51 protein-coding genes, 1 tRNA gene and 3 pseudogenes (2 of these 55 cut by a window edge) are annotated in these 57671 nt (G+C 40.0%); 7 read left to right on the forward strand and 48 right to left on the reverse strand.

Annotated elements, in window-relative coordinates:
- The 32 genes and pseudogenes from B4W83_RS05065 to nrdR form a co-directional block, all read right to left on the reverse strand.
- Positions 1-297, reverse strand: the beginning of a protein-coding gene (locus tag B4W83_RS05065; RefSeq protein WP_001192006.1) for a carbohydrate ABC transporter permease. The gene continues 543 nt to the left of window position 1, outside the view; only the first 297 of its 840 coding nucleotides appear in the window; the start codon lies at positions 295-297; its stop codon lies off the left edge, out of view.
- Between the two features lie 15 nt (positions 298-312).
- Positions 313-1179, reverse strand: a complete 867-nt coding sequence (locus tag B4W83_RS05070; RefSeq protein ID WP_162278974.1) for a carbohydrate ABC transporter permease — start codon at positions 1177-1179, stop codon at positions 313-315.
- A gap of 251 nt (positions 1180-1430) precedes the next feature.
- Positions 1431-2759 (reverse strand): ABC transporter substrate-binding protein, encoded by a 1329-nt coding sequence (locus B4W83_RS05075; RefSeq protein WP_000672126.1) that lies wholly within the window; start codon positions 2757-2759, stop codon positions 1431-1433.
- Between the two features lie 124 nt (positions 2760-2883).
- Positions 2884-4401, reverse strand: coding sequence for a PTS transporter subunit EIIC (locus B4W83_RS05080; RefSeq protein ID WP_025172073.1), 1518 nt, complete (start codon positions 4399-4401; stop codon positions 2884-2886).
- Between the two features lie 20 nt (positions 4402-4421).
- Positions 4422-5120: an N-acetylmannosamine-6-phosphate 2-epimerase gene (locus tag B4W83_RS05085; protein ID WP_001135655.1), complete on the reverse strand. Its 699-nt coding sequence runs from the start codon at positions 5118-5120 to the stop codon at positions 4422-4424.
- 179 nt (positions 5121-5299) lie between these two features.
- Positions 5300-6403, reverse strand: a complete 1104-nt coding sequence (locus B4W83_RS05090) for a Gfo/Idh/MocA family protein (RefSeq protein ID WP_000241734.1) — start codon at positions 6401-6403, stop codon at positions 5300-5302.
- Between the two features lie 206 nt (positions 6404-6609).
- Positions 6610-7443 carry a carbohydrate ABC transporter permease gene (locus tag B4W83_RS05100; protein ID WP_000730335.1) on the reverse strand — a complete coding sequence of 278 codons (834 nt, stop codon included), beginning with the start codon at positions 7441-7443 and terminating at the stop codon, positions 6610-6612.
- Entirely contained in the window at positions 7443-8327 is an 885-nt protein-coding gene (locus B4W83_RS05105; RefSeq protein ID WP_000237988.1) for a carbohydrate ABC transporter permease, read from the reverse strand. The genes B4W83_RS05100 and B4W83_RS05105 overlap by 1 nt, the downstream gene beginning before the upstream one ends.
- 78 nt (positions 8328-8405) lie before the next feature.
- A complete protein-coding gene (locus B4W83_RS05110) occupies positions 8406-9743 on the reverse strand; it encodes an ABC transporter substrate-binding protein (protein ID WP_000738774.1) in 1338 nt (445 codons plus the stop codon).
- A gap of 18 nt (positions 9744-9761) precedes the next feature.
- Positions 9762-10214 carry a YhcH/YjgK/YiaL family protein gene (locus B4W83_RS05115; protein ID WP_000587454.1) on the reverse strand — a complete coding sequence of 151 codons (453 nt, stop codon included), beginning with the start codon at positions 10212-10214 and terminating at the stop codon, positions 9762-9764.
- Between the two features lie 1140 nt (positions 10215-11354).
- Positions 11355-12302, reverse strand: a complete 948-nt coding sequence (locus B4W83_RS05125; RefSeq protein WP_000603327.1) for an Rpn family recombination-promoting nuclease/putative transposase — start codon at positions 12300-12302, stop codon at positions 11355-11357.
- A 288-nt stretch (positions 12303-12590) separates the two neighbouring features.
- Positions 12591-16202, reverse strand: a complete 3612-nt coding sequence (locus B4W83_RS05130) for a trypsin-like peptidase domain-containing protein (RefSeq protein WP_007284821.1) — start codon at positions 16200-16202, stop codon at positions 12591-12593.
- A 716-nt stretch (positions 16203-16918) separates the two neighbouring features.
- Positions 16919-20209, reverse strand: a complete 3291-nt coding sequence (locus B4W83_RS05135; protein WP_007284811.1) for a sialidase domain-containing protein — start codon at positions 20207-20209, stop codon at positions 16919-16921.
- A complete protein-coding gene (locus tag B4W83_RS12945) occupies positions 20166-20354 on the reverse strand; it encodes a YSIRK-type signal peptide-containing protein (RefSeq protein WP_078800240.1) in 189 nt (62 codons plus the stop codon). Before B4W83_RS12945 ends, B4W83_RS05135 begins: the two co-directional genes overlap by 44 nt.
- A 287-nt stretch (positions 20355-20641) precedes the next feature.
- The gene (locus B4W83_RS05145; protein ID WP_000576348.1) at positions 20642-20869 is read right to left on the reverse strand and encodes a hypothetical protein; all 228 of its coding nucleotides are present in this window, start codon (positions 20867-20869) and stop codon (positions 20642-20644) included.
- A 747-nt stretch (positions 20870-21616) separates the two neighbouring features.
- On the reverse strand, positions 21617-22597 hold the full coding sequence (locus tag B4W83_RS05155; protein WP_000795134.1) for an acetylxylan esterase: 981 nt from the start codon (positions 22595-22597) through the stop codon (positions 21617-21619).
- 316 nt (positions 22598-22913) lie between these two features.
- Positions 22914-24929, reverse strand: coding sequence for an ATP-dependent DNA helicase RecG (recG, locus tag B4W83_RS05165; RefSeq protein WP_001048779.1), 2016 nt, complete (start codon positions 24927-24929; stop codon positions 22914-22916).
- An 18-nt stretch (positions 24930-24947) separates the two neighbouring features.
- Entirely contained in the window at positions 24948-26051 is a 1104-nt protein-coding gene (gene alr, locus B4W83_RS05170; RefSeq protein WP_000648056.1) for an alanine racemase, read from the reverse strand.
- The gene (acpS, locus tag B4W83_RS05175) at positions 26041-26403 is read right to left on the reverse strand and encodes a holo-ACP synthase (protein WP_000634996.1); all 363 of its coding nucleotides are present in this window, start codon (positions 26401-26403) and stop codon (positions 26041-26043) included. Before acpS ends, alr begins: the two co-directional genes overlap by 11 nt.
- 44 nt (positions 26404-26447) lie before the next feature.
- Entirely contained in the window at positions 26448-27479 is a 1032-nt protein-coding gene (locus B4W83_RS05180) for a 3-deoxy-7-phosphoheptulonate synthase (protein ID WP_000864063.1), read from the reverse strand.
- Between the two features lies 1 nt (position 27480).
- Positions 27481-28512, reverse strand: coding sequence for a 3-deoxy-7-phosphoheptulonate synthase (locus B4W83_RS05185; RefSeq protein ID WP_000232198.1), 1032 nt, complete (start codon positions 28510-28512; stop codon positions 27481-27483).
- 80 nt (positions 28513-28592) lie between these two features.
- Complete coding sequence (gene secA, locus B4W83_RS05190) at positions 28593-31106, reverse strand: preprotein translocase subunit SecA (protein WP_001274079.1); 2514 nt, start codon at positions 31104-31106, stop codon at positions 28593-28595.
- 145 nt (positions 31107-31251) lie between these two features.
- A pseudogene (locus B4W83_RS05195) lies at positions 31252-31564 on the reverse strand (hypothetical protein).
- A 10-nt stretch (positions 31565-31574) separates the two neighbouring features.
- Positions 31575-32225, reverse strand: coding sequence for an ABC transporter ATP-binding protein (locus B4W83_RS05200; RefSeq protein WP_001235270.1), 651 nt, complete (start codon positions 32223-32225; stop codon positions 31575-31577).
- 3 nt (positions 32226-32228) lie between these two features.
- The gene (locus tag B4W83_RS05205) at positions 32229-32870 is read right to left on the reverse strand and encodes a hypothetical protein (protein WP_007284818.1); all 642 of its coding nucleotides are present in this window, start codon (positions 32868-32870) and stop codon (positions 32229-32231) included.
- Complete coding sequence (locus B4W83_RS05210) at positions 32863-33654, reverse strand: hypothetical protein (protein WP_000701281.1); 792 nt, start codon at positions 33652-33654, stop codon at positions 32863-32865. The genes B4W83_RS05205 and B4W83_RS05210 overlap by 8 nt, the downstream gene beginning before the upstream one ends.
- A 31-nt stretch (positions 33655-33685) precedes the next feature.
- The gene (locus B4W83_RS12950) at positions 33686-34021 is read right to left on the reverse strand and encodes a hypothetical protein (RefSeq protein ID WP_000681323.1); all 336 of its coding nucleotides are present in this window, start codon (positions 34019-34021) and stop codon (positions 33686-33688) included.
- A gap of 81 nt (positions 34022-34102) precedes the next feature.
- A complete protein-coding gene (der, locus tag B4W83_RS05220) occupies positions 34103-35413 on the reverse strand; it encodes a ribosome biogenesis GTPase Der (RefSeq protein WP_001207696.1) in 1311 nt (436 codons plus the stop codon).
- 13 nt (positions 35414-35426) lie between these two features.
- Complete coding sequence (locus tag B4W83_RS05225; protein WP_000140820.1) at positions 35427-36140, reverse strand: NADPH-dependent oxidoreductase; 714 nt, start codon at positions 36138-36140, stop codon at positions 35427-35429.
- A complete protein-coding gene (gene dnaI, locus B4W83_RS05230) occupies positions 36137-37033 on the reverse strand; it encodes a primosomal protein DnaI (protein WP_000446511.1) in 897 nt (298 codons plus the stop codon). The genes B4W83_RS05225 and dnaI overlap by 4 nt, the downstream gene beginning before the upstream one ends.
- On the reverse strand, positions 37034-38203 hold the full coding sequence (locus tag B4W83_RS05235; RefSeq protein ID WP_000802372.1) for a replication initiation and membrane attachment family protein: 1170 nt from the start codon (positions 38201-38203) through the stop codon (positions 37034-37036). It abuts the gene before it with no gap.
- Entirely contained in the window at positions 38204-38677 is a 474-nt protein-coding gene (gene nrdR / locus B4W83_RS05240) for a transcriptional regulator NrdR (protein ID WP_001203672.1), read from the reverse strand.
- Positions 38678-38816: 139 nt separating this feature from the next.
- On the opposite strand from nrdR, the gene B4W83_RS05245 reads away from it, so the two are divergent.
- The 4 genes and pseudogenes from B4W83_RS05245 to B4W83_RS05260 all read left to right on the forward strand — a co-directional run.
- The gene (locus B4W83_RS05245) at positions 38817-39182 is read left to right on the forward strand and encodes a GntR family transcriptional regulator (protein ID WP_000119148.1); all 366 of its coding nucleotides are present in this window, start codon (positions 38817-38819) and stop codon (positions 39180-39182) included.
- 4 nt (positions 39183-39186) lie between these two features.
- Entirely contained in the window at positions 39187-39882 is a 696-nt protein-coding gene (locus tag B4W83_RS05250) for an ABC transporter ATP-binding protein (protein ID WP_000054197.1), read from the forward strand.
- 16 nt (positions 39883-39898) lie between these two features.
- A complete protein-coding gene (locus tag B4W83_RS05255) occupies positions 39899-40666 on the forward strand; it encodes a hypothetical protein (RefSeq protein WP_000498785.1) in 768 nt (255 codons plus the stop codon).
- Between the two features lie 251 nt (positions 40667-40917).
- A pseudogene (locus B4W83_RS05260) lies at positions 40918-41166 on the forward strand (transposase); the annotation flags it as partial.
- A gap of 264 nt (positions 41167-41430) precedes the next feature.
- Here B4W83_RS05260 and B4W83_RS05265 read toward each other — a convergent pair.
- From B4W83_RS05265 to B4W83_RS05275, 3 genes are read right to left on the reverse strand one after another with little or no spacing between them, the layout of a single operon-like run.
- Positions 41431-42195 carry an ABC transporter permease gene (locus tag B4W83_RS05265; protein ID WP_000475591.1) on the reverse strand — a complete coding sequence of 255 codons (765 nt, stop codon included), beginning with the start codon at positions 42193-42195 and terminating at the stop codon, positions 41431-41433.
- The gene (locus tag B4W83_RS05270; RefSeq protein WP_000966493.1) at positions 42188-42958 is read right to left on the reverse strand and encodes an ABC transporter ATP-binding protein; all 771 of its coding nucleotides are present in this window, start codon (positions 42956-42958) and stop codon (positions 42188-42190) included. The genes B4W83_RS05265 and B4W83_RS05270 overlap by 8 nt, the downstream gene beginning before the upstream one ends.
- Positions 42928-44040 (reverse strand): HesA/MoeB/ThiF family protein, encoded by a 1113-nt coding sequence (locus tag B4W83_RS05275; protein WP_001052925.1) that lies wholly within the window; start codon positions 44038-44040, stop codon positions 42928-42930. Before B4W83_RS05275 ends, B4W83_RS05270 begins: the two co-directional genes overlap by 31 nt.
- A 267-nt stretch (positions 44041-44307) precedes the next feature.
- On the opposite strand from B4W83_RS05275, the gene B4W83_RS05280 reads away from it, so the two are divergent.
- Entirely contained in the window at positions 44308-44985 is a 678-nt protein-coding gene (locus B4W83_RS05280; RefSeq protein ID WP_000433071.1) for an ArsR/SmtB family transcription factor, read from the forward strand.
- A gap of 60 nt (positions 44986-45045) precedes the next feature.
- Here the strand turns inward: B4W83_RS05280 and pepF are convergent, their stop codons facing one another.
- From pepF to B4W83_RS05330, 10 genes are all read right to left on the reverse strand, one after another.
- The gene (gene pepF / locus B4W83_RS05285; RefSeq protein ID WP_000435578.1) at positions 45046-46842 is read right to left on the reverse strand and encodes an oligoendopeptidase F; all 1797 of its coding nucleotides are present in this window, start codon (positions 46840-46842) and stop codon (positions 45046-45048) included.
- A gap of 10 nt (positions 46843-46852) precedes the next feature.
- On the reverse strand, positions 46853-47596 hold the full coding sequence (locus B4W83_RS05290) for a 16S rRNA (uracil(1498)-N(3))-methyltransferase (RefSeq protein WP_001188219.1): 744 nt from the start codon (positions 47594-47596) through the stop codon (positions 46853-46855).
- Position 47597: 1 nt separating this feature from the next.
- The gene (gene prmA / locus B4W83_RS05295; RefSeq protein ID WP_000451162.1) at positions 47598-48548 is read right to left on the reverse strand and encodes a 50S ribosomal protein L11 methyltransferase; all 951 of its coding nucleotides are present in this window, start codon (positions 48546-48548) and stop codon (positions 47598-47600) included.
- Positions 48549-48685: 137 nt separating this feature from the next.
- The gene (locus tag B4W83_RS05300; protein WP_000418168.1) at positions 48686-49114 is read right to left on the reverse strand and encodes an NUDIX hydrolase; all 429 of its coding nucleotides are present in this window, start codon (positions 49112-49114) and stop codon (positions 48686-48688) included.
- Entirely contained in the window at positions 49095-50183 is a 1089-nt protein-coding gene (locus B4W83_RS05305; RefSeq protein ID WP_000719722.1) for a site-2 protease family protein, read from the reverse strand. Before B4W83_RS05305 ends, B4W83_RS05300 begins: the two co-directional genes overlap by 20 nt.
- Positions 50184-50201: 18 nt before the next feature.
- Positions 50202-50672: a DUF3013 family protein gene (locus B4W83_RS05310; RefSeq protein WP_000257101.1), complete on the reverse strand. Its 471-nt coding sequence runs from the start codon at positions 50670-50672 to the stop codon at positions 50202-50204.
- Between the two features lie 290 nt (positions 50673-50962).
- Positions 50963-51415, reverse strand: coding sequence for a type II toxin-antitoxin system HicB family antitoxin (locus tag B4W83_RS05315; RefSeq protein ID WP_000961810.1), 453 nt, complete (start codon positions 51413-51415; stop codon positions 50963-50965).
- A gap of 36 nt (positions 51416-51451) precedes the next feature.
- Positions 51452-51631, reverse strand: a complete 180-nt coding sequence (locus B4W83_RS05320) for a type II toxin-antitoxin system HicA family toxin (RefSeq protein ID WP_001132281.1) — start codon at positions 51629-51631, stop codon at positions 51452-51454.
- A 136-nt stretch (positions 51632-51767) separates the two neighbouring features.
- Positions 51768-51956, reverse strand: a complete 189-nt coding sequence (locus tag B4W83_RS05325) for a hypothetical protein (protein WP_001862821.1) — start codon at positions 51954-51956, stop codon at positions 51768-51770.
- A gap of 154 nt (positions 51957-52110) precedes the next feature.
- Positions 52111-52332, reverse strand: coding sequence for a hypothetical protein (locus B4W83_RS05330; protein WP_000425689.1), 222 nt, complete (start codon positions 52330-52332; stop codon positions 52111-52113).
- 281 nt (positions 52333-52613) lie between these two features.
- Here B4W83_RS05330 and B4W83_RS05335 point away from each other — a divergent pair, with 281 nt between their 5' ends.
- On the forward strand, positions 52614-53885 hold the full coding sequence (locus B4W83_RS05335; protein ID WP_001113218.1) for a replication-associated recombination protein A: 1272 nt from the start codon (positions 52614-52616) through the stop codon (positions 53883-53885).
- Positions 53886-54149: 264 nt separating this feature from the next.
- Positions 54150-54222, forward strand: a tRNA-Lys gene (locus B4W83_RS05340).
- Between the two features lie 208 nt (positions 54223-54430).
- On the opposite strand, the gene B4W83_RS05345 is transcribed toward B4W83_RS05340, so the two are convergent.
- The 3 genes and pseudogenes from B4W83_RS05345 to B4W83_RS05360 all read right to left on the reverse strand — a co-directional run.
- Entirely contained in the window at positions 54431-55750 is a 1320-nt protein-coding gene (locus tag B4W83_RS05345) for a glycoside hydrolase family 32 protein (RefSeq protein WP_000502536.1), read from the reverse strand.
- A 9-nt stretch (positions 55751-55759) separates the two neighbouring features.
- Positions 55760-57276 (reverse strand): annotated as a pseudogene (locus B4W83_RS05350) (ABC transporter substrate-binding protein).
- Between the two features lie 28 nt (positions 57277-57304).
- Positions 57305-57671 carry the end of a carbohydrate ABC transporter permease gene (locus tag B4W83_RS05360; RefSeq protein ID WP_000797956.1) on the reverse strand. Its footprint extends 524 nt past the window's final position, so 367 of the gene's 891 nt are visible here — the last part of the coding sequence; its start codon lies beyond the right edge, outside the window; its stop codon occupies positions 57305-57307.

Raw genomic sequence — 57671 nt, forward strand, 5'->3', positions numbered from 1 at the left:
TACATAACCTGCTAGAGATGAGGTTGCACAAACTAAGAACATGGTTACCAATGAGATAAATACTGAGTTCCACATCCATTGCAAGGCAGGGTTCTGCACCATAAGTTGTTGGAAGTTTTCCATGGTTGGCATTTTAGGGAACCATTGTGGCGGAATCATAATGGTATCAGGTTGTGATTTGAATGCCCCTGTCAAAATCCAGTAGAATGGAAAGATGAACAGCACAGTCAACAAGAGCAAAATGATTGTTGAAATAACAGTAAAGGCTGTTAATGGTTTTTTTTCTGTAGATTGCATAGCTGTCTCCTTTCTTTAGTATTCTACGTCGTTTCCGAGCGCCTTAAATTGAACAAAGCTTACGATCGCAATCATGACTGCCAAGAAGACACCGATGGTGTTGGCATATCCGTATTCTGTCAATTGGAAGGCTTTTTCGTACAGGTAGTACATTAAGGTACTTGTAGAGTAGTTTGGCCCACCAGATGTCAACAATTGAATCAAGGCGAAAACTTGGAAGGAGTTGATTGTCGTGATGATTGCGATATAAAGAGTTGTTGGAAGAAGGCTTGGCCATTTAATCTTCCAGAAAACTTGAAATTCAGTTGCACCGTCAACACGAGCTGCTTCAACCAATGAATTGTCAATATTCCCCATAGCTGCGATGTAGAGGATAATCGGTTGACCAACAGACGTTGTCAAGAGGATAATCATAATCGCCAGCAATGCCCAGTGCTTGTCGCCCAGCCATGAAATATTTTGAGTGATGATATGACTAGATTTCAAAACAAAGTTTAAGATACCTGATAGCGGATCATAAATCCATTTCCATACAACCGTTACGGCAACACTACCTGTTACAACTGGAAGGAAGAAGACGAAACGGTAAAAAGATCTGGCAATAGCATTTTGATGGTAGGTCTGTGACGCTACAAAGAGCGAAAAGAGAACAACAATCGGTACAGAGCCAACAACCAAAATAACTGTGTTAATCAGAGATTTTGTAAAGACAGGATCTTTAAACATACGGACATAGTTATCTAAGCCCACAAATTCAAAACTAGTCATAGAGTAGTTAAAGAAACTTGTGATGAAGCCCATAATCATTGGTACTAAAACAAAGATAATAAAGAAGAACAACACTGGTGCTAGGAAAGCATAGGAAATCACTGTTTCCCTCATACGGATTTTATTGACTTTCACAGTAGGCACCTCTCTTTCAAATAGAATATTTTTTGACTTTCTTGAACTGTTTTAAAATCAAAATGAAATTTTTTATGATTCGCTTATGTAAGAACTTCATTTTAATTTCGTGACAATTTCTTACATTTTAAACAAAAGCCCCCCTTTTCTTACACTATCTGTGTAGAGGGAAAAGGGGGTATACACTCTTAGGTTCTTTAAAAAACTACTTTTTATAGAATAACTAAGGACTATTGTTTCATAGCTTTTTTAATTGTTTCGTTCGCTTTTTCAGTGAAGGCTTTCAAAGCGTCCGCTGGTTTTTCGTCACCATTTGATACAGATTGCAACATTGGGAACCAAAGTGTTCTCATTTCAGCAAATCCATCAATAGTGTTGTAGTATGGTGAGTAGTATTGAGTCCAGCTGCTGATTGTTTCCATACGTTTGTCATCATAAAGTTTGCCAAATGAAGTACGGACTGGGAAGGCACCTGTACGAACAACGTCTTTTGGACCCCACTCTTTGTCATCTGCGATAAATTGGATGAATTTCTTAGATGCAGCGACTTTCTTGTCGTCTTTATTGTTGAATACTGCAAATCCGTTTACAAGGTATTCAAGAGCTGGCTTACCTTCGTCTGATGGGAATGGTACTTCTACCACTTCTACCTTACTTGCTTCTAAAAGTTTAGCTTGGATACCATTTTGAGCTGGTGCCCAAAGGATTGTGTAAGATGTTTGACCGTTGGCAAAGTTTTGGATATCTGCTCCACCGTCAAATTGTGAACCATTATTGAGCAAATTGTCTTTAATCCAGCCAGTTGCTTTTTCAAGACCTTTGACGAATTTAGGATCATCAGTTGTATATTTGCTAACTTTTTCATCTGTTACAGAACCACTATAAAGGTTAGAGATAAAGGCACGTGTTCCTTGGTCTCCCCCTTGACCAGAACTGAACAATGAACCTGGTGTGTAACCCTTGTCTTTGAGTGCTTTCAATACTTTTTCAAAATCATCAGTTGTCCAACCTTCTTTTACAAGGTTTGCCACTCCAGCATCTTCTAGCATTTTCTTGTTCATTGCCATGTAGAATGGGGCAGAACTAATTGGATACATATAAGCCTTGTCTCCAGCTTTACTTGCTTGTACGATGTTTTCATTGTTGACATCTTTAACAAATTCATCTGTGAAAAGGTCGTTCAACTCAGCCAATTTGCCGTTTTTACCGTATTGGATGATACGTCCTGGTGCATCAAAGAGTACGTCTGGAGCTGTTCCAGCTTCGATAGCTGTTGTGATTTTTTCAGGACCTGACTTGAAGTCGATGGTTTCCAATTTCACTTTTACATCTGGATTTGCTTTTTCAAACGCTTCGATGATTGATTTTTCATAAGTTCCAACACCGTCACCAGTTTTTTCTTGGGTAAATACTGGGAATGCCCACCAAGTGATTTCTGTTTTGGCACCGTCACCACCTGATTTGGCAGCATCTTTACTTCCGCCAGAATTGCCACAAGCAGCAAGACCAAGAACCGCAGCACCCGCAAGTACTGTACAAGCTAACTTTCTAAATTTCATTTGTATTCTCCTATGTAATAAGCGTATCCAACTTGGATAATGAGTTCTTTATTTCTTGTATGCGATTTCATTTCATTCTACTCATCAATCACTCTCCTCTATTTTTTATTAAGTCAGTAAGTACTTAATCATCTACACCTAAAATTTCATTAATACTATTTTTATATAAGATTGCTTTTGCTCCATAGATTGCTTGAATGCCACCCTTCACTTCTAAGACATCAACTGCACCAATTTGTTTTAAAAGTGCTTTATCAACTTGATTAACTTCTTTTACAGCTACACGTAAACGTGTCACACAAGCATCTACATCTTCTATATTATTTGATCCACCCAAGGCTCTGATAATTTGTAGGCTATCCTGTTTTAAATGATCCGCAGTATTTGAAGTTGAATCTGCGGATTCAGAAACTTCTTTAGAATCTACTTCTTCTCCTCTTCCTAGCGTTAGAACGTTGAATTGAGTAATGAACCATCTAAAAATAATATAATACAAAACACTCCAAATAAGTCCAAATGGAATCTGAAGAACCCAATTCGTCTTAGCGTTCCCCTGCAAAATTCCAAATAAAGTGAAATCGATTACACCTCCTGAAAATGTGTTTCCTATTGAAATATTTAAGATGTCTGCAATAAAGAAGCTGACACCATCAAGGAATGCGTGAACAACATATAGAACCGGACTGACGAATAGAAACATAAATTCAATTGGTTCTGTAATACCGGTAATAAAAGATGTTAAAGCAACTCCAAAAAACAAACCCGCGTATTTTTTACGACGATTCTTAGGAACACTATGGTACATCGCTAAACAGGCAGCCGGTAAACCGAACATCATTGTTGAGAAACGACCTGCAAAAAACCTTGTTCCTTCTGTAAATAATCCAGAATGAGCCGGATCGGCTAATTGAGCAAAAAATATTTTTTGAGCTCCAACCACTGTTTGTCCTGCAACAGTTTCAACACCACCAAGTTCAGTATACCAAAACATAGGATAAATCATATGATGTAAGCCTACTGCTCCAGAAAGTCTCATTAAAAATCCATATAGAAAAGTTCCAATTGGACCTGCCTGAGAAATATATCCACCTGTAGAAACAAGAAGTTGTTGGAAAGGTGGCCAAATAACAAAGAAGACAAAGCCAATTAAGATAGAAGAGAACGATGTAACAATAGGAACGAAGCGTGAACCTCCAAAGAATCCTAAAGCGGAAGGTAATTGAATATTGCTATATCGGTTGTGCAAATATACGGCAACTATTCCGACAACTAATGCTCCAATAACTCCAGTATCAATTGCAGATCCTTCTGCCATAAAAAGTTTTACCAGAGCTTTGATCGTTGCAGTCATAACTAAGTAACCAGTTACTCCTGCTAACGCAGCGGTTCCTTTATCTCGTTTCGCTAAGCCAATACATAATCCCACACAGAGAAGTAGTGACAAGTTACTGAATACAACCTCTCCTGCAGAGCTCATTACTTGGAATATCGATTGAAAAATACTATTGTCTAGTATTGGATAAGTTGCTATCGTGGTTGGGTTTGAAAGTGCACCACCAATCCCCAAAAGTAGACCTGCTGCAGGAAGTATAGCTATAGGTAACATAAAAGCTTTTCCAACTTTTTGTAAAACTTTAAATATAAAACTCCCCCCCTCACATCTTATTTAAGACCAGCAACGAAGCGTTCTGTAATCTCTTTTGGTCTAGTAATAGCGCCACCAACAACGATGCCTCGCACTCCGTATTCAAGGATTTGTTTGGCTTGTTCTGGTGTATGAATTTTTCCTTCTGCAATGACATCTACACCGGCATCACAGAGTTTTTTGATGAGTTCAAAATCTGGACCATCCACTTTTGGACTGTAGGATGTGTAGCCTGATAAGGTTGTTCCGACAAAGTCAATTCCTGCTTCGACCGCTGCCAATCCTTCTTCAAAAGTACTGGTGTCCGCCATCAAGAGCTGGTTAGGATATTTCTCCTTGACCTGACGAATGAACTCTTGAATTTCCAAACCATCGTAGCGTTCACGCTTGGTACAATCCAGAGCAATCACCTCGATGTCCAGTTCTGCCAATTCATCAACTTCTTTCATAGTAGCCGTGATGAAGGGTTCTTGTGGCGGATAATCTCGTTTGATTATCCCAATAATCGGAAGTTTGGTGACTTCCTTAATTTCCTTGATATCGCGAACACTATTGGCTCGGATACCGACTGCTCCACCTTGCTCAGCCGCTTTGACCAGCAAGGGAATCACCCCTCCCGCTTCTGTATAAAGCGGTTCATGAGGAAGAGCCTGACAAGAAACGATGATTCCATCTTTGATTTGCTCAATCAAGGCTTCTTTGCTAATCTGTGGCATCCTCTTTCCTCCTTTTCCTTTTTCTTTGTTTCTATGAGATTATTATACCTCAAAAATAAAACGCTTTCAAGAGTTTGTAGTATAATAGATTTCAGTTTCAAAAACTAGCCAAGTCAAACAGCTCCTCTAAAAGTACTTTCAGAGGAGCAAGTTGGCCTATAATAGGAGAATACCAAAATTTATTTTACAATTTCTGACAATTTTACTTTGCGATCTTCAAACATAGACTGGGTACAAGCATCTGCAGTAGCAATTGCTTCTAGAGCAGCTTCACCTGTCAATAGTTTTGCAAATTCTTCTGATACTGGAGCTCCTTCCATAATCTCATGCAGATAGCGCATTTCTTTATCAATGACAGATGATAGCCATAATGGAGTACGTTTACCTGGTTTACCATAAGCAATTGCTCCATCCATCTCTGTACTATGATAGATACGAGTCCGATCATCATCTTCTTCTTGCGATTCGTGAATCAAGAAATAGCTTTCTTGCCCATCTAGCTTAAGAGTTCCTTTACAGTTGAATAAGTCTAAGCGGATGGCACCTTTGCTTCCTTGGATTAAGACATAATGTTCACCCCAACGATAAGCTGAACCCCATTCTAACAAAGCAAAACGCTTATTAGAAAATTCCATATTGACAAAAATCATATCATCTTCATCACCGAAATGTTCACCTTCATGGGCTACATTTCCACCTGTCATAGTTACAGTTTCAGGCATGCCACCCATAAGGAATTGAACACAATCCAACTCATGGATGTGGTGATACAAGTGACCACCTGATTTTTCACGAATTTTTTTCCATGATACGGACGGTTGTTGTTCTTCCCAACCATTACGAGCAGTGTGACAATATAGAACGTCTCCAATCACTCCTTGATTAATGAGTTCTTTTGCGTGATGAACACCATTAAAGAAATTCATAATATGTCCTGCCATAAAGGTTACATTGTTTTCTTTACACGCATCTACCATCTCACGACAATCTTGATAAGAAAGCGCAATTGGTTTTTCACAGAAAACATTTTTACCATGTTGTGCAGCCTTAATAACCGGTTCCTTATGAAGATTATTTGGAGTTGCGACGATAACACAATCTACTTCATCGCTAGAAACCAACTCATCTAGGGAGCTTGCTACTTTTGCTCCCAATTCTTCTGCAATTGCCTCTGCATTATCTGGATCATAGAGAAGAGTAATCTCTGCTCCATCATTCTTTTGCATATAGCGAGCCAATTCAGCTCCAAAATATCCTGTTCCAACAACACCGTATTTAACCATGTTTTTTCTCCTTTATTATTGAATAAACTTTCTAATTTTAACTTATACTCTTCGAAAATCTCTTCAAACCGCGTCAACGTCGCTTCATCTACAGCCTCAAAAACGTGTTTTGAGCTGACTTCGTCAGTTTTATCTGCAACCTCAAAGCTGTACTTTGAGCAACCTGCGGCTAGTTTCCTAGTTTGCTCTTTGATTTTCATTGAGTATTACTTCACAGATCCTTCTGACAATCCACTTGCAATCTTATTTTGGATAATTGAGAAGAAAATGATTGATGGAAGAACTACAATAACAGATGCAGCCATCATATCTCCCCAGTCTAAAATTTCTGAACCGTTAAGTGATCGAAGGGCTACTGCTACTGTCATCTTTCCTGTATTGTTAATCAAAATCAAAGCATACAGGAATTCATTCCAAGCATTGATAAATGTATAAATAGCTGTTGCTACAATACCTGGTGCTACAATCGGTAGCACAACTTTATAAAAAGTAACAAATTTATTTGCACCATCAATTCGAGCTGCTTCTTCAATTCCAATTGGAACTGTTTGGAAAAATCCAACTAAGAGCCAAACTGCATATGGAACACTAAAAGATAGATAAACCATCATCAAGCCAAATAAACTATTTGTTAACCCAACTTTAGCAATGGCAATTGAATAGGGAATTGCTAACAGAATTGGTGGGAAAATGTAGGTAATGACGAGTAATCTTGACATGATTGCTCCCAATTTAGGGAAGAATCGAACAATACCATAGGCTGCCATAGCAGAAATAATAATCGCAATAAGGGTTGTAGCTAAGGCAATGATTAAACTGTTTCGAATGTTATCAATAAAGTGCAAATCGTTGATAACATGAGTGAAATAATCTAATGTAAATTGTTCAGGCCAAAATCGTGTTGGATACTGAGTTAATTCCCCTTTACCCTTGACAGAAGATATGATAATCCATACCAATGGGAAAATTGCAACAATAGTCGCACCAATCAAGAGTACATGTGAGAGAACATCTAAATAAATACCGGATTTCTTCTTCATTATTTTCTACCCTCCTTTTCCCACTTACTGATGATAGCAAAGTAGATAAAGCAAATCGCCACCAAGAAGATAAAGAGCAATACTGTAACTGCTGAGGCACGACCCAATAATTTAGTTCCCCAACCTAGGTTGTAAGCAAAAATTGGGAGCGTCGTTGTAGCATTGGCTGGTCCACCACCAGTAATGAGGTAGATAATGTCAAAGTTATTAAAGATCCATACAGTTCTCAAAACAACTAGAAGTCCTACAACCACTTTAATATGTGGAAAGACGATAAACTTGAACACCTGCCAACTTGAAGCACCATCTATCTTAGCAGCCTCAAATTGTTCTTCTGGTACTGTCTGCAATGCCGAAAGCACATTGACCATAATCATCGGCGCTCCAAACCAAATGTTGATAAACACCAAACATAGAAATGCCCATGTACTATCTGTCAAAAATGCAGGTGTATGTTCCATTAAACCTAATTTTACGATTAGATTAGGTAAGTAGCCATAAACCCCGTTTAGAATCCACTGCCAAGAAAAGGCAATAACGATGGTAGGAAATGCCCAAGGAACAATCAATAAGGTCCTATATAATTTCTTGAAGTGGCGTACTCTGTGAAGAGCTAAAGCCAATACAAACCCTACTAAAACTTGACCAACTAATGAGAAAACGGTCCACTTAATTGAATTAAAGAACGCATTAAAGAAGTTGGGATCTGATAGCACAGCTTTATAGTTAGCTAAACCAACAAATTTATAATTAGGCATAATCAAATGCTTATTGGTAAAGCTATAAAAAATACTCGAGAAAAACGGATAAACAAATAGTAACCCTACGATAATCATAGCTGGCAAAACAAATATCCAGCGAGTTAAATTACGTTCTTTAACCATTCTCCTTCTCCCTTCTTTTACAAGATTGGGCTAGGGCTTTTCAGCTCACTAGCCCACCTATTTTCTAGTCTTTTACATCTACTGAGCAGCCTCAAATAAATCGTTTAATTGTTTTTCTGCTTCTTTTGCTGCTTTCATAGGATCTGTTCCATTTGAAATGATATCTTGGAACATTTGTTCAATAATGTGTTGGTTAGTCAACATACCAGCTTGTACACTTGGTCCATTTTCATAACCAATAGCAGTACCTTTTTTAACAGCTTCAGTAATTACTTCTTCAGCATGTTTAAATTTCTTACGAGTTTCATTTTCTTTATAGGCTGCAGAATCGCTAATCCCCTTAATAGTTGGCAACATACCTACTGGAGTTGAATCAAGGAATTTAACGTAGTCTTCTTCATTATAAAGTGATTCTAAGAATGCTTTAGCAACTTCTGGATGTTTTGAATTTTTCCAAACAACCATTGGAATGTTTGAGGTTTCAATTCCTTGGTCTTTATCAGACTCTTTGATTTTTGGAATAGGATAAGCATCAATCGAATCAATCAATTGAGGACTGTTGGCATTAATTCCTCCAATATGGAAGCCAGAGTTAAAGTCAAATGCTGTTTTTCCTTGATAGAACAAGGTAGCTTGTTGAAGGACATTAAAGTTCAAAGAATCTTGAGGTGAGATTTCTTTATACATTTTAACCCAGTATTTAATACCATCTTGAGCAAGTTGGCTTGTCAAATCTGCTTTAAGATCTTTTGTTAAGAGGCTTCCTCCACCACTACGTACGTAGAAGTTCAAGAAACGTGTTGCCATTAAGTCATTTGTTCCGAACGGAACAGACAAGCCATAAACTCCAGCTTCTTTCAATTTTTTAGAAGCTTCATAGAGTTGATCCCAAGTTTTAGGAACCTCAATATTATGTTCTTTTAACAAATCAGTTCTAACCCACATAACTTGTGCATGTGAATAAAGAGGAACAGAGTAGTAATCATCTCCGATTTTTGCTTCATTTAAGGCAGTTTCGTTAAATTTATCCTGTCCAATACGCTTGATAGAATCATTTAGCGGAACCAAAGCATCTGAGTTGACCATTTCCATTACTTGGTTAGGGAGAGCTGTACTGATATCTGGCACATTCCCATTTGCTAAACCTGTAGTCCATTTAGTATAGAAGTCATTCCAAGAGAATGTTTCAATCTTGATTTTCGTTTTTGGATGCTTTTGCATGAAAGCATCTGCTGATTTTTGAATACTTTCTAAACGGGGTCCTTGAGTAAAGGAGTGCCACATTGTAATCTCACCAGATAATTCTGTCGGTGGTTCAGTACTAGTTGTAGCTTCTTTTTTTCCTGAACAAGCTACCAAGGCAACGGCTGCTAGCGCAACTCCAGCTAGACATAAAAACTTTCTCATTTTTTTCATCGTTCTTCCCTTTCTACATTAAGAAATCGCAACTTTAAAGACAACTTTTTTCACAGGTTCATCATTTATACGAACCTTGGGTTGATGTAAATCTTCTGGAAAAGTGATGAGGCATTCGCCAGCTCTCAAATGAACCAACTGTTCCACTTTCCCTGTGTATAATTCAATATCCTTCTCTTCATCATACTCTTGGGTAACGCTTACATTTTCCGGCGACGTAACAGCCATGGCTTCTTCGTTTTCCAAAACTAAATGAATATCCAAATATTTTTGGTGAGTTTCAAAGAAAGCCCCTGCTTGACCATCTGCTAGATAAGTAAAGCAATTCCCAAACAATCGATCACCATCGATAGCAATCGAACCTTCTGTTACATTTTCTAGTCCTGTTTTTTCTAGAAAATCTATCAATGTTGCAAAATGTGGATTTACTCCCACATAAGTTTCTAAACGGCTAATTTTTGTAATAATCATCTCTTCTAACCTCCTTTCTCAATCTATTTTTCCTATCCAAGTTCCCCATTCTTCTGTCTAGCATTTTCTACTAGAAGGACATAAAAACACAACACTCTCTAGCCTATACTCTTTGAAAATCGCTTCAAACCACAGTCGCTTCACCTTGGATTATATAGGTCAGTCTTATCTACAACCTCAAAGCGGTGTTTTGGGCAATCTGCTACTAGCTTGCTAGTTTCTTCTTTGATTTTCATTCAGTATCTCCTCAATCTTCACAAGGAGGTCTGATTTTTCTAGCGACAAACAGAACAAATAAGTTAGTTCAATGAGCTACCTTCCTTATAGATGAAATTGATATTCATAAAGGAAGTCGCCCTTTATTTTTTGCAAAAGATACTGGTATGAATCTATTTGGGGAATTGAATTTATAAGCTGCTCACTTATACTCTTCGAAAATCAAATTCAAACTGCGTCAACGTCGCCTTGCCGTACTCAAGTACAGCCTGCGGCTAGTTTCCTAGTTTGCTCTTTGATTTTCATTGAGTATTAGTTTTTCTAAAATAATTCTAATCTATTATTCTAGCACTAGTAGACTCTTTGGCTAAATCTCCTTTCTACATCTCGTTTCACCAAGAACTTTTAAGAGAGAAATACTCTAAATTAGTTTTGTTACCGTTTTCAATTAGAGTATACTTTTTTTTTTTAGCATTTCAAGTCTTTTTCTAATTTGGAATTTAGTTTCAAATCTTTTTAACTATATCAACTACATTAAAAGTACTTTCAAAAATAAGTAGGTTTCTTGCAAGATCTGTTTCGAGTGGACAAGATAAGAAACAGAAAAAAGAAGAAAGTGTAAAAAACTCAATTTTAGGAGAAAATGAAGGAAATATAGCAGATTGAAATAAAATGAGAATAAATCGATTGGGAAAGTAAAATTAAATTTATAACAAGGATTTAGAAGCTGCGGTATACTATTCTGTTTTCAATCAACTATAGTGTACTAGTATAGATTCAATGCACTATAAAACGCATAGTATCAAGCTTGTTCAACACCTGATACTATGCGTGTTTGTGATTTTTAAGATTTTGTGCCTAGAGTTTTTTAATTCCAAGAATGCCATCTTAACCAGATGGTTTTCTTGTCTATTATTGCTGATCTTACAACAACGCCTCAAACTCAGATACTGACATACCCAACTGCTGACTGGCAACCTCGGAAGTCAGAAGTCCTTGGCGGACTAGATTTAGTAGCATAGACAAACTTCCTTCAACTTTCCCACGTTCAAGTCCTTGTTCAATACCTTTTTCGATGCCTTGTTCAATCCCCTCTGCACGACCACGTTCCAACCCTTTTTCCTCAGCTTGTTCCAAGGCATAGTCGTGCGCTAACAAGGCTTGTTCTTCGCGTCTGCGTTGTTCACTAAACATTCTCCTGTCCTCCTCGGACCAGCTCTTGTAGTCCAGCAGTTGGTCTGCCTGGCTGATGGCTCGCTCGGGGTGCTGGGTAAAGGGTTTATTCCCGAAAAACTCCAACCACGGCTTGCGAACCTCGTCTTTGCTGGTTTCTCTATATTTTTTTAGTTCCAAGAATGCCATCTTGACCAAATGGTTTTCTTGACCGTTAGTTGTGATAGTTAAGACCTCACCTGTCGTGTCTTCGCGCATACTAAAACTGTGAAAGGCCAAATCATCTTGGAAGTAATTACTATCTACGATGGCAATAGCATAAACTGGTGCGATATGTTTATAGCTCTGGTGAGTATCACCTTCACGTTGACGAATTTTTTCTAGGTTTTGATTGACCTGACTACACAGGTAAGCCCATAAACGATTGATGAAAAAATTCTGATGATGGACTTGGATTTCAATAATAACCTGTGTCCCATTATCCAACTCCGCCAAGACGTCTATACTAGTGTAAAAATCCTGAGCCGAGTAGAGCAGAGATGGCAAGATGTGAATATTGCTTCCCTCCAAAATAGTTACATTTTTTGCTGGTAAATCCAGCATATCGCGAATAAATTGACAAGTGATTTCTGGATTGCTGAAAATTTTCTTAGCAACCAAATCATTGGTCGGGCTAATGCCCGGATGTCTTAGAATCATATTTCCTCTCCTTTCATTATAGCACATTTTTAAATCTAGGTTTACTAGATTTACTGCTACTATCTATTTATTCGGAAAAGAAAGACAAAAGAAGCGAGAAAGTTAAAAATTATTAATCCTAATCACTTGTAAAGAGATAAATCTTGCTCATATTATTTATTAAAGACTCTATTTTACAAAAAAGATTACAAAATCAGCCGTTTTAGAGAACTCTTACCACTTCCTAGACTATTAATTCTAATGTTTTTTATACTACTCGCTTGCTCATCAATAGGTCATAAAGCAAAATCAGTTGATCCATTCCCCGTACTCGTTCACTCTATAGCCGTCTGGTGTTAGCGAATTGAAAAGTAGTTTCCCAAAAGCATCGATATAGTACCACTTTCCTTTATAATAAATCCATGTATTGGATTCCATGGAACCAGATGATCCTAAGTAGTACCACGCACCACTTGAATCTTGGAACCAGCCTACCTCCATCATGCCATTATCCTTGAGATAATACCAATTACCGTCTGTATCCTGTATCCAACCGGTTTGCATGATTCCATTCGCATCAAAATAATACCATGCATCATTTTCTTTCATCCAGCCTGTCCGCTCTTTCCCATCGGAATTTCTAAAATACCACTGATTATTTATCTTATGCCATCCTCTTTGTTGATTATATGTAATAACAGAATGTTCAACAGTAGAAAGTGACATGTTATCCGCTTCAACGCCAAAAACAGCTGTTAACGATGACGAACCTGTCCCGTTCGTTGTGAATTGAGCAGTGGTTTCTGGGCTAGATAATCTTTCCTGTTTTGATGGAGTCTTTATTTTTCTCTCATCTCGGTGCCCTTCTACTGTCAATTTTTCTCCACCTGTAACTTTAGCCACAAAGTCTGGAACTTCCACTCTTTCAGGGACTAGTTCTTTTGAAGATACTATAGACTTCCCAAGGTCGCCTGGTATTTTTTCTCCCGATACTAAAACCTCTGATTCTGAAAATTCCTCACTAGACGCAGGCAGTTCTTCTCTGATCGGCGCATCTTTTGGAACTAGAAACTCTACTTTATCTGGAGATACCACTTCCTCTTTGAGATTACTTGAGTTTTCTTCCGTCGATGACACCACTTCCTTCACACCCTTAAGAACCACACGTTCTCTCATAGGTGTAACCTCGACTGTACGAGAATTTTCAACAATCTTTCCATCAGCTAAGACCTTATAAGTCACCTTAGTAACTTCTTTACCTACATACCCCTCCGAAACAACCTCCGTTTTCCCTTTCTCTAACTCTTCAGAGTCCTCAAAACGCTCTGTAATCGGAAGTTCTTTTATGACACTGTTGGGTTTAATACCTAAAGTAATCACCTTGGATTGAGGAGCTATTTTCTTCTCAGAAACTTGAGAAGATACCGCTCCTGTATACTTATCTACTTGATAAGTAGTAGTTCGAGTAACCACCCCTCCTTTACCCTCTACAACTGAACGGAAACCAAGCTCTTTTGTTTCATCTCCTTGGTAAAGAGTATCAAAAGCAATCGATTCTTTTTCTACTTTCGGCTTAGTACCTTTATACACTACTCGGTAAATAAGTGGAACACCTTCTTTTTCACCCTTAGTATCCTCTGTACGCTCTTTTCCAACCTCAAGGGTACTATCACCTTCGTAAGTGGTAATAACCTCTGTTTCCGGCTCCTTTTGCGGTTTGAGAGGAGGTTCTACTTTATCTTTATCAGACTCTATTTTAGGTGTACTTTGTTTTTCGTCTTTTGGAGTTGAAGGAAGTTTATCCTTATCCTTCTCATCCACCAAAACTTCATCTCTTACATAGACAGGCTCTTTTGGTTTACCTTCAATATAAGAACGAACCCAATCCAGTTGCTCTTTTGATAAAACCAAACCACCACTGCGGCTTCCTACAACACCATTTTGGTGAACTCCAATTAAAGTACCTTTGTCATTATAAAGACCACCACCAGACGCTCCGGGTTTTGTGCCTTCATAGCTGATACCCTCAATACCTGAACCGAAATCAGTAGTATCTACAACTTCACTATCCAAGACTGGAGATAAACGACCGTCCGGGAAACCATAAACCGAAACTTTTTCACCCTTAGCGATAGAAGTTGACTCAGAAACCACCTCTACAGGAGATACCGCTTTGAAATCTTCTTTTAGTCGAACCAAGGCTAAGTCATTTTTAAATCCAAATACGGAATCTTTTTTATTCCAATAAACAATATCATCATCTGAAAAATGCACAGACAACCCATTCGGTAAGGTTGCTTTATACACTGTATTGGTGCGACCAGATTTCGTAACGACCTCAGAACCTTTAACTGTTAAAAAATTATGAGCGACTGTTAACACCAAATTGGGTGCAATTAAAGTACCTGACCCCGACCCATCTGGCGTTTGAATGTGCGTTGTAGCATAGAAATTTTCTGAGCCATTCGGAGCTTGTAACACCTCTTTACTAGGCATAGGTAAGTTGGATTTGCCACTCAAGTCAACCTTACCAACTTCAGTTCTTGCGAAATCAGAAGACGAAGTAGATGAAGGATTTACTGAGTCAACAACAGCTTTTATAATGGTATTACCTAAAGCTAACTTACTGACATACTCATCAGACCAACTAGTATCACTTACTAGTTTGTTGACAGAAACTCCATTGTAAGATACCACTTTAGCTGTTGGGGAAGTTGCTATTAACTGTTTGAAGTCTGGATTTTGTCTTAAATGAAAATTCAAACCACTTCCAACAGGACCTTCCTGAACAACCTTATCTGAAATCAAAGGAGTTCCTTTAGTATCTTCCACTCGAAGTAGAACGCGGCCTTTTTCTTCACCTTTTACTAAAGTCGCTCGACCTTTTTCATCAAAACGATACAAAGCACCGTCAATCTCATACTCTACGTCTTTTAAGGCTCTGTGATTTTCATCATAATAGTAACGGTTTGCACCATCTATATACCAACCCTTTATACCATATTTATCAATCATAGAACGAATCCAAGCTCTGTGCTTTTCCGTAAAAATCGTACCACCCCCAATACGCTCACTCTCAGGAGCGTTTGAAGTATTTGTTCCGTGCTGGTGGATACCGACTACATCTCCCTTATCATTAAACAAAGGAGCACCTGAAAAACCTCCCAAAGCTGAGGAATGATAAGTGACTGCACCGCTCTCTTTATTGACACTGCTTACAGTTGTTGAGACTGAATAAGCCTTACCATCTTTCAACCTCTTCTTGTTTTCTTCACTTAAATTCGGAGTCGAAAAATCATTGGGATAACCTACCATAGTGATTTTATCACCAGTAGAAACCTCTTTATGGCTCAACTCTCTTGGAGAGTCCTCACCACCCGTCATAGCTTCTACAGGCTTTTTAGTTACCACTACTGCTAAGTCGTTGCTATAGTCTTTACCAAAGTCGTTGCCGTTATATAAGTGAATAGAGTCTTTTTCAAGAGCTTCTGATACACCAGAAGTAGGTACTTTATTGTTCTTTTCCGTCTCTGAGTTCATCACAACATAACTACGAGCAGACTCCCCACCACGCAAGACCGCGGACTTGTTTTCTTGGTTTTTATCATAGTAATTATGAGCTACGGTTACCATGACATTCGGCGCTACAAAGACACCACTGCCAGACGCGGTTTGTTTTCCACTCGTACCACTATCATAAGTGGTATAAGTCATAGCAACACCCTCAGCGGACTTCTCATGAACGCTCACATCTTTTATATCATCGCCACCTTGAATGACGTCAGCATACACTGTTCTTCCTCCAACAACTGGTAAATCAGGAATCGACAATCCAATCATACTCACCAATGCCAGACATCCCACCAATCCATAAGCTTTTGACTTACGAAATTTTCCTAAACCTTTTAAATATAAAAACATCTTTTTCCTCACTTTAGTTTCTAATACTTATTTATCCAGATATAATAGCTTACAATCTTTTAAAATCTTCAAATAAGTTATGATTGTTCCATACTCTTCAAACCATGTCAGCCTTGTCGTGCCGTATGTATATGTTACTGACTTCGTCAGTTCTATCTGCAACCTCAAAACGGTGTTTTGAGCTGACTTCGTCAGTTTCATCTACAACCTCAAAACGGTGTTTTGAGCTGACTTCGTCAGTTCTATCTGCAACCTCAAAACGGTGTTTTGAGCAGGCTACGGCTAGCTTCCTAATTTGCTCTTTGATTTTTTGAGTATAAGGACATGTTGGATTCTATGTGCTGTATTGTCAACAATACACTCTTCTTCCTGTATATCTACCAACATGATTTACAGAATTTTATTTTACTATAATTTTACCTATATTCCAAGACAGAAATAAAATAATCAAGAACAAAAACGCATATAACCAATAACTAGCTATATGCATTTTAACACTTAAAGCGAACTGTTAAGTTGCGACTAGTGGTATCCAGTCCTAAGTAAGTCGGAAATATACAGTTTATTTACGACTAGCAAGGCATTTACCCGGCAATAAGAGCTCATCTAAATTGACTTTTTCTTAAAGTAGAAATTTCTACGAAAACTATCTAAATAAACTTTTAATCTCTATGACGGACAAAACATGTCTCAGTTATTCATCAACATCCAAGGTTCTAGTAGTTGACCCACTCCCCATTGGAGTTAACTTTATAACCATCTACTATAGTATTAACCGCTAATCTTCCGCTTTCATTGACATAGTACCATTTGTCTCCAACTTGGAACCATTGATTTACCTTCATTGCACCAGATGATTCCTGATAGTACCAATGGTCTCCATCTTTTATCCAACCAGTTGCCATTGAACCGTTAGCATTGAGATAGTACCACACACCACTGGATTCAACCCAGCCAGTAGACATTGCTCCGCTCTCACTCAAATAATACCATTGGTTACCATCTCTGACCCAACCAGTTGCCATTGAGCCGTTAGCATTGAGATAGTACCACACACCACTGGATTCAACCCAGCCAGTAGACATTGCTCCACTCTCACTCAAATAATACCATTGATTACCATCTCTGACCCAACCAGTTGCCATCGCACCAGTAGAACTCAAGTAGTACCATTTATCCGCTTCCTGATGCCAGCCTTTCACCACTTCACCAGCAGATGTATAAAAATACCACGCACCATTTTCTTGCTTCCAACCAGTCGTTATTGGAACTTTAGTCTCAGTTTTAATAACATCTCCTACATAAGATTGGAGGTAACGAGGAGCAAAAGAAGTAAGAGGAGAGTTTGCTACCATTCTATCTGAAGACCCCAAAGATAATTTATCCTTCTCTGACTTCCTTTCTGTCATCTCCTCAGATACATTTTCTCTTACTGTATTCATGGTCTCGACAGGATTTTCTTTCGCATCTTCAGGAATTCTACTGCCAGCTAGTGTAACTGGTAAATCATGCATACTGTCAATTCTACCGGCCAGTAGACCTGTAATTTCTTGACCTGCATCTTCTTTATTAAAGGTGAAAAGTAGAGTTTTTTGATCTGCTTGGGTCAAGAAGGTAGCTTTGTGTCCATTCGCTAAAGTCAAAGTCGGAATAGAATTTACTAGTACCTCAGAATCAAATTGCATAGCTAAGATACCTTGTTCTGCATCCTCTTCTTCTGTTTCCAATTTACGAACGTCCCTGATAGTTACACTCGTTGGATATACCGGATCTTTTGTTAAAAAGTCCCAATTAAATTTTCTAAATGATAGGGTATAGTCATTTTGTCCTTTTTCAGTGTGTTCATACAAGATACCATACTCCCCATTTCCTAATTCTTGGAGCGAATTATAGGCAAACTCTCCTTTTTGAATTGGTCTATGATGTAACCAAGTCAAGTCTCCGTTGTCCTCTACACGAGCCAAATGAGCCATTCCATTCGTCCGTTTAGGTCCTCCTGAATTGGTTAAAATGATGTATTCTTTTCCTTCGTGCATGGTGTGAATAGCAGCCATTTGGACATAAACATCTTTAACCTGATTGTATCTCTTGATTTCCTTGTCCCAAGTTTGCCCACCATCTTTACTTGTGGCAACCTGTAAATCACCCGTTAATCCTCTCATAAAGAGTTTCACATCACCATTATTTAACTGTACAGCAACTGACTCTGTATTTTGGGCAGGACTATTATTCATAGTTGAGGAATGAATTTTCCTTCCGCCTACTGTCCTATCATCATTGACAGCAGCTCCAGCCTGCCATGTTTCTCCATGATCATCTGAATAAATCAAACGAGAAGACTGGGATCCGCTTAGATGGGAGATAGCATTGGTGGTATAAGTAGGAACTAAGATACGACCCTTGTGCTCTCCTGTTCTAAGCACAATTCCTGTACCTGGACCTGTTCCTAAAAATTTCATCCAATCTTGGCGAATTGATGGTGTAATATCTCTTGGTTGCGACCATGTTTTCCCATCATCATCACTATAAGAAAGCCACAAATAGCTCGTATAGGCTACACGAAATGGATTTTTAGCAGATGGAGCAAAGTAGATATTCCCAAGAAGCTCTTCTCCTTTATAGAGGTCACCCTTATCTCTGTAGGCTTCTTCTTTTGGATCCACTACAACGCGATAATCTGTTTTTTGATTATTTGCATCATATACTTCTCCGTTTTCTCGGACAGTATATGCTTGATTTTCCCCTTGTTTATATAGTAATTGATAGTGCTTATCTCCAACTTGTTGATAAGCTTTTTGAGGTTTGTTTGGCATTCCAAAGACAGCTCGACCTTCTGGAAACATATCGTAGATTGAAAAAATTCTCTTTGTGGTAGGATCTTGAACCAAGACCATATCGATATTAAGTGGAGATGGTGCCTGCGGATCTTTTGCTTCTGGATTGTCTCGCAAGTTGGTCAAGGTTAAGGTTGACTGCCAAGTAGTTCCCCCATCCTCACTTCTCCTAACGACCATAGCAATATCTCCCCAATCAGAATGGTGGAGACGACGCTGATCTGCCCCTGCCAGTAATGTTCCTTTATCCGTACGTAGCAAAGCTGGAATCCGATAACTCTTAATTCCTTCACTATTTGGCTTACCATTGACACCGCTCATAAACAACTCTTGCTTCTCTGTCAAGACTGCCCCTTCAGGAAGTGACGGCTCAATATCTGTCACATCAAATAACTGGCTACGTTTTTTGACTTCCTCTGGAGTTAGAGCACGATTGTATACAGTCAGATTACGAATAGAGAGATTTGAGCCCCACTTCAGTTCTCCTGCTCTATTAGTTGCACCTAACTGAAGTTTATCCACATCTGGCATGTCTGCCAGGAATTTCCCTGACTTTTTATTCGTACGAGATAATACACCATTCACATAAAGACGAACCTGACCATTTGGACTATCCTTTCTTGGTCTTTCAACAGTAAAAGTAACCGAATTATACTTGCCTGGTCTAATCTTCAAAGGCGCATCTGTATAACTTCCATAAAATTGGCTACCATCAGCTCCACGTCCCTCTATCAAAGCTGTCCCATTATTGATTGCCATTGTAAAGTACTCATTTACTTTAGTTGTACTGGAAGCAGAAAAGAGATTGTAAAAACTAGGACCATCAGCAGCCGGTTTGAACTCCACATGAACAGTTGCATTTTGGAGTCCCTTTACTTTCTCTAATTCATCAGACAAGTCTACTCTTTTTCCATTTGAATCATTCGTCTCTAAGTCATCTTTTTCTATCACTGTTTCGACATTTTCCAAATCTCGTGCATAGTAATCTCTTGGAATTTTTTCTTCTTGCTTATCTTCCCTTTCTTGTTCTTGCTCATTGCCAGAAAGTTCAGTCTCTGAAACAGACTCTACATGCTCTGCAGGAAGAGTTATATTTTCTCCTTCCTCAGAAGGCTGGCTCTTTTCTGTATCAGTTAGGGTTGAGCTCCCCCCCCCCCGAAAGTTGAGTTTCATTTGCCAGAGGTTGCTCACTCGCCCCTTCTTGAGCTAAAACAGGAGACGTTCCAAACACCACTGCTCCCACAATCATAGAAACCGCTCCTACCGATAGTTTCCTAATGCTATAACGACACTTACGTTCTTGAACATTCCGATTCATACTGTTCCTCTCTATATCTATATCCCGATTTCTGAAATAAGACATTTACTCCAGAAAATGCACTTAGTTTGTCTTTTCTTAACTTTCTTTTACTACAGTTCATTTAAATGACAAAAATGAACTAAACAAACTATCTCAAATTGGTGCCAAATTTCCCCTCTCCTTTCTCCGATCAGACTCCTACCAATCTAGTTTATCTACCAGGACACCGCTGCAATTAAACTAAAATATCTCTTTATAAGCAAATGATGGACATCAGCTTATGCTATTTACACCATACTTCCTGCTCAATCCTTATCGAACACTTTTTCAAATAGCTTTTCATAAGCATAAATACTTGTAGAAATAATGGGAAATATAATCAAGCTCACAATCAGAATCTTATCCAGCTTAAAGGGGACAATCCCAAATAAGTGAAGAAATAAATCAATCAGAAAACTGTCGAAAAAAACTGTCAAAAGTAGTTCAATTTGTCTTTTTCTCTGCTTTTTTGTCTTGAATGCCTTAAATATCATATTATTCCCCTTTTCTAAGCTTCAATCCCTTCTCTCTATCTGTCATTTCGCATAGCTGCTACTATTTTTACAGCAATCTATCTTTAAATATACATAAAGATAAGATTCTATCACTTTTTATAAGTGTTAGCAAATTTATTATATCTCATTTCTAAAACGCTTTCAATACAGTGTAGTATAATAGATTTTAGTTTCAAGAAACTCTTTTGTATAATAATATCCTTGAAAGTAGTTTCAGATGAACATTTATAGTCCATAAAAAGAAAACAGAGACTCATCTGTTTTTTACACTCAATGAAAATCAAAGAGCAAACTAAGAAGCTAGCCGCATGATGCTCAAAACACCGTTTTGAGGTTGTAGATGAAACTGACGAAGTCAGCTCAAAACACCGTTTTGAGGTTGTAGATGAAACTGACGAAGTCAGCTCAAAACACCGTTTTGAGGTTGTAGATGAAACTGACGAAGTCAGTAACCATACCTACGGCAAGGCGAAGCTGACGTGGTTTGAAGAGATTTTTGGAAAGTATTAACACCTACAGACAAGCCTGACGATAGCAAGAACTACCCTACTCGATAGGTATCGGCTTTTGCTTTCTGAAAAAAATTATTTTAAGCAATTTGACAAAGCTAGCAACAAAAAATTCTATAAATATTTCCATGATAAAACGCATAGTATCAAGTCTTCTTAATCCCCTGATACTATGCGTGTTTGTGATTTTTAAGATTTTGTGCCTAGAGTCGACTCCTTATTTTAGATATTTGAAAGGAATCTCACTCCCACAGAGCCAGTTATAAACATGGTCATTGACAAAAACATTCATGGCTTCGTGGGCATACTCAGGCATGATGCGATAAGCCTTATCGCAGATCAAACGATTGTAAATCGCAAACTGGGTAATGGGATAGCAAACATCGTCGTCCAAGCCCGTAATCATCTTAACCTCACCTTGGATACGATGGGCAAGATTTTTGACATCGATATAGGCAAGGGTCGCCATGATTTCCTCCTCTGTTTCATGAAAAGGATCGTGGAACTTGAAATAACGGAAAAGTTCATCATAAGCCTCACTAGTATTGCCAATCTCAATCACCCGTCTGAAGTCTGACAAGAAGGGATAGATGGAAACTGTTTTCTGAATTCGAGGATTGAGCGCTGCTGCAACCAAAGCTAGAGCACCACCTTGAGAGGCACCATAGCTAGAAAGACGCTTCTCATCTACCTCAGGCAGATTAGCAATAATTTCAACCAACTGGTAAATATCCAGATAAACATCCTTATAAAAGAGGTGATCCCGACCCTCCACAGCACCACGGATAATATGTCCCTTAACCGTATTTCCTAGAGGAGAACGCAAACCGTCTTGTGAATAGCCCGACTGGCCTCGAACATCCATGGAAACAACACCGTAACCAGCTACGGTGAAGCCCAGCATGTCGGCCCAATCCCAGCCACGTCCCATATAACCATGAAAATGGAAGATTAGTGGAACCTTCTCCTCACTCTTTGGAAGAACAATGCGTGCATAAACCTTTCCTTCCTTGCTTCCTTCAAATGTTAACTCATAGCACTTGACTTGAGGAATGTGGAAATCTCTTTCCTCCAAGTGGTAGGATGGAGGTGTGGAAACATTTTTCACTTCCCCATCCCAGAAAGCATCAAAGTCTTCCGGAACCTCATCCCTTCCTCTATAGGTCTTAATTTCTTCTAGCAAAGCTGGATTTTTCATAGCATGCTCCTTTTATTTTGTAATCGTTACCACAACTGTAGCATATCTATGTAATCAATGCAAGAAAGAAGGGTAAATAGAAAGTGAATTTAGATTCTTTACTTTTAGGATGATGGGCTAAAAGTAGTTTTAGAAACGAAAAAAGAGCATTTCGCTCTCTCTTCTGTTTATACTAGTTTTTTGCTTCTTTCTTTTGAAAAGTGCTTGGGTAATTTACTTTAATCGTTACTGTCATATGAGAGTCCTCGTTTCTTTTTGATGACTCTAGTATAAGGGCCAAACCTGAAAGCTAGCTTAAGTTTTCCTTAGAGAAAGCTTAATCCAGATGTTCTTTCTTTTCCAGATGAAAGGCAATCATGCGCCACTCTGGATCCTCTTGCCAGCCTTCAATAGAACTAATGTAACTAGCAACTTTTCTAGCTTCTTCTAAAATCGGAAAATCCTCGATAATATCAGCCACTTGGAACTCTGGAAGCCCTGACTGTCTGGTTCCAAAAATCTCACCAGAACCACGCATTTTCAAATCTTCCTCCGCAAGGACAAAACCATTGGTGGTTTCTGTCATGATGCGCATGCGGTCTTTCCCAGAATCCGTCTTGGGATTGGCAACAAGAACAGCATAGGACTGCTTGTCCCCCCGACCCACACGACCTCTGAGCTGGTGAAGCTGACTAAGCCCGAAGCGATCGGCATCCATGATAATCATGACAGTCGCATTTGGAACATTGACCCCAACCTCGATAACCGTTGTTGAAACTAGAATATCTGTTTTTCTCTCCTTGAAATCCTGCATGATCTGGTCTTTTTCGTCACTCTTCATCTTACCATGTAGAAGAGCCACTTCTGCCTTACCTGCAAAATGAGCCGTCAACTCCTCTGATAAGGCAATGGCATTTTTCAAATCCAGAGCTTCTGATTCTTCAATCAAGGGAGAGATGACATAGGCTTGAGAACCTTTTTGAATTTCCCCCTCTAACCAAGTCAAGACCTGAGGTAAGTGCTCATGCTTGATCCAGCGTGTCACAATAGGCTTCCGACCTGCTGGCATCTGGTCGATAATGGAAACATCCATATCTCCGAAGGCTGTGATGGCCAGCGTCCGTGGAATGGGAGTCGCCGTCATCATGAGGACATCTGGATTGTCGCCTTTTTCCCGTAAAATACGCCTTTGCCCCACACCAAAACGGTGCTGTTCATCGATGATAATCAAGCCAAGGCGAGCATAATCCACTCCATCCTGAATCAGAGCGTGGGTTCCGATAATCAAATCAGCCTCACCCTTGGCAATGGTCTCCAAGACTTCTCTCTTTTCTGCAGCTTTTAAGGAACCTGTCAATAGAGCCAGTTTCAAGTCTGGAAAAAGGTTCTGTAAACTCTCAAAATGTTGCTCTGCGAGAATTTCTGTTGGTACCATGAGGGCTGATTGGTAGCCAGCTGTCACTGCCGCAAACATAGCCAAGCCAGCGACCACCGTTTTTCCGCTCCCCACATCCCCTTGCAAGAGACGATTCATGTGGTGATCCGACTTCATGTCTGTCAAAATTTCCTGTAAACTCTTTTCTTGAGCTGGGGTCAAGGAAAAAGGTAGATTTTCTTTAACTACTGTCACTTTTTCCTGAGACCAATTCAGAACCAGACCACTTCCCTGAACTCTATTTTCAGACTTGAGCGTCTGCAATTGCATTTGAAAATAAAAGAGTTCCTCAAATTTGATACGGCGAAGAGCCTGCTTGTATTCTGCCAAATCCTTGGGGAAATGCATGGCACGAACAGCCTGACAACGGGACATGAGTTTGTATTTGTCCAGCAAAGACTGGGGAAGATTTTCCTCAATCAAGAGTTCCAGTCCCTGATCAAAGGCTGTCTTGATAACTTTGACCAGACTGGCCTGACTGATTCCCTGAGCCAAGCGATAGACAGGTTGGAGATCATCTTCCACCTGAGCCAGGACCTTCATCCCAGTCAGACTAGCCTTGGCACGGTCCCATTTTCCAAAGACAGCAAGAGTTGCTCCCAACTCTATCTTATCAGCCAGATAGGGCTGGTTAAAGAAGTTCACCGCAAAAACGACTTCTCCCTGCTTGAGGCTAAAGCGCAGACGATTGCGCTTGAAACCATAATACTGGACACTGGCAGGAGTCACTACTTGTCCAGACAGAACTGCCTTTTCTCCGTCTTCCAGCTCCAGCACTTGCTTGGTTTTGAAATCTTCATATCTGAAAGGAAAGTAAAGCAAGAGGTCTTGCAAGTTTTCAATTCCTAGTTTGGCGTATTTTTCTGCTGACTTTGGTCCCACACCAGGTAAGACATGCAAGGGTTGATGTAGATTCATGCTCCACTCCTTTCTTTTCTAATCATATTCTCTCGGAATGCGGTCGCTGAGAAGACAAACCACCTCATAGTTAATAGTCCCACGGTAGGACGCTACCTGAGTTGCAGTGATTTCCTTATCCCCATTGGAGCCAATCAAGGTTACCTTGGTTCCGAGTGGGTAAGGCTTAGGCAATCGAATAGTGATTTGGTCCATCGAAACCCTGCCGACAATTGGGCAAGCTTGGCCATCTACCAAGACAGAGAAATTTTCCATGTCTCTTGTCCATCCATCTGCATAGCCGATTGGCACGGTCGCGATGACCTGCTCGCTATCTGCCTGATAGGTCGCCCCGTAGCCCATGCAAGCTCCAGCTGAAACTGTCTTGACATGAACCAGAGCAGACTCCAAGGTCAAGGCTGGAATCAAGTCATAGGGTAAATCCAAGACCTCTCCGCTAGGATTGAGACCATACATGGCATCTCCCATACGAACCGCATTGAAAATAGTCTCTACATGCCAAAGAGTCGTTGCAGAATTGCTAGCATGAACCAGCTCTGGAAGACCTTTCATACTTGATAGAATGGTTTTAAACCGTTCCAACTGGGCATTAAAATAGTCATCTGATTCCTCATCAGCAGTCGCAAAGTGGGTAAAGATTCCTTCAACACGAACACCGTGTTGTTGGAGCAAGTCTTGAGCCTGATCAGCCTCACTAGCCTCTCTAAAACCAATCCGTCCCATCCCTGAGTCAATCTTGAGGTGGACAGTCAAGCCAGTTAAATCTGCTTCCTTATCTAAGAGTGCTTGAATCCACTCCAATCCAGCCACTGTCAAGGTGATGTCATATTCTTTAGCTAGAGTAACAGCTTCTAGCTCAGAAACTCCTAAAATAAGGATTTTCTTGCTGAGTCCAGCTTGTCTGAGTTCAATAGCTTCATCAATATTGGAAACGCAAAAGCCATCGACATCATCTTGAATCGCATTGGCAACAGCTACTGCCCCATGCCCATAGGCATTGGCTTTGACCACTGCCCACTTGAGTGTCCCCTCAGGGATATGAGCCCCCATTTGCTGAATATTGTGTCGAATAGCTCCCAGATGAATCAGAGCCTTGGTTGGTCTATGCGGACTAGCTTTCATGATTTTCCTCCAAAATGACACTGGCTGTCACAAACTGATCGGTATGGCTGATAGATAGCCAAATTTTTCCTGAAAATGGTGACTGACTAAAATAAGGCGCCCCGCGTTCATTGTTTAAGACTTCTAAATCCTGAAAACCGAGCTTGCCAATTCCCGTTCCCATGGCCTTGGAAAAGGCTTCTTTAGCCGACCAGCGACCAGCCAAATATTCGATTTGCCTGCGCCCTTTAAGACTGTTAAACCGTTCCATTTCCTTGGCTGTCAGCACGCGCTTGGCAAAGCCTTCATGTCGTGCAGCCGCTCTTTCTATCGAAGCCAATTCTTCGATGTCAATTCCGTGTCCAACTATCATTCTCATCAAAAGGAGTTGAGATTCCCCAACTCCATCCTTTTCACTTATTCTGCCAAGGTAGCATAGATTTCTTCTACCAAAGCCTCTGTATTTTCCCAACCTAGGCAAGGATCTGTAATAGAGCAGCCAAAGACCTCTGGTTGGTTTTGACGACCATCTGCTAGGTAAGATTCAATCATAAATCCTCGAACTGTCTTTTTAATTTTCTCATTCCAATCACGATTTTGCAAGGTCTGGCGAACAATTCGAATCTGCTCCATATACTGCTTGCCTGAGTTATCATGGTTGGTATCAATGAGGATAAAGGGATTTTCAAGTCCCATGGTTTCATAGCGTTCAATGGCTTGGAGTAGGTTTTCATAGTAGTAATTCGGCATATAATTGCCATACTCGTTAACTGCTCCACGGAGGATGACATGGGACAAAGGATTACCTGAAGTCTCAACTTCCTGCCCATGATAAAGGAAGGTTTGCTTATTTTGAGCAGCATAGATGGCGTTAAACATAACACCCAAATTTCCTGAGGTTGGATTTTTCATCCCTACTGGTGCATCAATCCCAGAAGCCACAAAGCGGTGCTCTTGGTCTTCCACAGAACGAGCTCCAACAGCATGGTAGCTGACCAAGTCATCCACCAAGATTAGATTTGACGGATAAAGCATCTCATCTGCCGTCGTCAAACCAGTCTCTGTAATCACTCGGTAGTGCAACTGGCGCACAGCCTGCAAACCGTTAATCAGGCTTGGAGCCTTAGAAGTGTCTGGCTGGTGAACCAACCCTTTATAGCCGTCTCCGTTGGTACGAGGCTTAGCAGTATAAACGCGCATAACCATGAAAATCTTGTCCGCTACCTTCTTTTGCAAGGCTGACAAGCGGCGGGCATATTCCAAGACAGCTTCTTCATTATCAGAAGAGCAAGGACCAATTACCAAAAGGAGACGGTCATCTTCCCCTGAAATAATGTCTGCCAATTCCCTGTCACGGCTTTCCTTGAGTCTCAAGGCTTCCGCAGACAATTGGGTTTCAGCCTTAATGACTTCCATATCGATTTCTTGACCTTTTTCAATAAATGCCATCTTATTCTCCTAACGTTTTGTAAATTTCTCTGACAAGAGCTTCTGTGTTATCCCAACCCAAGCAAGGGTCTGTGATAGACTTACCAAATACTTCTGGCTCATTTTGTCGACCATCTTCCAGATAAGACTCAATCATAAAACCACGAACGAACTGCTTAATTTTTTCATTCCAAGCACGGTTAATCAAGGTCTGGCGGACAATTCGGATCTGTTCCATATACTGCTTACCAGAATTGTCATGATTGGTATCAATGATGATAAAAGGATTTTCCAAGCCCATTTTCTCATACTGGGCAATGGTCTCAATTAAATTGTCATAATAGTAGTTGGGAATATTGTTACCATACTCATTAAGAGCACCACGAAGAATAGCGTGTGAAAGCGGGTTCCCAGTTGTTTCTACTTCTTTTCCTAAGAAAAGGAAACTTTGTTTGTTTTGAGCAGCATAAATCCCATTAAACATGACATTGAGATTTCCAGAGGTTGGATTTTTAAAACCAGTAGAAAATCCTGCCCCACTTGCCACAAAGCGGTGTTGCTGGTCTTCAACTGAACGGGCACCAACTGCCATGTAAGAAATCAAATCATCTACAAGCGGAAGGTTTTCAGGATAAAGCATTTCATCAGCAGTTGTCATCCCTGTTTCTGTGATGACACGATAGTGAAGATGGCGAACGGCTTTGATTCCATTGATAAGACTAGGCGCTTCTGTCGCGTTAGGCTGGTGAATCAAGCCCTTATAGCCATCTCCGTTGGTACGGGGTTTGGCAGTATAAACACGCATAACCATAAAGATACGATCTGCCACTTCTTCTTGTAGGACTGCCAAACGCTTAGCGTATTCAAGGACAGCTTCTTCGTTGTCAGATGAGCACGGACCGATTACCAAGAGAATCCGCTGGTCTTCTCCACGCATGATGGCTTCTAGCTCTTGATCGCGCTGTGATTTTCTCTCCAAAGCTTGGCCTTCTAATTTTGATAAGGCACGAACTTCTTCGATATTTATTTTAGGACTTTTTGCTGTAAATACCATAAGTCATCTCCTTATAAAGCAAACGGATACCAAGTAAAAATTTACTTTTCACAAGATATCCGCCTCTAAACTATCTCATTTTATTGTCTTTTACCGTGACAATTTTTAAACTTCTTACCAGAACCACATGGGCAAAGTTGATTGCGTCCAATCTGGCTCAAATCCAAATCTTCTGGCATACTTGCTTGGTGAGCAGCGATATTGCGAGTCGCTGTTGTACTGATATGGCGTTCTGCCTGTGGTCTTTCTTGTTCATGAATTTGTGCTTTCATCATCAAGCGTGTCACATCAAACTCAATCGAACCAATCATATCATTAAACATACGGAAACCTTCTGCCTGATACTCAACAACAGGGTTGTTCTGAGCATAACCACGAAGTCCAACCGCGTTACGCAATTGATCAAGGGCATCGATATGATCTGTCCACTTGTTATCCACCACTCGTAGAATCAAAACTTTTTGGAATTCTTTAACTGCTTCTTCATCGCGTAGTTTTGAAACCTGACTATCATAAACCTTCAAGGCACGTTGGAAAAGCTCTTCCTTGATGGCCTTATCAGACAAGCCTGACAAATCTTCCATCGTAATAGAATCTTCTGGAAGCAAGTTGTACTTAGCAAAGTTCAAAATTGCTTCAAGTTTTTCATCTTGTTTGGCACGCGCATGACCATCGACGACACGTTCAATCGTGCGTTTGTGCATAGCCTGAATTTCAGGTGCCAAGTCACGGTCTGCAGTGATGACATCGTAACGTTGAGCATAGATAATCTCACGTTGTTCACGCATGACATCGTCGTATTGAAGGACTTGTTTACGGGTATCGTAGTTATTTCCTTCGACACGTTTCTGAGCTGCCTCAACCTGACGCGTCAACATACGAGACTCAATGGCCTCTTCAGACATATTCAAGCGTTCAAATATGCCTTTCAAGCGTTCAGAACCAAAACGTTTCATCAAATCATCTTCAAGAGAGAGGTAGAATTGTGACTCACCTGGATCTCCTTGACGACCTGAACGTCCACGAAGCTGGTTATCGATACGACGACTTTCATGACGTTCTGTACCAATCACACAAAGTCCTCCAAGTTCACGAACACCTTCACCAAGCTTGATGTCGGTACCACGACCCGCCATGTTGGTTGCGATGGTAACGGCACCACGTTGACCAGCATTCATGATGATTTGGGCTTCTCTATAGTGATTTTTGGCATTCAAGACTTCGTGAGGAACACCAGCTGCGACCAATTTCTTAGAAATGTAGTCACTAGTTTCAACCGCTACTGTACCAACCAAGACAGGCTGACCCTTTTGGTAACGAGCCTTAACGTCTTCGACAACCGCTTTAAACTTAGATTCGATACTTGCATAAAGAAGGTCTGAGTGGTCAATCCGTTGAACAGGACGGTTTGTTGGGATTGGAATCACACGAATGTTGTAGATTTCACGGAATTCTTCTTCCTCAGTCTTACCTGTCCCCGTCATACCAGACAATTTCTTGTACATACGGAAAAGGTTTTGATACGTGATTGAGGCAGATGTCTTGGTTTCATCCTGGATTGGCACACCTTCTTTGGCTTCAATAGCTTGGTGCAAGCCATCAGAATAACGACGACCTTCCATGGTACGACCTGTAAATTGGTCGACAATCAAGATTTCTTGCTCTTCGCTCACCACATAGTCAATATCGAGAAGCATGATGTAGTTGGCACGAAGGGCATTATCGATAAAGTGAGTAAGAGCTACGTTTTCGATGTCATAGAGATTTTCAAGCTTGAAGTAGCTTTCAGCCTTGTCAATCCCTGAATCAGACAAACCAATAGTCTTAGACTGCACATCGATGATGTAGTCGTCTTTGTCCAAAGATTTTACATAGTGGTCTGCCATATGGTAGAGCTGACTGGTTTCAACTGCATTAGCACCTGATACGATCAAAGGTGTACGGGCCTCGTCAATCAAGATAGAGTCAACCTCATCGACCAAGGCATAGTTAAGCGGACGTTGTACCATGTTTTCAGCACGAACGACCATGTTATCACGTAGGTAGTCAAATCCGATTTCTGAGTTGGTTGAGTAGGTAATGTCACACTCATAGGCTTCTTTTTTCTCCATTGGAGATTTGGCAGCCAAGTTAATCCCTACTGACAAACCAAGCCATGAGTACAATTCACCCATCTCAGTCGCGTCACGTTCTGATAGGTATTCGTTAACCGTAACTACGTGAACCCCTTTGCCTGAAAGGGCATTGAGGTATACCGGCATAGTCGCAGTCAAGGTTTTCCCTTCCCCTGTACGCATCTCTGGCACGTCACCATGGTGAAGAACGATTCCCCCCATGACCTGAACCTTATATGGGAAGAGACCTAGGACACGTTTGGCACCCTCACGGACAACCGCAAATGCTTCATAAAGCAATGAATCCAGCGATTCTCCATTTTGATAACGTTCTTTAAATTCAACTGTTTTTGCTTTTAGTTGGTCATCAGTCAAAGCAGCCATTTGGTCTTCGTATTTGAAAACCTTGTCAGCCATCTTTTCCAGACGACGGATTTCTCCTTTATCATTTTCGATAATTGTTTTTAAAATATTAGCCATGTTTTTCCTTACTTTAAATTCCGAATATTTTAGAATGTTCTTTTAATTTTAGCACAATTACTGATTATTTTCAAGGAAGAATCCCCATTTTGAAAAGGAAAAAGAGGCTAGTTTTCAAGCTAACCTCTCTGACTTTTATGATACTTTAATTGCCAAGAATCGGCAAAATGGCAAATAGGATAAATAGATTTATCCAAAAAGAAAGACAACAGATAAGTCCAAAAAGAAAGACAACAGATAAGTCCAAAAACAAAGAGACTGACTTTCTTGGACAGCAAGGCCATCAAAATGGACAGAATTCCAAAAACTAGTAAAACTTTCTGCATGATTAAGAGATTGATAGATATTCCCAGAACTGGTTTATCCCAAGGAAGAAAGAAGAAAGCCAGCCAGATCAGCAGAACTAAACCAATATAGACCTTAGAATAGCGTGTAATAAATGATTTTAGATGTGCCATAAGCCACCTCCTAAGCTTGTATATCTTTTGAATACTGTATATGCCCATTTTCGACAACTAATACATCTGTACAAAGGTCTGAAATATCTTCCGATATGTGTGATGTCAGGATAACCAGACCATTTTCTTTTTTAAGGTAAGATAAAATGACCTGTTTGGTTAACCTCACACTCTTCTCATCCAAAGCATTCATGGGTTCATCGAGAAAGAGTATAGATGGTTCGGCAATAAAGGCTTGAATCAAAGCCATTTTTTGTTTCGTTCCTAAGGATAAATGACGGTACTCAACGTCTTCAAATTCCTGTAAATCATAATATTGGATCCAATCGGCAATTCTTTTTTCCGTAACTTTAGATGAAAAATACCTCAACAATTCCAAATTTTCTCTAAGGGATAAATGAGATAAAAACTCGACTTTTTCAATTAAAACCCCTGCATCCTGAATATAATGATTTTTTATCCCGTAGACTTCCCCATCTTGAAGAACTTTTCCTTTGTCAAGCTTAATATAACCAGCAAGTGCCTTTAAAAGAACCGTCTTGCCAGATCCATTATCACCTTTAAGGCCATAAATTTTTCCTGATTGAAAGACCAGATTTAACTCATTTAAAATAGGTCTTTTCCCATAAATTTTCTGTCCATTTATAATTTCAAGTCTCATCGTTTATCCTTTCTTAAATTTCTCTTCCAAGCGACTAACAATCAAGATAACTAATAAACTTAAGAGTCCTAAATACACTGTTACAATATGATCCATCATCCATTCTTGTCCCACAAATGCTAAAAAATAGAGAAAAAAGGAAAAACCAGCGCCCGCACTAATCAGTGCTATCAGATAAGACAGTAGCAAGTACAACATCATTAACTGAGCAAGTAAAAAGAAAAGTACGACTGTTTTGAAATGAATTCCTAGAGGAAGTAAACCAAGGAACCAGACAAATAAATCTTGAGTAAAAAATTTAGAGATGACAACCAATCGTTTCCTTGTATAATCGAAAAAGGAGCTTGATTGATAGCGAATCAAGTGATGGTAATGGTCTGCCAAATCAGTTTCAAGCAAAATAACAGAGAGCCATCCTACCATGAAAAGCGAAAGGTTTAACAAGAGTTTGGGGATTTCTAAATTCACTTCAGAATAGTCATTATAGGAAAAGATTGAAATCAATTCTCTCTTGAAAAAGAGAAAAACATCCTGCTTTTGAACCGCTGTTGACAATAGATAGTTTATCAAAATCATCATCAGAACTATACGAAGTAGTAAAACGATCTTTCTCTTTAGCAAAATATTGTTAAAATTCTTAAACATTATCTTCATATTTTTCAAGCACCATATAGGGGACAATATAAAGGATATAAGGAGTAAAGAGTTTCATCAAACTGACATCCCCATAGCTAGCTTGCATCAAACTCGTCATAGGAACCATATAGTAAGGCAAGGCACTATAGAGTAACATAGAACCAAGCCAAAGAAACATCAAATAGGCAATTGCCGAACGAGTCACATTCCCTAAATAATCAACTATTTTTAAAAAATAGACTGCATTGATGAAAATACCGATTAGTAGGACACAAGTAAAGAACAAATAGCTTGTTATCTCTCCATCTAGGAGCCTTTGTAAACTACTCCCATCAGAAAATAGAGAATTCCATTCAAGAGGAGAAAAAGTCCCAAAGAAATAAGTTAAAATTGCAATTATCAGCACAGTCACTAAATATATCACACAAGGGATACTTGCAACTTGCAAAGTCAACTTTCTTTTTACCCCTTGATAACTCACTTCTCTTCCAATACTCAATCGTAAAACTTTATTTTTCAGCTCAATATATTGAAAACCTAGCAAAACAATGATGATTGGAATAATAAATGATTGATAAAAACCTAGATTGAACTGGAGAATACGAAAATCTAATGCTGATTTTAATAAGTCATTTTTAATTGCTTGTCCATCGAATTTAGCTAGATCGGGCGCATGAATATCAAAAAAGAAATAAGTCATCAAAACATCACGATAAACCAAAGCAAGAAAAAGCAAAGTAAGCAAGACATAAACAAATTTATGCCTTGCCAAAGTTAAGAGAGGAATCTTCATAAGCCACCTCCTATTAAAAAACCGATATAAATCAATGCCTCCCCGCTTTAGACTTCCCTAACTCCTTTCTTAGTCTAAGCATTTTTTTGAAACAGGAATAAGTTAACCTATTCAGACCAATAGCTAGCAGAATAAAAAGAAACCAAATGCCCCATAACTTGATATCTGTCAAATTTCTCAAGACGATATTGAAAAACAGAACTGAAACAACTATCCAAGCAAGGCTAAAAAGAGCATAGAGGGGGATGTAAAACCAGTAAAAATAGTAAAAAATTGGGAAAAATTTACTTTCTCTATTATCCTTTTCAATCCAGCTGAAAAAGTAAAACCAGGGAAATAAGATTATAAATTTAAACAAATGTTTCATCGACACCTCCTTTTTGATAGCGTTTTCTATTATTTTATTATATCAAAAAAATCTGGAAATGTCATTCCAGATTCTACTTTTTTATTTACGTTTTCTTGCGATGAGATGGATCGGTGTTCCTTCAAAGACAAAGGCCTTGCGGATTTGATTTTCCAAGAAACGCAGGTAAGAAAAGTGCATAAGTTCTTCTTCGTTAACAAAGATAACAAAGGTTGGTGGTTTGGTTGCCACTTGGGTCGCGTAGAAAATCTTGAGGCGTTTCCCTTTGTCTGTCGGTGTTGGGTTAATGGCAATAGCATCCATAATCACATCGTTCAAGACAGCTGATGGAATACGTGTGTTTTGACTTTCACTGATTTGCTTGATCATCTCAGGAAGTTTGTGGAGACGTTGCTTGGTCAAAGCAGATACAAAGATAATCGGTGCGTAAGGCAGGTATTGGAACTGCTCACGAATATCTTCTTCCCAGTTTTTCATGGTGTGGTTGTCTTTTTCAAGCGTATCCCACTTGTTGACCACAATAATCATTCCTTTACCAGCTTCATGAGCAAATCCTGCGATACGCTTGTCGTATTCACGGATGCCTTCTTCCGCATTGATGACCATTAAGACCACATCTGAACGGTCAATAGCACGCATGGCACGCATAACAGAGTATTTCTCGGTATTTTCATAAACCTTACCAGATTTACGCATCCCAGCTGTATCAATCATGGTAAACTCTTGACCATCTGTATCTGTAAAGTGGGTATCAATGGCGTCACGAGTTGTTCCAGCAACTGGACTGGCAATGACACGGTCTTCTCCCAAGATAGCGTTAATCAAGCTTGATTTTCCAACGTTAGGACGACCAATCAAGCTAAACTTAATCACATCTGGGTTTTCTTCTTCATATTCATTTGGAAGATTTTCTACAATAGCATCTAGCACATCCCCTGTACCGATACCATGGACAGATGAGATTGGCAGTGGTTCCCCCAAACCGAGGGCATAAAAATCATAGATATCATTTCGCATCTCAGGGTTGTCCACCTTGTTAACTGCGAGGATAACTGGTTTATGGGTTTTATAAAGCTTACGGGCTACGTACTCGTCTGCATCGGTAATTCCCTCCTTACCAGACACGACAAAGACGATAACATCTGCTTCTTCCATGGCAATTTCTGCCTGGTGCTTGATTTGTTCCATGAAAGGAGCATCGACATCATCGATTCCTCCTGTATCAATCATGCTAAAAGAACGATTGAGCCACTCACCCGTTGCATAGATACGGTCACGTGTCACTCCTTCAACATCTTCTACAATGGAGATTCGCTCACCAGCGATCCGATTAAATAGGGTTGATTTCCCAACATTGGGACGTCCTACAATGGCAATAGTTGGTAGGGCCATAATTTCTCACTTTCTACAATAACTTCTTCTGTTCAAGATTTTTTCTAGTTGAGCTTGGTTCTGCTTGACCAAACTGTTCTGCTAGGCGCTGACTCCAACTTGTGGTCGCACGCGCCCCAGCATAGTCAGCCTGCACACGGTCATAAGCTTGGATTGCCTCAGTTGACTGTTCTTTATATTCTTCCTCAAATACCACTTGAGTCAATGGCAAGCGAGGTTTGACTTCATGTTCTTGATTTGGCACACCTAGTGCCATCCCAAAGACAGGATAGGTGTAGTCAGGCAGGTTAAAGAGCTCTGCCACTTCTTCTGACTTGTATCGAACCAAGCCAATGATGACACCACCATAGCCCAAGCTTTCAGCTGCCAACAGGGCATTTTGTCCAGCAAGAGCCACATCAACCGAACTAATCAAGAGACTTTCTACACCTTGTGGTTGGAATGTATCGATATGAAGCTGGGCTCCCTTTTCTGCTCGGTTCAAGTCTCCGACAAAGAGGAGGAAAACAGCTGACTGACGAATGGCTTCTTGAGGTACCAATTCATACAAGGCATCTTTCTTCTCTTGACTTCGTACCACAATCACAGAGTAGGATTGGAAATTCTTCCAAGACGAGGCCATCTGGGCTGCTGTCAGGATTTCAGTCAAGTCTTCCTGAGGAAGGGCTTGCTCCTTAAATCTACGCACTGAAGTATGAGCTTTCATCAGTTTAATCGTTTCTGTCATCGACGGTTTACTCCTTCTAAACGAGTCTCCTCAGCCAAATAACGGATGCGTTCCATGACCCGTCTGGCTTCCCAGGTTTCGTCATTTCCATGCTTCCCTTTAGCGAAATGCTGCTCCAATTCTTCAAAGTTGAAGTTGGAGGTGAAAAAGGTCGGTAAATTTTCCTGCATCCGATATTGGAGAATGACTTGTAGGATTTCATCCCGCACCCAAGCTGTTGATTGCTCGGCACCAATATCATCTAAAATCAGGACTTCAGAAAGCTTAATCTCATCCACCAAGGTCTTGACATTACCATCACCGATAGCATTTTTGACATCAATGACAAAGCTAGGATAGTGGAGGAGAGTTGATGAGACACCGCGTTTTTCTGATAAATCATGGGCTAGGGCAGCCACCATGAAACTTTTACCCACACCAAAGTCTCCATATAAGTAAAGACCTTTTCGAATAGCTGGATATTGCTCCACGAAGGCTAATAGCTTCTCAAAAACTGGCAAACGCCCCAAATCATCCAAGTCTACTTGAGCTAAACTAGCTTTCCTGAGACTAGCTGGCAGATTGATTAACTTAAGACGGTTCTTAATAGCCGCTTCTTTTTCCGCTGCGATTAGTTCAGGAGTTTCTTCATAAGAAACGTCCGCATAACCATGATTCATAACCAAAATCGGCTTGTAGCCTTTGGCAATATAATCCGTATCACCACGAAGAAACTTGTCTCTCTCGGTGATGTACTGATTAAACTTGGAGATACTGCGATTCAATTCCTCTGGAGTCAAGGATTCTTGCTGGATAAAGGCCGCAACATCAGGGTCCTTCATGATTTTCTGAACCAAATCTTGATAATGAAAACGGCTAGGTTGACGTTTGAGTACGTCTCCGACACTTTCCATCTAATCTCCTCCTTTTTCTAATCGAGCTAATAGTTCTTGTTTCTTACGTTCTAGTTCCAGACGAGTTTCCTCACTGGTTTCATTCTTATAATCTGGATTGCTCCACTTGGGTACATTGGACTTGGTAGGACTCGGTTTACTAGCCTTTTGAGCCTGGCTCTTTTGCCCACGCTCACGGATGCGCAAGACTGCCTCTTCTGCCGAATGAATCTTTTGATAGGCATAGTCATTGGCCACTTTCATGGCATATTTCTCATTGATATTTGCCGAATCCACCTTATTAAAGGTCAATAAGAGAATGATATTGATGACTTCGTCCAGCAAGCCCAAACCAGCCATCTGTTGCAAGAGGTCTCTTTCTGTTTGGGTAATGGTTCCCTTGCGTGTTTGCTTGATTTCTGCCAAGAACTGCAATGCCGTTTTACTTTTGGCTTCTTTGATAATAGTTGCTTCCTTAGGACTAAAGTCAGAGGAAATCGGTTTTTGAGCAATTTTTTCCCGCATGCGTTTGGTTGAAATGACCTGGGAAACAGCTGTTGACTTAGCCAATTGATAGGTTTCAAACCAAGTCCATTTCTTCTCCTCGGCAATGGCAAAGAGGTTCAAGACATCGGACTGCTCATCCGCAAAGCGAAGTCCATCTCGAGCCATGAGCTGACGAAAATGGTCCAAGTCAAAATCGTTGGCCACTTTCTTCTTGAGACCAAGGTCTTCTTGACTTCCCAGCTCTGCCAAATCTGGAAAGACTTGATTGAGTGAGACAGATATTTCTTCTCCCTCAGCACTCTCAACTTTCAAATCCTCCACAGCTGCATCGCCAATCTTTTTTTCCAAGAGTCTACGATAAACAGGGTGTTCCAAAAAATCCTGACTCGAAAGAGGAGCATGGAGGGCTAGCTGATAAACATCCCCCTTTTGATAGAGGGTCAAGAGATTAAAAGCAGATAAGATTTTCAGGGCTTTTATCAATCTATCCATTCCAAAGTTAAGATGGTTGAGAATACTTGAAAAGAGGTATTCCTTTCTGCCATTATCCCAAAAACTGATTGTATAAAGATAAAGGCTCAGTGCCTCCTGACCGATAATCGGGAGGTAACACTGTACCAGAGATGAGGTATCTTGCGACACCCGATTATTCTTTAGATAAGAAAAACGGTCAATTGGCTTCATTTATCTTTCCTTTTTCTTTTTAGAGGACTGGGTGATTTGTTGGAGCAAGCTCTCTAACTCACTGACATCCTTAAAACTACGATAGACACTGGCAAAACGCACATAGGTAATCTCGTCCAATTCAGCCAACTCCTCCATGACGAGTGACCCAATGTCCTCACTTTGAATTTCATTTTCATTTCGACCACGGAGTTTCTGTTCGATACGATTGACTACCATGTTGATTTCATCACTTGACACAGGACGTTTCTGGGCTGAGCGGATAATCCCATTAAAGATTTTATCTCTGGAGAATTGTTCCCGTGTGCCATCTTTTTTAACAACCACTAAGGTTCTTTCTTCTACCCGTTCGTAGGTTGTAAAACGGTGTTGGCATTCGTCGCACTCACGTCTTCTACGAATGGTGTTCCCTTCTTCTGCTTGGCGACTATCGATAACACTTGACTTGGTAGCCCCACATTTTGGACAACGCATCCTTTCCCTCCTTATCGTTTTCTTTTCATTATACCATTTTTTAAACGATTCCCAAAACAATTCTTCTTTTTGCTTGACAAGTTTTTTGTTTTGTTGTATTATTTAATTAAGACAAAAAGATAAAAGAAAGGAGACCAAGATGTCCTGGACATTTGACAACAAAAAACCCATCTATTTACAGATTATGGAGAAAATCAAGCTTCAGATTGTTTCCCATACACTGGAAGCCAATCAACAACTTCCAACCGTGAGAGAGCTAGCGAGCGAGGCCGGTGTCAATCCAAACACCATCCAAAGAGCCTTGTCAGACCTTGAACGAGAAGGATTTGTCTACAGCAAGCGCACAACTGGACGATTTGTGACTGAAGATAAAGAGCTGATCGCCCAATCGCGCAAACAATTATCAGAAGAAGAATTGGAACACTTCGTTTCCTCCATGACCCATTTTGGCTATGAAAAAGAAGAACTACCAAGCGTAGTCGGCGATTATATTAAAGGAGTTTAAGCCTATGTCATTACTAGCATTTGAAAATGTATCCAAATCTTATGGAGCAACCCCAGCCCTTGAAAATGTTTCCCTTGACATCCCAGCTGGAAAAATTGTTGGTCTTCTTGGGCCAAATGGCTCAGGAAAAACAACCCTGATTAAACTAATCAACGGCCTCTTACAACCAGATCAAGGACGCGTCCTTATCAACGACATGGACCCAAGCCCAGCAACCAAGGCTATCGTAGCTTATTTGCCTGATACCACCTATCTCAATGAGCAAATGAAGGTCAAAGAAGCCCTAACCTACTTCAAGACCTTCTATAAAGATTTCAATCTTGAACGCGCCCATCATCTACTTGCAGACCTCGGCATTGATGAAAATAGTCGTCTCAAGAAACTATCAAAAGGAAACAAGGAAAAGGTACAACTGATTTTGGTTATGAGCCGTGATGCTCGTCTTTACGTTCTGGACGAACCCATTGGTGGGGTGGATCCAGCAGCCCGTGAGTATATCCTCAATACCATTATCAACAACTACTCCCCAACTTCTACCGTTTTGATTTCTACCCACTTGATTTCTGATATCGAGCCAATCTTGGATGAAATTGTCTTCCTCAAAGACGGAAAAGTCGTCCGTCAAGGCAATGTAGATGACATTCGCTATGAGTCTGGTGAATCCATTGACCAGCTCTTCCGTCAGGAATTTAAGGCCTAAGCAAAGGAGATTATTTATGTTTTGGAATTTAGTTCGCTACGAATTTAAAAATGTTAACAAGTGGTATTTAGCCCTTTATGGTGCTGTGCTAGTCCTTTCTGCCCTTATCGGGATACAAGCACAGACCTATAACAATCTGCCTGTCAAAGAAAACCAACCTGTCCTACTCATTTTTCTAGCTACTGTCTTTGGTGGATTGATAATTACACTTGGGATTTCAACTCTTTTCTTGATTATCAAACGCTTCAAAGGTAGTGTCTATGATCGCCAAGGCTATCTGACTCTGACCTTGCCAGTTTCTGAGCACTATATCATCACTGCTAAATTAGTCGGAGCCTTCATCTGGTCTATACTTAGCTCGGCTGTACTGGCTCTAAGTGCTTTTCTTATTGTGACTATAACGGTTCCAGAATGGATGTCACATTATGACTTGATCCCACTTCTAGGAACATACCTTCCTCAACTCTCTCTTGTGGGGTTATCCCTCCTACTAAATACCATTTCCAGTATCCTCTGCATCTACTTGGCTATTTCCATTGGACAACTGTTCAATGAATACCGTACAGCACTCGCTGTTGCAGCCTACATTGGGATCCAAATCGTCATTGGCTTTATTGAAGTCTTCTTCAATACCAGTGCGAACTTCTATGTCAATTCACTTGCAGGATTTAATGATAATTTCTATATGGGAGCAAGTACGGGCATTGTTGAAGAACTCATTTTCATAGCTATCTTTTACCTCGGAACCTACTATATTTTGAGAAACAAGGTTAATTTGCAATAGTTTTAAAATCAAAAAGGATAACATCTCATCACAGAGAGGCTATCCTTTTTGATTTTATCTCATTTTCCGTCTAACTTTATCTTACAGACGAATCCTTCTAACCAATTAATACTCTTCGAAAATCTCTTCAAACTACATCAGCTTCACCTTGCCGTAGGTATGGTTACTGACTTCGTCAGTTCTATCCACAACCTCAAAACCATGTTTTGAGCTGACTTCGTCAGTTCTATCTACAACCTCAAAGCAGTGCTAAGGAGCATATCTATTATGCACCCCCCTATGTCTCTTGGGAAAGGGGAACTAATGAGAATCACAATAGGCTCATTCGGAGATGGTTACCTAAAGGAACTAAGAAAACGACTCCCAAAGAAGTCGCATTCATCGAAAATTGGATTAATAACTATCCTAAAAAACACTTGAACTACAAGTCCCCCAGAGAAGACTTCTTGATGGAGAACTTGAAATTTGGCAATGAAATAAAGACTATACAAATTGATTAAGGAATTTAAAACATAGTAGATTGAAACTAGAATAGTACACCTCTACTTCTAAAACATTCTTAGAAATCGATTTGACTGTCCTGATCGATTTATCCTGTTCTTATTTCATTTCACTATAATTTCTAACAATATTTTAAAAACTGAACCGTACTATTTCAACTTCCATAAATTACAATATTGATAGGCACAGTTCCCATACCTGTCCAAATTCGAATAACGTTTAGTATAAATTAGAATATGACTACAACATCACAAATAATTAGACTATCTATAATATCTACGATGTAACATATACATAGGAAGCACCGTTATCAAGAGCGCCAAGGCTATCAACCAGATAAGATGAAGATACAAACCTGTCACCTCACCTCCCCATATAATACGAATCATGCAGGTAGCGTGATACAAGGGAGAAAACCAAGTCAAATCACCAAGTATTGGGGGCAAGGAAGTAATGGGAAAGAAGGTATCTGAAAACATATAAAGAGGACGGATTACCAAAACATTGTAGTAATTCAGAAATTCCCTAGACGGTGCCAAGTAGGTAAAGATTAGTCCTAAAACACCAAACAAATAACCCACTATAAATAAAATCAGAGGAATCAATAACATCAAGACATGAAAATGCGCTGTGATAAGCATGGAAATCAGCCAAAAAATCCCACCGAAAATCACTGCACGAATACCTGCCCAGATAGCCTGACCCACCACAATATCACTCGTATTGATTGGCGTCATCAACATAGCATCATAAGTCTTTTCAATCTTATACTGGATAAAGGCATTGACCGTTGTTTCTGCGGTGGCCGCAGACATGGCAGTCGCAGCAATTAAACCTGTAATGACAAAATCACGGTAGAGCATACCGTTAACATGCGTCAAATAGGCACCAACTCCAAATCCCATTGCTAAAAGATAAAAGAGGGGGTCGATAAGGTTGGGGACAATTGAAATTTTAAATAAATTTCTAAAACTCATGTAGTTGCGTACCACAACGTGTCCGATGGACTGAAATGATAACTTAAACATGCAAGTCCTCCTTCTCTGTCCCAGTCAACCCCAAAAAAAGCGTCTCAAGGTTGTCAGCATCATACTTGATGAGCAAGTCTTCTACAGTTCCTTCTTCTTTGATAGTCCCTTGGTGGAGCATCAGCACCCTATCTGTCAAATATTCAATCTCATTCATATAGTGGGAAGTAATAATGATAGAAACACCTAATTCCTTCAACTCCAAAAGTTTATCCCAAATAATATTGCGGGATTGAATGTCTAAACCAACTGTCGGTTCATCTAAAATGATAATATCAGGCCGATTGATGAGAGCTCTTGCCAAGACAAGACGTCGTCGCATCCCATCCGACAGCTGATTCACCATCTTTTGCGCATGTTTGCTCAGTTGAACAAAATCCAAGAGAGAATCGATTCTCTTCCTAAGTTCGACAGATGAGATACCATAACATAGACCGTGAGCAAAAAGATTATCATAAACATTCAAGGTCATGTCCAGCATATCCTCCTGCCCTACAATACCCAGACAAGATTTACTCTTACGACGATTGGTTTCAATATTTTGCCCCAAGATATCAATCTCTCCTGAGGAAATTGAGGTCAGTGAGTAAATCATCTTTAAAGTGGATGTTTTGCCAGCACCGTTGATTCCCAAGATACCCAAACACTCTCCTTCTCCCAATTCAAAGCTAATTCCCTTGACAGCTTCATAAGAACCATATTGCTTTTTTAGATTTTTAACACTTAACTTCTTCACTCTTTCTTTCCCCCACAAATAGAGCATGTTGGATACTTTGTTAATTCATCAAAATGTTGTTCGAATGTTATAAAGTCAATTGAGAATCTTTTATTAAATGTTAGCAATGCTTCGTATCCCCAAAAAATATATCTTAAAATTTCAAACGAAATAAAATACCCTTGAAATAGACAAGCAGGACCTAAAGCACCATTCGGAGTTCTGAACATCTCTAGTTCCAATGAATTTGTCATCGTACGAACAGTCTCCAACTCCTCAGCATACTCAGGAATTTTTTCCAAATCCTCTAAAAACTGACAGTAATAGCACGCTGCTTTATACGGAATAATTGAATATACTTTCCCATTTTTCTTACCAACCACAGCAGACAGACATAATTTATTGTATTGAACACAGGCTTCATTGACCCAAAAATCAATATAGCCTGTTGGATAATCTGCAACATTTACTACGATATCACATTTTGAAGTTTTTATTAACTCATCGACATCCTCTTTTGAACCTATCTCTTTATCAAGTACCTCAAATTCAATTAAAGGATTAAACTTTCTAAGCGACTCTTTTGCAGCCTCTACTTTTCTTTTTCCAATATCAGATGTCGAATACAAAATTTGTCTATTGAGATTACTAGCTTCGACCGTATCAAAATCAACTGCTGTAATATGCCCTATACCTAATTCAGCCAATGCTAGACAGATATTACTTCCTATACCGCCAATACCTAAGAGCAAAATACGCGTCTTTTTTAATTTTAACTGATAATCATATTTTGTTAAAGATAATGTATCTAAAGTATTAAAAAAGTTAAGATTTACGGAATATCTGTCCAATTCTTCTGAAGTTAATTCAGTTGTAGTAACAAAATTATCCTCCAAATACCCTAGTGTATCTAGTAAAGAAATACTTTCTTCTACATCATTAGAAGACAAGTTATCAACTAAACTACAAATTTCATTGATTGTGTATTGTCCATTGAGGAGCTTAATGAGCTGAGTATACTTCTCATCCAGATTCTCAATCTCAATACCATAATCTTTTCCTATACCTAATCTAATTTTATCCTTTAAAAATAGGACACTATGAATATCTTTAATTTTAGGTAAATTCAATTCTATTTCCTCCTAAAATAGACAAAAGGAATGGAAAAATCCATTCACTTTTGAAAAAATGTTGAGAATGTAATCTTAAGATTAACGTCCTTCAACTGTGGATACTGCTGCAATTACTTTTGTAATTTTACCTCCATTTAAACTCAGACAATAAAATTTAAAATATTCTCTAGTAAAACATTTTAAAAATCTATTTATCTTGTGCTTTAATTATAGTATAATAAAAGATAGAAAATCATCGATATATGAAATTTGGAGAAAATTTTTATGGAACCAGATATTTTCATCATCACAAAACTCTTATCAGACCCTTCTCGGATGCACATTTTAGATATTCTAATGGATGGAAAAGCTCACACGGTTAACGAAATTGCCAGCTTTACCAAAATCAAGCAACATACTGTCAGCTATCACCTCAAATTACTTACCGAAGCACAGGTAACCACTCTACAAACCTATGGACGTTTTCATTATTATTCTTTAAAAAGTGCTGCCATTGCAGAAATGCTGGAATTTCTCAGCTTCTACTCTCCTCAGCGTGATGTCAAAAGTTATAAACAACACATTCACAAAAAGGAATTAAAGGTCGCTCGCACCTGCTATGACCATATTGCTGGTGAGCTTGGCATTTCCATTACCAATTATCTCTTGCAAGAAAATCTCCTCAGCGAATCAGAAAAAGACTTCCAACTCACTGAAGCTGGGAAGTCTTATTTCCAAAGAAAATTACACATTGATACGGATGAATTGAAAAAGAAAAAACGGAAATTTTGCCCTAAATGTTTGGATTGGAGCGAACGTAAAAATCATGTCGGCGGAGCTCTCGGCAATGCTCTTTTAGAATTTTTCAGTGAAAAACAATTGGTCATCCCTGCACAAACGCCACGTTCACTTACCATTACAGAGCAGGGCAAAGAATTCCTCGAAAAGGAGTGGGGGATTTAAACATGGATTTTTAAGCAAATAACTGTCCATACCAATTCTATAACAACCTCTCTATTCCCCTTACTCTCCCAACTGGGCACTGTAGGCGATAATCTGATCAACCGTATCAGACAAGAATTGGATGGTATCACGAAGTGGTTTGTCTGTTGAAATATCGGCTCCGATAATCATGGCTGACTCAAGCGGTGTCTTGCTACCACCTGATTTGAGGAGATTGAGCCAGTCTTCAGCTCCGGTTTCAGAGTTTTTAAGATGAAGGTAACCAGCTGTCGAGATAACTAGTCCTGCTGAGTAAGTATAACTATACAAGCCCATGTAGTAGTGAGCTTGGCGCATCCAAGTCAAAGCTGCATCATCGTCGATTTCAATGGCATCTCCCCAGAAATCGGTCAAAACTTCCTTCATAATGCTGTTGAGCTTACTTGCTCCAAAGGTCTCCCCTTCTTCAATCAATGTATACACTTTACGCTGGAATGCTGCTTCCAAAAGGTGAGTGATAAAGTTATGGAAGTAGGTGTCTGTCAAGCGGTGAGCCAGAGCGAAGCGTTTTTGACGAGGGTCGTCAGACTGATGCTCCAAGTAATCACTGAGAAGCAATTCATTGAAAGTTGACGGCGCTTCAACATAGTAAGTCGACATGTGAGCATTGAAGTAACTCTGATGATTGTCTGAAAAGATGAATTGACCAGAATGCCCGATTTCATGAATCAAGGTATAGACATCGCTCAAACGGCCTGTCCAGCTCATGAGGACATAAGGGTGCACGCGATATGAATCCGCCGCATAACCGCCGGAATCCTTGCCACTGTTAGCAGCAAAGTCCACCCAGCGCTCTTCTTGATAGCGAGAAACTTCCTGACAATATTCCTGCCCCAAAGGTTCTACCGACTTCATGACCAAATCATAGGCGTCGTCAATAGTCACTTGAGGATTGAGGGCGCTATCCAAGTCCAATTTCCAGTCTGCAAAGGTCATCTTTTCAAGGCCATTCACCTTGGCAACATGCTTGAGGTATCTCTGAGCAACGGGCGCAAAATCCTTCATGATGAGGTCAATCTGACGATCAAACATAGCACGGTTCACTTCTTGCTCAGCCAGGAGATAATCAAAGACTGAGTCGTAACCCTTCATATCTGCTAGTAGTTTTTCAGACTTGACTTGGGCTAGATAGGCTGCAGCGGCCGTATTTTGGTGCTTACGAAGTCCCTCTGAGAAGGAACGGAAGGATTTCTCACGAACCTCAGCATCCTCATGATTTTGGTAGAAATTTTCATAGGTCACAAAGCTGTTTTTGTAGGTCTTGCCATGGGCTTCAAAGTCAGCCATTTCAAAATCCCCAGCACGCATCTTAGTATAAATATCCTGCGGACTGTAGAAAACTTCACCGAGATTGGTCAAGGCCTTCTCCACATCAGCCCCTAGATAGTGGGCTTTTTTGATTTTGGCCTGACGAATGGCCGCCGTCAAATGAGGCAATTTACCCAAACGGTCCAAGACTTCCTCATCAGCTTCCACCAAGGCATCGTCAAAGAAGGTCAAGGCTACGCTGGCGTCTGTTTCAAATTCCATCCCAGCTTGGGCGATATTAGCAAAATCCTCATTGCTATAGTCTGTCGTCTGCGGCATAAAGCCATAGTTGCCAATATGGCTCATCTGAATGTAGATTTGTTCCAATTCCGCAAAGGCCTTTTCAAAATCCTCAAAAGTATGAAGATTTCCCTTGTAATCACGACTAAATTGGTTGATGTCTTCACGAGCCTTCTCGATCGCACGCAAGAAATCCTCACGGTCTTGATATAGGGCTGTTAAATCCCAAAGTTCCTTCTCTGGAAATTCTGAACGGTGTTTTTGTTCCATTTTCTTCCTCTTATTTCTCTAATTCTAATAAAACACTAAGGGCTGATAAGGCGTAAAGCGGTGCTGTTTCTGCTCGCAAGATACGAGGGCCAAGTCCTGCCAATACTGCTCCCTTAGCTTCGAAACTCTCAATTTCTGCAGGTGACAGACCGCCTTCTGGTCCAAATATAAAGAGCAATTTGGCTCCTTTTTCAAGACCAGAGACTGCTTGCAAGAGAGCAGTGGCTTCACCGTCTTTAGCAGACTCTTCATAAGCTACTATGATAGAGTCAAACTGGTCCAACTGAGCTAGAAAATCGGCTTTTTTCTCGAAAAGCTTGATACTTGGAACAACATTACGCTTGCTTTGTTCTGCTGCTCCAAGGGCAATTTTTTCTAATTTTTCAACCTTTTTACCCAATTTCTTGCCATCCCACTTGGTAACTGACCAGTCGGCAGGAAAGGCCCAGATTTGGCTAGCACCCAGTTCGGTTACTTTTTGAGCGATGAACTCCAGCTTGTCTCCCTTGGGAAATCCAGATGCGATGGTCACTTGGATTGGTAATTCCACATTGTCAGCTAATTCTTGGACCAACTCAAACTGACGGGCTTCCACATCCAGCACGCACGCCAAACGTTTTATGCCATCATCAAAGACCAAGGTCACTTCATCATCTTCTTTCAGGCGCATAACCTGAAACATATGCTTGCTGGTTTCCTTGTCCTCGATGGTGACAGGAGAGACTGCACTCCCCTTGACAAAATACTGCTGCATGCTAGCCTCCAATCACACCTGAAATATCCTTGGTTTTCTTAAAGACACAGGCATTCCATTCCCCTTGAACCATGTGGGTTTCAAGGAAAAATCCAGCTGACTCAGCCGACTCGCGCACCATGTCCCACTTGTCCTTGATAATGCCACTCATGATGAGGTAGCCTTCATCCTTTACCAAGCGATAAGCATCCTCCGTCAGATGAATGAGAATATCCGCCAAGATATTAGCCACGATGACATCTGCTTCAATCTCAACTCCCTTAAGCAAGTCTCCTGCTGCTACATGGATATTTTCCATACCAGTGTTGAGCTCAATATTTTCCTGAGCCACACGAACCGCCACATCATCCAAGTCATAGGCGAAAATCTCCTTGGCACCTAGGAGTGAGCTTGCAATAGAAAGAACCCCTGAACCAGTCCCTACATCTAGCACTGTTTCGCCACCACGAAGAACCTGTTCCAAGGCAAAGAGGCTCATCTTGGTTGTTGGGTGGGTCCCTGTCCCAAAGGCCATACCAGGATCCAGCTTGATAATCTTTTCTCCTGCTGTTGCCTCATAGTCCGTCCATGACGGTACGATGGTCAGGTCATGGGTGATGCGTGCCGGTTCATAATACTTCTTCCAGTTGTCAGCCCAGTCTTCCTCAGCCAAGGCAGTCGTGCCCATCTTGACTTCTCCTAGGTCCATAAAGTCGGTCAATTCTGCCAGACGAGCCTGCAAATCCGCTTCAACTGCTGCTACATCAACCGTTTCAGGGTAGTAGGCGGTCACTACGATTTCTTCCTGTTGCTCCACCTCTGGGAAAATTTCACCGAATCGGTCCACATTTCCCACATAGTCCATGCTGTCTTCAATTGCTACCCCTTGCGCTCCCAGCTCAATCAAGAGATTGGAAACCAACTCCTCTCCCTCACGCTTCACTGTAACTTTTAACTCTTGCCATGTTTCCATTATTAAGATACCAAGCCCGTAAAACACAAAGCCAAAATAGGAAACTCTCTGAAGACGTTTGTGTCTAAGAGAAGTTTATCTTTTTGGCACAGTGTTTAGGGCGGGTTCAGTTTAGAAATGTAACTGAACCATCCTTTCTAATCACTTACTTTTAAATAATCTTTTAATCTCTCTTGCAACTGAGGCACAACTTGACTGGAACTAAGAAATTCCTCAACATTCATCAGCTGATAGCCCTGTCCTTCATCTCCGAAGATGATATTGTCAAATTGTTCTTGTCTTAGCTGACCAACCATAAAGACCGATTTCTTGCCTTTAAAAATTACGCTAGGATAAATCTTGCTCCAAAGCAGACAGTCTTCATCTAAATGAATTCCCAGTTCCTCATAAACTTCACGCCGAGCGCATTCAAAAGGGCTTTCGTCCCCTTCACGGCCACCACCTGGCAACTCCCACATGTTGGGACAAGGGATATCGTCCTTGTCATCACGCAAAATCGTCAGTAGCTTATCCCCACAAAAGAGGGCAATCTTGCAACCTTGGAAATCAGAAATTTCTAGTTCCATCTTCAGTTCCTTCTAACATTTCCTTTTCCAGCTCTGCTAACAAGTTTTCATAATAGCGTTTCTCGTCCCTCAACATTCGACTACTATCCATTTTCTGTCTAGCAATCTTGAGAGCCTTACGAGTTCGATCTACATCTTTCTTCACCTTTAATTGATACCAGGCTTGTATCACTTGAAGATTGGACAGTTTGAGAGACAGAAACGATTTGACCTGTCGAATACTAGCATATTGCTCCGCTTGCTCAAAATCTCCTTCCAACAAGGCGATATGAAGCAGGGATAGTTGGGCAACTGTCTGCATCATCGGAGTAGTTGTCCTCTCAAGTAATGCTTGAAACTGCTGTTTAGCTACTTCTTCCTTCCCTTCCAAAATGGAAACTTCACCTTGCATACCTAATACACCATCCGCAAAACTCCCTCGTGCATCCTCAGGAACTGCTTGAACAAAGTCTTTCAAATCATATTCTTGAGGAGCCAGCAAAGTTTGAGCAGAATGTCTCAATACCAGGTAGGCGTATTTGGTATTTTCAGGGTGTTGTAGTAATTCCCAAATTTTTGCTCCATCGGTGATGTCGACTGGCAAAATGTTATTTAGGAAGAAAGATAAATTAAGAAAAATCCAAGTCCCTGCAAAATACCAGCTTCTTGTCAAAAATCCAAACACTATCGCCAATAATATCAAGCCGAGATGAACCATCAAGCCTCCTGAAAGCATCAGGATGATTCTTTGATCGCTTTCATCCTCTTTTAAACCAATGTATTGAGCACCAACATTTTTCAGAATGGCTGTTCTACTAAGATGAAACCTGCCTGACTTTTTGGTCAAAATAAAATGTCCTAATCCAAAAGCCACCAGCCGATAGCCTGTCAAGTAGCCACAAAAAGCATGACCCAGTTCATGAAGAATAAAGATTAAATACATGCTTAGAAGAGCGAAGGCATAACCAAAAGTAAAGGCTAAAACTGCGGAATACCCCAACTCTGCAAATGCGATTGTTCCACAAGCAAAAGCTAGCATAATAAAGACAACAGCTAGCACATAAACCAAATAAGTCCCAATTTTCTTCATAACACCTCCAACCAACTCCTAGTATCTTGGATAAGGATAAAATTCTCCCTCTTCCAAGCCAACTTTTCCTTCTTCAAAGACTTCTTGATTCCATTCCATGACAAATTCCTCTGCTTCTGGATCTTCCAAAAAGTCCATGAGGGTATCTAGCCCAACCTCAGCAGTATCTTTAAGGAAAAGGGCAAAATAAGCTAAAAATTCACGGGAAAATCCTTTTTTAGGCAGGTAAGGAATAACAGTCAAATAGTCTTCCTCATTGACTGTTGACTTGGCAGGATTGTAGAAAAGGACCGCTTCCTCAAAAAGAATGTCATCTGATGAAACCTCTCCGTCTTCATCCACCATCTCCACACCTGCAGCATTTTGCGCTTCCAATAGAAAACTCACTTCTACCGCATGGTTGCGTTTGTCCCAGCTAATCTCAAAGTCAAAGGGAAAGTTCTTGTCCAACTCTTCCTCTAAAACATCTAAAAATCCGTATGTTGCCATTTTGTCCTCTTTCTATGCGACTCTTTAATCGCCCCGATTGCTCGGAAATATGCTAAAATAGATACTACCATCTTACCACAAAATTATTTTATGTCCTAATTATACCATATTACCTCATTTAAACCCTTGGTATCAGTGATTTTCTTAAAAGTCTGATTTCTTCATTTCTCATAAAAATCAATATAAAAAGCCCGCGAAAGGGCTAATAAATCTATAAAATCAATAGGCGAGTAACTAGCACAAGTGGACGTGCTTTTTTATTGACTATTACCACGATACCACGCTTAATCTTAGGCTTGAACTTTCTTATCTGCAATAGCGTCTGTCAAAGTCTGAGAAAAGTTAAGTCCCATTTCTCGTCCCAACTTATCTGCCCATTTTGGTATGGTCAAAGTCTTTTTAATGGGTTCCTGACTTCCTAGGTATTCTGATACATCAACAGATACCATAGAAATAAAAGATTTATCAAGGTCATAGGTTGACACGAAATCTTCATCATCTTTAAAAGGATCATTATCAATTAAAGACAAGCTATTGATATCTGATGGCTGAGGTAACTCTCCATCACTCTCTATCAAATCTGCAACAGTTATCCCTAGCCACTCCGACCCCATAGCCAAAGCCTCAGAAATCCCCTCTCCTTGTGTAGCTGAGTATTCAAAATCTGGGAAATGGACAAAATAAGTCGCTTCTGTTCCGTCTGTGTCGTCATAATAAAATAAAGCTGGATACGTAACTAACATTTCACTACCTCCATATCAAAAAGCAGGGGCTGAATTTTACAACCCAGCTTGCTTTCTTATCCCTCTTTCAGTGTACTTATTCAGCTCACCATGAAGGATTGTGATAGGTCTTTCCCCTTGCTTCTCGATTTTAATATGGGAGCCTTTACCGCCTCTAGTCTTTATCCAACCATGGGCCGTAAGGAGTTTAACCATCTCTTTTTGTGTCATAGGCATAGCGCTTTTACCTCCTGACAACACCATTATAACACGTGTTACACGTATTGTAAAGGAGTGATACTTATTATTCTATTATACATAAAAACCCTTAGATGTGGTTCTAAGGGAAGCCAATTTATTCATACCTATTTTTCTAATGAGTAGTAAAAACTGCTTCTTTATCGAGCAATTCATCATCTGTATAGTCAATTGTAAAAGTATCTCGATCTAAGACAGATTGAGGCGGAGTTGAATGAATCATAGGAACACTGCGTACTCTATATTTTTTATCTCCAATTTTTACAAACTGATACTCTTCGAAAATCTCTTCAAACCACGTCAACGTCGCCTTACCGTACTCAAGTACAGCCTGCGGCTAGTTTCCTAGTTTGCTCTTTGATTTTCATTGAGTATGATTAACTCTCAAGTATTCAAAATCAGGATTTTCAACAGTTATTACAAGGAGGCGATTTACTACTTCAAAAACATCAATTATTCTATTTTTCATATTTTTTCAACCCATTATTAGAATGAACTTCTTGGTAAGCAAAATCAAGTTTAGATTTAATGTTTTCGTACAAATCTAAAATCTCTTTTGGAGTATCTTCCCGGAAGAAAAGTTTTCTTTTCCCTGAAATAACTTGATCACTAAGAATCCAATGACGAATTTGTTTTGTAAAAATCAAAATTTCCTGACTTGGTAGTTCCATCATTTCCATTGCTTATCACCTCTCTTTTCATTATAGTTCATACAATGACATTCAGCAATATTATTTCTCAAGTCAGCACTTCCACTTCTTTAGGCTCAACTATCCTATTTTGAGCTTTAAAGAAAATCAAATCTCTCATGCTGATACCTCTCCTCATTAAATTAAATAGTAAAAAAGATTCTATCTCACTCCCTGATTATTACAAAACCATTGAAATATCACAACTAATAGGCTAGAATGGATATAGTAGATCAGTCATTCTACTCAAATCCACGCTAGAAAGGACTGCTATGCCAGACAATCTCGCGCTTCGCATGCGCCCTAAAACCATCGACCAGGTCATCGGTCAGGAGCATCTGGTCGGACCTGGAAAAATCATCCGCCGCATGGTGGAAGCCAACCGCCTGTCCTCCATGATTCTATATGGCCCTCCGGGAATCGGCAAAACCAGTATTGCCTCTGCCATCGCTGGAACGACCAAGTATGCCTTTCGAACTTTCAATGCGACAGTTGATAGTAAAAAGCGACTGCAAGAAATCTCGGAAGAAGCTAAATTTTCTGGTGGTCTCGTCCTATTGCTAGACGAAATTCATCGACTAGATAAGACCAAGCAAGACTTCCTCTTGCCTCTCTTGGAAAGTGGACTGGTCATCATGATTGGAGCAACGACTGAAAATCCTTTCTTCTCTGTCACTCCTGCCATTCGTAGCCGTGTTCAAATTTTCGAGTTGGAACCTCTGTCTAACCAAGACGTCAAAGAGGCCCTGCAGATAGCTCTAAGTAACCCTGAACGTGGTTTTGATTTTCCAATAGAACTAGATGAGGATGCGCTGGATTTCATCGCAACCTCTACAAACGGAGACCTTCGCTCTGCCTTTAACTCACTGGACTTGGCTGTTCTCTCTACCCCTGAGAATGACAAGGGCATTCGCCACATCACCTTAGACATCATGGAAAATAGTCTTCAGAGAAGCTACATCACTATGGACAAGGATGGAGACGGTCACTATGATGTTCTATCTGCCCTGCAAAAGTCTATCCGTGGCTCAGATGTGGATGCCAGTCTCCACTATGCTGCCCGCTTGATTGAGGCTGGGGATCTGCCTAGTCTCGCTCGTCGCTTGACTGTTATCGCCTATGAAGATATTGGCTTAGCCAATCCTGAGGCCCAGATTCATACCGTGACTGCTCTGGATGCTGCCCAGAAGATTGGGTTCCCAGAAGCCCGCATTCTCATTGCCAATGTCGTGATTGATTTGGCCCTTTCTCCAAAATCCAACTCAGCCTATGTAGCTATGGATAAGGCACTTGCTGACCTCAAAACATCAGGGCACTTGCCTATTCCGCGACACCTGCGTGATGGGCACTACAGTGGAAGCAAGGAACTTGGCAATGCCCAAGACTATCTCTATCCACACAACTATCCTGGAAATTGGGTCAAGCAAGACTATCTGCCAGAAAAAATTCGTAATCATCACTATTTCCAAGCAGAAGATACTGGTAAATATGAACGGGCCTTGGCTCAAAGAAAGGAAGCTATCGACCGTTTGCGAAAAATCTGAAATCCTTTTCAAAAAATTGCACTTTCCTCTTGATTTTTTTTGAAAAAGTGGTATCATATAAGTATAGAAACGCTGTGGTGTACGACTTCACACTTAAGTGTTGACCGACTATTTTTTGTATTATTAGGGAAACAAAAGTCTTCTAACAGCATGTAGGCCGTCTCACACGGAAACAGCTTCAGTTAGAGCGAGTTGCCCACCTGCTTAATTGCGCGGGTTCAATACAAACCGTGAAGTTTCGGCACCAATACAGCTTTTTTCTTTGCCTCCTTAGCTCAGCTGGCAGAGCAGCGGACTCTTAATCCGTGGGTCACAGGTTCGATCCCTGTAGGGGGCATCTACATACAACAGGAAAAGCCTTGGAACCAAGGTTTTTTTTGCTTAAATAAAATTTTTTTCAAATTCTTTAGAAAACTAGTTTAAATCATAATCCAACACCAATTTTACAAATACCATAAACTAAGCTTATATACCCAAAACACAAAAAGTCCTCTTTCCACTATTTTAGAAAGAGAACTTTTTCTTTAGGAGAAATAACTTTATTTTTAATCGATTCGTGATAGCTCAGCTGGCACTGTTAAGTAATAAGTTGCAGTCAAGCTTGCTTTGCCTTGATTAACAAAAATCTCGATGGAATTTTTATCTAAAATAACATCCAATTCTTTAGCTTCAATATCTACATACCGTCGGCTTGTATCCTGTTCTTCTTCACCTAGAATTTTTTGAACAAGATGGCTACGATCAATGTAAACTTGCTGCGCATTACTGACATAACCAAATTCAAGATAATCTGTATCATTTCCTAAGCGGTAATGACAATCTTTATCTATTTGGATTTGATATTGGCCTTTTTTAACAGGGAATTGTCTTAGTTTGCCATCTTCCAATCTTAGAATTCTAGGTAAAGTCATGGCACATGCCCATTTGTGTTCTTGGTCATGGGTTGGAAGGGTACGCCCCCATGTCTGCATCCAAGCAATCAGGATACGACGATTTTGATCGTCCAACAATGTTTGAGGCGCATAGAAGTCTTGGCCATGATCAATTTCTTGAACTGATTCTGGGATAAAACGTTTTTCTCCCCAATCTACCTTACCCGTGAACAAAACCGATGAGTTGATGTTATGATATGAGTCTCCCTCACGCTGATAACGCATGGGTGACATAATAAGGCAATCTTTCCCCTCTAACTCGAAGTAATCTGGGCATTCCCACATGAAGCCTTGGTGTTCTACCCCTTTTAAAAAGATGGATTCGAACTGCCATTCTACTAGGTTATCGGACCCTAGTAGAACGATACAGCCCACATTATCCTTGTGTTTGGCAGCTACTACGGAGTAATAGCGTCCATCTTTTTCAAAGAGTTTTGGATCACGAAAATCAGCAGCAATCAACTCATCTGGCAAGTCTGCTCCAGTTGCAACTGGATTTTGTTCAATCTTTTCAAAGTGAATCCCGTCGTCTGAAAATGCTATATTTTGCACTTGACGAACACCTGTTTCTTCTTCGATATGCCCAGTATACATGAGCCAGAGGCGATCATCCTTGACAATGGCAGAACCTGAGAAACATCCATTGCGGTCATAATCTTGGTCAGGAGCAAGTGCCACCGGCAAGTGCTCCCAAGTCATCAAGTCCTTACTTTTAGCATGTCCCCAGTGCATAGGCCCCCAAACACTATCATAAGGATAGAATTGATAAAAGAGATGGTATTCTCCACGAAAATAGACAAATCCATTTGGATCATTGATCCAACCAATCTCAGCTGAAAAATGTTCTTCAGGCTTATATTGAGTATTTACGAGATGTTTATTTTCTGCTATAAAACGATTGGCTTTTTCTACTGTGTATTTCTTATCTCCCATAATCAACCTCTAGTTTTTGTTTGCTTGGTATTGGTCGTAGTATTTTTGTTTAATAGCGAGGTAATCTGAAAGTCCGTATTTTTCAAGTTCTTTCTTGTAATCATCCCACTCAGCATCAATATTGCCATTTACAATCCATTCAGCGCGCTTGCGGTAGATATAGTCATTCATATCTGCCTCGATGTGGGCAATCTTATCCAGATCTTCCTGTGTCATAAAGACTCTTGGATAGTTATTGTCATTGCTCATGTAAGGAACATAATATTCTTTGATAAGATCCAAACGCCATTTGGCATCATCTGGCATAGTTGTCACTTTACCATAGTATGAATCTAGGATAGCTAGTGGTCCTCCTACTTCAGTCTTTTGACGAAGTTCTGCTGGTGCAGTTCCGTTTAGTGGTAAGTGTTTGAGGCTGTTAGTTGCTTGGTCAAATTCAAAGATATTTTGTTGCTTGTCATCTCCGTAAGTTCCCCAGTTATTTTGCACAGATTGGAGTGGAGCGTATTGTGCATCAATCCATTTAGCTGTCAATTCTAGGTTTTTGTTTACACTGGTAATAACCATCTTGTCACGTGCAAATCCCATACCGTTTGTACGAGCTACGTGTTTTTGACCACTTGGTCCAGCAAGTACTGGTAAAACATCATAACTTTCGTTACTTCCAATAACATTATTCTTATCCCATGTAAAGTAAACACCAAATTTCTGATCATGACCTTTAGCAATGTAACTATTCCAATCATGTTCGAAAGCTTCTTTATCAATCAAGCCTTTTTCTTGCAATTGACGGATAAATTTGACACCTTCTTTATAGTTATCGTTATCTGCTGTGAAATCAACTTTGCCATCATTTCCTACTACTAAATGATCATCGTTATCCCCTATACCAAATGCAGCAAATAGGAATTTAAAATCTTCGTTTCCGTTACCACTAATAAATGAAAATGGAATTTCATCAGCCTCTCCATTTCCATTTGGATCCCCGTTTTTGAAAGCTTCTAGGACTTTAATCAAATCATCAGTAGTTTTTGGCATTTCAAGACCAAGTTTCTTAAGCCAATCTTTGTTAATCCAAGCCATATCGTTGACGCTTTGAATAGACTCTTTAGATTTGGCATGTATTTATCAATCAAATCTTCAACTGGAATAATAACACCTTTTTTAGCCCAGTTCATCAAGTCCACATCTGAAGCTCCGTCGTTGTGGATAGCATCTGGTAAATCACCACTAGAAATATCCAAGTTACGTTTTTCTGCAAAGTCGGATTGGTAGTTGGTCCAGTCAATATGAACGCCAGTTTCCTTCTCCAAACGTTGCAAAATTAACTTTTCATTTGGGTCTTTAGGAGATAACGGTGAACTGGCTGTCATAAACTTCAATGTTTTCTTTTCTTGAAGCGGGAATGTTACACCTTCCAACTTATAATCTGGACTTGAAGCTGTATTTTTTGAGCCACAGGCTGCAAGTACTGCTAAACTAGCTGTCAACAAAACTGCTGATTTTGAGAATGTTTTGAATTTCATGAGAAAACTCCTTTTATTTTTTCTTTTTTTATCCTTTAAGTGAACCAGCCATAATTCCTTTATCAAAGTATTTTTGGAAGAATGGATACATAACAATCAATGGCAAGCTGGAAATGACAATAGTTGCGTATTTAATCAATTCAGCTAAACGTTTCATTTCATTCATAGCCGCTTGTGCTCCAATCATGTCTTGACCTGGTTGGCTCTGAATGAGAATTTTACGAAGTACTAGTTGCAATGGTTCCAAGTTTGGATCCTTGATATAAATCATTGCATCAAAGTATGAGTTCCACTGGCCGACAAAAGCATAGAGGAAGAGAACAAACATAATTGGTTTTGCAAGAGGAAGCATGATTTTGAAGAAAATCTGTAAATCATTTGCACCATCAATGACC

The organism is Streptococcus pseudopneumoniae ATCC BAA-960 = CCUG 49455 (assembly GCF_002087075.1).
Lineage (GTDB): Bacteria > Bacillota > Bacilli > Lactobacillales > Streptococcaceae > Streptococcus > Streptococcus pseudopneumoniae.

Coding starts and splice junctions, on each gene's coding strand:
- B4W83_RS05070 (WP_162278974.1), bottom strand. CDS start 1,179: ATGAGGGAAACAGTGATTTCCTATGCTTTCCTAGCACCAGTGTTGTTC.
- B4W83_RS05075 (WP_000672126.1), bottom strand. CDS start 2,759: ATGAAATTTAGAAAGTTAGCTTGTACAGTACTTGCGGGTGCTGCGGTT.
- B4W83_RS05085 (WP_001135655.1), bottom strand. CDS start 5,120: ATGCCACAGATTAGCAAAGAAGCCTTGATTGAGCAAATCAAAGATGGA.
- B4W83_RS05090 (WP_000241734.1), bottom strand. CDS start 6,403: ATGGTTAAATACGGTGTTGTTGGAACAGGATATTTTGGAGCTGAATTG.
- B4W83_RS05100 (WP_000730335.1), bottom strand. CDS start 7,443: ATGAAGAAGAAATCCGGTATTTATTTAGATGTTCTCTCACATGTACTC.
- B4W83_RS05105 (WP_000237988.1), bottom strand. CDS start 8,327: ATGGTTAAAGAACGTAATTTAACTCGCTGGATATTTGTTTTGCCAGCT.
- B4W83_RS05110 (WP_000738774.1), bottom strand. CDS start 9,743: ATGAAAAAAATGAGAAAGTTTTTATGTCTAGCTGGAGTTGCGCTAGCA.
- B4W83_RS05115 (WP_000587454.1), bottom strand. CDS start 10,214: ATGATTATTACAAAAATTAGCCGTTTAGAAACTTATGTGGGAGTAAAT.
- B4W83_RS05125 (WP_000603327.1), bottom strand. CDS start 12,302: ATGATTCTAAGACATCCGGGCATTAGCCCGACCAATGATTTGGTTGCT.
- B4W83_RS05130 (WP_007284821.1), bottom strand. CDS start 16,202: ATGTTTTTATATTTAAAAGGTTTAGGAAAATTTCGTAAGTCAAAAGCT.
- B4W83_RS05135 (WP_007284811.1), bottom strand. CDS start 20,209: ATGAAACTCAACTTTCGGGGGGGGGGGAGCTCAACCCTAACTGATACA.
- B4W83_RS12945 (WP_078800240.1), bottom strand. CDS start 20,354: ATGAATCGGAATGTTCAAGAACGTAAGTGTCGTTATAGCATTAGGAAA.
- B4W83_RS05145 (WP_000576348.1), bottom strand. CDS start 20,869: ATGATATTTAAGGCATTCAAGACAAAAAAGCAGAGAAAAAGACAAATT.
- B4W83_RS05155 (WP_000795134.1), bottom strand. CDS start 22,597: ATGAAAAATCCAGCTTTGCTAGAAGAAATTAAGACCTATAGAGGAAGG.
- recG (WP_001048779.1), bottom strand. CDS start 24,929: ATGAATCTACATCAACCCTTGCATGTCTTACCTGGTGTGGGACCAAAG.
- alr (WP_000648056.1), bottom strand. CDS start 26,051: ATGAAAGCTAGTCCGCATAGACCAACCAAGGCTCTGATTCATCTGGGA.
- acpS (WP_000634996.1), bottom strand. CDS start 26,403: ATGATAGTTGGACACGGAATTGACATCGAAGAATTGGCTTCGATAGAA.
- B4W83_RS05180 (WP_000864063.1), bottom strand. CDS start 27,479: ATGGCATTTATTGAAAAAGGTCAAGAAATCGATATGGAAGTCATTAAG.
- B4W83_RS05185 (WP_000232198.1), bottom strand. CDS start 28,512: ATGGTATTTACAGCAAAAAGTCCTAAAATAAATATCGAAGAAGTTCGT.
- secA (WP_001274079.1), bottom strand. CDS start 31,106: ATGGCTAATATTTTAAAAACAATTATCGAAAATGATAAAGGAGAAATC.
- B4W83_RS05200 (WP_001235270.1), bottom strand. CDS start 32,225: ATGAGACTTGAAATTATAAATGGACAGAAAATTTATGGGAAAAGACCT.
- B4W83_RS05205 (WP_007284818.1), bottom strand. CDS start 32,870: ATGTTTAAGAATTTTAACAATATTTTGCTAAAGAGAAAGATCGTTTTA.
- B4W83_RS05210 (WP_000701281.1), bottom strand. CDS start 33,654: ATGAAGATTCCTCTCTTAACTTTGGCAAGGCATAAATTTGTTTATGTC.
- B4W83_RS12950 (WP_000681323.1), bottom strand. CDS start 34,021: ATGAAACATTTGTTTAAATTTATAATCTTATTTCCCTGGTTTTACTTT.
- der (WP_001207696.1), bottom strand. CDS start 35,413: ATGGCCCTACCAACTATTGCCATTGTAGGACGTCCCAATGTTGGGAAA.
- B4W83_RS05225 (WP_000140820.1), bottom strand. CDS start 36,140: ATGACAGAAACGATTAAACTGATGAAAGCTCATACTTCAGTGCGTAGA.
- dnaI (WP_000446511.1), bottom strand. CDS start 37,033: ATGGAAAGTGTCGGAGACGTACTCAAACGTCAACCTAGCCGTTTTCAT.
- B4W83_RS05235 (WP_000802372.1), bottom strand. CDS start 38,203: ATGAAGCCAATTGACCGTTTTTCTTATCTAAAGAATAATCGGGTGTCG.
- nrdR (WP_001203672.1), bottom strand. CDS start 38,677: ATGCGTTGTCCAAAATGTGGGGCTACCAAGTCAAGTGTTATCGATAGT.
- B4W83_RS05245 (WP_000119148.1), top strand. CDS start 38,817: ATGTCCTGGACATTTGACAACAAAAAACCCATCTATTTACAGATTATG.
- B4W83_RS05250 (WP_000054197.1), top strand. CDS start 39,187: ATGTCATTACTAGCATTTGAAAATGTATCCAAATCTTATGGAGCAACC.
- B4W83_RS05255 (WP_000498785.1), top strand. CDS start 39,899: ATGTTTTGGAATTTAGTTCGCTACGAATTTAAAAATGTTAACAAGTGG.
- B4W83_RS05265 (WP_000475591.1), bottom strand. CDS start 42,195: ATGTTTAAGTTATCATTTCAGTCCATCGGACACGTTGTGGTACGCAAC.
- B4W83_RS05270 (WP_000966493.1), bottom strand. CDS start 42,958: ATGCTCTATTTGTGGGGGAAAGAAAGAGTGAAGAAGTTAAGTGTTAAA.
- B4W83_RS05280 (WP_000433071.1), top strand. CDS start 44,308: ATGGAACCAGATATTTTCATCATCACAAAACTCTTATCAGACCCTTCT.
- pepF (WP_000435578.1), bottom strand. CDS start 46,842: ATGGAACAAAAACACCGTTCAGAATTTCCAGAGAAGGAACTTTGGGAT.
- B4W83_RS05290 (WP_001188219.1), bottom strand. CDS start 47,596: ATGCAGCAGTATTTTGTCAAGGGGAGTGCAGTCTCTCCTGTCACCATC.
- prmA (WP_000451162.1), bottom strand. CDS start 48,548: ATGGAAACATGGCAAGAGTTAAAAGTTACAGTGAAGCGTGAGGGAGAG.
- B4W83_RS05300 (WP_000418168.1), bottom strand. CDS start 49,114: ATGGAACTAGAAATTTCTGATTTCCAAGGTTGCAAGATTGCCCTCTTT.
- B4W83_RS05305 (WP_000719722.1), bottom strand. CDS start 50,183: ATGAAGAAAATTGGGACTTATTTGGTTTATGTGCTAGCTGTTGTCTTT.
- B4W83_RS05310 (WP_000257101.1), bottom strand. CDS start 50,672: ATGGCAACATACGGATTTTTAGATGTTTTAGAGGAAGAGTTGGACAAG.
- B4W83_RS05315 (WP_000961810.1), bottom strand. CDS start 51,415: ATGTTAGTTACGTATCCAGCTTTATTTTATTATGACGACACAGACGGA.
- B4W83_RS05320 (WP_001132281.1), bottom strand. CDS start 51,631: ATGCCTATGACACAAAAAGAGATGGTTAAACTCCTTACGGCCCATGGT.
- B4W83_RS05330 (WP_000425689.1), bottom strand. CDS start 52,332: ATGGAAATGATGGAACTACCAAGTCAGGAAATTTTGATTTTTACAAAA.
- B4W83_RS05335 (WP_001113218.1), top strand. CDS start 52,614: ATGCCAGACAATCTCGCGCTTCGCATGCGCCCTAAAACCATCGACCAG.
- B4W83_RS05345 (WP_000502536.1), bottom strand. CDS start 55,750: ATGGGAGATAAGAAATACACAGTAGAAAAAGCCAATCGTTTTATAGCA.